At 61.7% G+C, this 43,313-nt stretch carries 35 protein-coding genes and 2 pseudogenes; 32 read left to right on the forward strand and 5 right to left on the reverse strand.

Annotated features, from left to right (window positions below; translation table 11 throughout):
• The 9 genes from CN311_RS18355 to CN311_RS18395 form a co-directional block, all read left to right on the forward strand.
• On the forward strand, window positions 1-336 hold a 336-nt coding region (locus tag CN311_RS18355), incomplete at its 5' end, for a 4-hydroxythreonine-4-phosphate dehydrogenase PdxA (protein WP_165779747.1).
• A gap of 41 nt (window positions 337-377) precedes the next feature.
• Window positions 378-1,868 (forward strand): aldehyde dehydrogenase, encoded by a 1,491-nt coding sequence (aldA, locus tag CN311_RS18360; RefSeq protein ID WP_097575162.1) that lies wholly within the window; start codon window positions 378-380, stop codon window positions 1,866-1,868.
• A gap of 75 nt (window positions 1,869-1,943) precedes the next feature.
• On the forward strand, window positions 1,944-3,086 hold the full coding sequence (locus tag CN311_RS18365; protein WP_165779748.1) for a substrate-binding domain-containing protein: 1,143 nt from the start codon (window positions 1,944-1,946) through the stop codon (window positions 3,084-3,086).
• Window positions 3,087-3,194: 108 nt separating this feature from the next.
• Window positions 3,195-4,733 carry a sugar ABC transporter ATP-binding protein gene (locus tag CN311_RS18370; protein ID WP_165779749.1) on the forward strand — a complete coding sequence of 513 codons (1,539 nt, stop codon included), beginning with the start codon at window positions 3,195-3,197 and terminating at the stop codon, window positions 4,731-4,733.
• A complete protein-coding gene (locus tag CN311_RS18375) occupies window positions 4,730-5,677 on the forward strand; it encodes an ABC transporter permease (RefSeq protein WP_097575165.1) in 948 nt (315 codons plus the stop codon). The genes CN311_RS18370 and CN311_RS18375 overlap by 4 nt, the downstream gene beginning before the upstream one ends.
• A gap of 124 nt (window positions 5,678-5,801) precedes the next feature.
• Window positions 5,802-6,917, forward strand: coding sequence for a sugar ABC transporter substrate-binding protein (locus tag CN311_RS18380; protein ID WP_165779750.1), 1,116 nt, complete (start codon window positions 5,802-5,804; stop codon window positions 6,915-6,917).
• 59 nt (window positions 6,918-6,976) lie between these two features.
• Complete coding sequence (locus CN311_RS18385; protein ID WP_097575167.1) at window positions 6,977-8,500, forward strand: sugar ABC transporter ATP-binding protein; 1,524 nt, start codon at window positions 6,977-6,979, stop codon at window positions 8,498-8,500.
• A complete protein-coding gene (locus CN311_RS18390; protein ID WP_097575168.1) occupies window positions 8,497-9,459 on the forward strand; it encodes an ABC transporter permease in 963 nt (320 codons plus the stop codon). Before CN311_RS18385 ends, CN311_RS18390 begins: the two co-directional genes overlap by 4 nt.
• Window positions 9,459-10,454 carry an ABC transporter permease gene (locus CN311_RS18395; RefSeq protein ID WP_097575169.1) on the forward strand — a complete coding sequence of 332 codons (996 nt, stop codon included), beginning with the start codon at window positions 9,459-9,461 and terminating at the stop codon, window positions 10,452-10,454. The genes CN311_RS18390 and CN311_RS18395 overlap by 1 nt, the downstream gene beginning before the upstream one ends.
• 276 nt (window positions 10,455-10,730) lie before the next feature.
• Here the strand turns inward: CN311_RS18395 and CN311_RS18400 are convergent, their stop codons facing one another.
• A complete protein-coding gene (locus CN311_RS18400; RefSeq protein ID WP_097575170.1) occupies window positions 10,731-11,663 on the reverse strand; it encodes an NAD(P)-dependent oxidoreductase in 933 nt (310 codons plus the stop codon).
• Between the two features lie 5 nt (window positions 11,664-11,668).
• Window positions 11,669-12,703, reverse strand: a complete 1,035-nt coding sequence (locus tag CN311_RS18405) for a LacI family DNA-binding transcriptional regulator (protein WP_165779752.1) — start codon at window positions 12,701-12,703, stop codon at window positions 11,669-11,671.
• A 426-nt stretch (window positions 12,704-13,129) separates the two neighbouring features.
• On the opposite strand from CN311_RS18405, the gene CN311_RS18410 reads away from it, so the two are divergent.
• The 17 genes and pseudogenes from CN311_RS18410 to CN311_RS18490 all read left to right on the forward strand — a co-directional run bounded on the left by CN311_RS18410 (window position 13,130) and on the right by CN311_RS18490 (window position 29,329).
• Window positions 13,130-14,284: a mandelate racemase/muconate lactonizing enzyme family protein gene (locus CN311_RS18410; protein WP_097575172.1), complete on the forward strand. Its 1,155-nt coding sequence runs from the start codon at window positions 13,130-13,132 to the stop codon at window positions 14,282-14,284.
• 66 nt (window positions 14,285-14,350) lie between these two features.
• The gene (locus CN311_RS18415) at window positions 14,351-15,937 is read left to right on the forward strand and encodes an ABC transporter substrate-binding protein (RefSeq protein ID WP_097575173.1); all 1,587 of its coding nucleotides are present in this window, start codon (window positions 14,351-14,353) and stop codon (window positions 15,935-15,937) included.
• 13 nt (window positions 15,938-15,950) lie between these two features.
• Entirely contained in the window at window positions 15,951-16,889 is a 939-nt protein-coding gene (locus tag CN311_RS18420; protein WP_097575174.1) for an ABC transporter permease, read from the forward strand.
• The gene (locus CN311_RS18425; protein ID WP_097575175.1) at window positions 16,886-17,794 is read left to right on the forward strand and encodes an ABC transporter permease; all 909 of its coding nucleotides are present in this window, start codon (window positions 16,886-16,888) and stop codon (window positions 17,792-17,794) included. Before CN311_RS18420 ends, CN311_RS18425 begins: the two co-directional genes overlap by 4 nt.
• Window positions 17,791-18,765: an ABC transporter ATP-binding protein gene (locus CN311_RS18430; RefSeq protein ID WP_097575176.1), complete on the forward strand. Its 975-nt coding sequence runs from the start codon at window positions 17,791-17,793 to the stop codon at window positions 18,763-18,765. The genes CN311_RS18425 and CN311_RS18430 overlap by 4 nt, the downstream gene beginning before the upstream one ends.
• Complete coding sequence (locus tag CN311_RS18435) at window positions 18,762-19,763, forward strand: ABC transporter ATP-binding protein (protein WP_097575193.1); 1,002 nt, start codon at window positions 18,762-18,764, stop codon at window positions 19,761-19,763. Before CN311_RS18430 ends, CN311_RS18435 begins: the two co-directional genes overlap by 4 nt.
• Before the next feature lie 8 nt (window positions 19,764-19,771).
• Complete coding sequence (locus CN311_RS18440; RefSeq protein WP_165779753.1) at window positions 19,772-20,779, forward strand: CoA transferase; 1,008 nt, start codon at window positions 19,772-19,774, stop codon at window positions 20,777-20,779.
• Complete coding sequence (locus CN311_RS18445; RefSeq protein WP_097575178.1) at window positions 20,766-22,010, forward strand: CaiB/BaiF CoA transferase family protein; 1,245 nt, start codon at window positions 20,766-20,768, stop codon at window positions 22,008-22,010. Before CN311_RS18440 ends, CN311_RS18445 begins: the two co-directional genes overlap by 14 nt.
• Window positions 22,010-22,816, forward strand: a complete 807-nt coding sequence (locus CN311_RS18450) for a hypothetical protein (protein ID WP_133117214.1) — start codon at window positions 22,010-22,012, stop codon at window positions 22,814-22,816. The genes CN311_RS18445 and CN311_RS18450 overlap by 1 nt, the downstream gene beginning before the upstream one ends.
• A gap of 26 nt (window positions 22,817-22,842) precedes the next feature.
• A complete protein-coding gene (locus tag CN311_RS18455) occupies window positions 22,843-23,946 on the forward strand; it encodes a mandelate racemase/muconate lactonizing enzyme family protein (protein ID WP_097575180.1) in 1,104 nt (367 codons plus the stop codon).
• 306 nt (window positions 23,947-24,252) lie between these two features.
• Complete coding sequence (locus CN311_RS18465) at window positions 24,253-25,038, forward strand: NYN domain-containing protein (protein WP_097575181.1); 786 nt, start codon at window positions 24,253-24,255, stop codon at window positions 25,036-25,038.
• Between the two features lie 113 nt (window positions 25,039-25,151).
• Complete coding sequence (locus CN311_RS18470; protein WP_097575182.1) at window positions 25,152-25,382, forward strand: hypothetical protein; 231 nt, start codon at window positions 25,152-25,154, stop codon at window positions 25,380-25,382.
• A gap of 99 nt (window positions 25,383-25,481) precedes the next feature.
• A pseudogene (locus tag CN311_RS33770) lies at window positions 25,482-25,618 on the forward strand (DUF3597 family protein); the annotation flags it as partial.
• Window positions 25,619-25,765: 147 nt separating this feature from the next.
• Window positions 25,766-25,945: a DUF3606 domain-containing protein gene (locus CN311_RS18475; RefSeq protein WP_097575183.1), complete on the forward strand. Its 180-nt coding sequence runs from the start codon at window positions 25,766-25,768 to the stop codon at window positions 25,943-25,945.
• Window positions 25,946-26,022: 77 nt separating this feature from the next.
• Window positions 26,023-27,087: a glycosyltransferase family 2 protein gene (locus tag CN311_RS18480; RefSeq protein WP_208866529.1), complete on the forward strand. Its 1,065-nt coding sequence runs from the start codon at window positions 26,023-26,025 to the stop codon at window positions 27,085-27,087.
• Complete coding sequence (locus CN311_RS18485) at window positions 27,068-27,769, forward strand: class I SAM-dependent methyltransferase (RefSeq protein WP_097575184.1); 702 nt, start codon at window positions 27,068-27,070, stop codon at window positions 27,767-27,769. The genes CN311_RS18480 and CN311_RS18485 overlap by 20 nt, the downstream gene beginning before the upstream one ends.
• Before the next feature lie 69 nt (window positions 27,770-27,838).
• Window positions 27,839-29,329: a hypothetical protein gene (locus CN311_RS18490; RefSeq protein ID WP_097575185.1), complete on the forward strand. Its 1,491-nt coding sequence runs from the start codon at window positions 27,839-27,841 to the stop codon at window positions 29,327-29,329.
• Window positions 29,330-29,490: 161 nt separating this feature from the next.
• Here CN311_RS18490 and CN311_RS33880 read toward each other — a convergent pair whose 3' ends face one another.
• Window positions 29,491-29,817 (reverse strand): hypothetical protein, encoded by a 327-nt coding sequence (locus tag CN311_RS33880; RefSeq protein WP_425351083.1) that lies wholly within the window; start codon window positions 29,815-29,817, stop codon window positions 29,491-29,493.
• On the opposite strand from CN311_RS33880, the gene kdpA reads away from it, so the two are divergent.
• The 6 genes from kdpA to CN311_RS18525 are packed head-to-tail and all read left to right on the forward strand — an operon-like array spanning window position 29,807 to window position 37,882.
• Window positions 29,807-31,510: a potassium-transporting ATPase subunit KdpA gene (gene kdpA / locus CN311_RS18500; RefSeq protein WP_097575186.1), complete on the forward strand. Its 1,704-nt coding sequence runs from the start codon at window positions 29,807-29,809 to the stop codon at window positions 31,508-31,510. The genes CN311_RS33880 and kdpA overlap by 11 nt on opposite strands.
• Window positions 31,511-31,517: 7 nt before the next feature.
• Window positions 31,518-31,733, forward strand: coding sequence for a hypothetical protein (locus tag CN311_RS18505; protein WP_097575187.1), 216 nt, complete (start codon window positions 31,518-31,520; stop codon window positions 31,731-31,733).
• Entirely contained in the window at window positions 31,730-33,823 is a 2,094-nt protein-coding gene (gene kdpB, locus CN311_RS18510) for a potassium-transporting ATPase subunit KdpB (protein ID WP_097575188.1), read from the forward strand. The genes CN311_RS18505 and kdpB overlap by 4 nt, the downstream gene beginning before the upstream one ends.
• Window positions 33,824-33,835: 12 nt before the next feature.
• Complete coding sequence (gene kdpC, locus CN311_RS18515; protein ID WP_097575189.1) at window positions 33,836-34,402, forward strand: potassium-transporting ATPase subunit KdpC; 567 nt, start codon at window positions 33,836-33,838, stop codon at window positions 34,400-34,402.
• A gap of 55 nt (window positions 34,403-34,457) precedes the next feature.
• A complete protein-coding gene (locus tag CN311_RS18520) occupies window positions 34,458-37,193 on the forward strand; it encodes a sensor histidine kinase (protein WP_097575190.1) in 2,736 nt (911 codons plus the stop codon).
• Window positions 37,190-37,882: a response regulator transcription factor gene (locus tag CN311_RS18525; protein WP_097575191.1), complete on the forward strand. Its 693-nt coding sequence runs from the start codon at window positions 37,190-37,192 to the stop codon at window positions 37,880-37,882. Before CN311_RS18520 ends, CN311_RS18525 begins: the two co-directional genes overlap by 4 nt.
• Window positions 37,883-37,892: 10 nt before the next feature.
• Here the strand turns inward: CN311_RS18525 and CN311_RS18530 are convergent, their stop codons facing one another.
• Window positions 37,893-38,477, reverse strand: a complete 585-nt coding sequence (locus CN311_RS18530; RefSeq protein ID WP_097575192.1) for an invasion associated locus B family protein — start codon at window positions 38,475-38,477, stop codon at window positions 37,893-37,895.
• A gap of 31 nt (window positions 38,478-38,508) precedes the next feature.
• Window positions 38,509-43,313 (reverse strand): annotated as a pseudogene (locus CN311_RS33665) (autotransporter outer membrane beta-barrel domain-containing protein); the annotation flags it as partial.

Here is a 43,313-nt window from a genome sequence, read left to right on the forward strand (position 1 = left end):
TCCTACACCTCCGCCGATTTTACCGTGTCTGGGCCTGTTCCGGGCGATACGGTTTTCGTCAAGTTACGCGCCCGCCAGTATGACGCGGTGGTCGCGATGTATCACGATCAAGGCCATATCCCGGTGAAGCTGCTCGGCTTCAACGTCGATCCCGCGACGGGTGAGTGGAAAGCGCTCTCAGGTGTCAATGTCACGCTGGGCCTTCCGATTATCCGCACCTCCGTCGACCACGGCACGGCCTTCGACATCGCCGGCAAGGGCATCGCCAATGAGGACAGTCTGGTCGAAGCGATCGAGTTCGCGGTCCAGATGGCCGCGGCAAAATCCAATTCTTAGGCAACGGCACGCCTGCAACGCACGCGGAAGCGGATTGAACCATGGCAGCAGAAGACAAGAAATCCCATCTCATGCTGATCGACGGGAAGTTTGTCGCCGGCGAAGCCGGCACGCGCTCGGTGATCAATCCCGCCAATGGCAAGGCCTTTGTCGACGTGCCCGAGGCAAGCCCGGATCAGGCCCGCCAGGCGATAGAGGCCGCACGCAGGGCCCAGAAGGCTTGGGGGCTCAAATCGCCTCTTGCCCGTGCGGCGATCATGAAGCGGATTGCGGTCTTGATCCGGCAGAATGCCCGACATCTGGCCGAGGTGGTGGTCAGGGAACAAGGCAAACCGATCAATGAAGCAATAGGTGAAGTCGGCGGCGCGGCCGAGTTCTTCGACTACTACGCCGAGTTTGCCCGTCGCATCCAGGGTGAGATCCTGCCATCCGACTACGCGGGAGAGCAGGTCTGGATCCAGCGTGTGCCGATAGGCGTCGTCGCCGCCATCATTCCATGGAATTACCCGAGCGCCCTGGTCAGCCGAAAGGTGGCGCCCGCCATGATCGCCGGCGACACCATCGTCCTCAAACCACATGAAGACACGCCACTTTCGGCGCTCGAAATGGCGCGCATCTTTGTCGAAGCGGGCGTGCCAGCCGGCGTGGTGAACATCTTAACGGGACGAGGTGAAACCATAGGCGAAGTGCTCTGCACGGAACCCGGCGTCGACCTCATCACCATGACCGGAAGCGTACCGACCGGCAAGCGCATCATGGCCAATGCTTCAAGCAATCTGACACCGGTTTCGCTGGAGCTTGGCGGCAAGGCGCCATTCATCGTCTTGGCCGATGCCGATCTCGATTTGGCGGTGCGTTCGGCAGCCACCTCACGCTACATGAATTGCGGACAAGTCTGCATCTGCAACGAACGTACGCTCGTCCATCGTTCGATTTACGATCAGTTCGTTGCCCGCTTTGTGGAATTCTCCAAGTCGCTGGTCGTCGGTGACCCGATGCAGGCAAATACCGATATCGGCCCCAAGGTGAGCCGTGAGGAATTGGAAAAGGTCGAGGCGGTTCTTGCCGAAGCCGTCGCAGGCGGCGCGACGCTTGCTCTCGCCGGCGGGCGCCCGACCAGGGCGCCGATCGATGGCGGCTACTGGCTCAATCCGACCGTATTGACCGACGTGACGCCCGACATGCCGATCATGACGCGCGAGATCTTCGGCCCGGTCGTGCCGATCATGCCTTTCGACACCTTTGAAGAGGCGGTCAGCATCACCAATGCCAGTCGCTATGGCCTGTCGGCGTATCTTTTCACCAATGATCTGGGCCGGGTGATGAACGCCGTCAACGAGGTTTCGTTCGGTGAGATCTACGTGAACCGGATTGGACCGGAAATGCTGCAGGGTTTCCATGTCGGGTTCCGCGAAAGCGGGCTGGGCGGTGACGACGGCGTGCATGGGCTCGAAAGCTACATGCGCAAGAAGACGGTCTACGTGAATTACTCGGGTGCCGCCACGGCGGCATTGATGCCTTACGGGCGCTGAACAGCGCCCATCCAGTACGACCAGCCAGGTCGCCACCGGCTGATACGGCCGTTTCATATGATCGGGAGGAATGAAATGCACTATCGTGGATTTGTAGCGGCCGCTTTGGCCTTGGCGCTATCGGGACTGGCCGCATCGTCGGCGCTCGCCGATGACACCATTCCACCGGAAGCAAAAGCTCTGCTCGAGCCGCTGCCCCTGTCGCCGAGGGGCCAACCCGTCCCAGGCTTCCCGGATGGTCCGCCGGCGGTTTCGCCAGACGTGCTGAAATTCTCCGACGAGGATCTTGCCAAGCTCAAGGCGGGAAAGTTCACCGCTGGACTGGTGATGCACACCATGGATGCTGGCTGGCCTCAGTTGCAGGTTGCCGGAATCAGCAACACACTCAAGGACCTTGGCATCGAAGTTGTCGGAACCACCGACGCCAAGTTCCAGCCCGGCCAGCAAATCAGCGATCTCGAGCAGATGATTGCCCGCAAGCCGGATGTGATCTTCTCGATCCCGATCGATCCGAAGTCTGAGTCCGAAGCTTACAAGAAGGCGGCGGCAGCCGGCATCAAGCTGGTTTTCATGGACAATGTCCCGGTCGATATGGCGCCGGGCAAGGACTATGTGACCGTTGTTGCCTCCGACAATGAGAAGAACGCCTACTTCGCCGCGCAGGAACTTGTCGGGGCGATTGGCGGCAAGGGCGAGGTCGGCATTATCACGCTGGTTTATGACTATTACTACTCCGTCGCGGCCCGCAAGGTCGGCGCATTGAAGGCCTTCGCCGAACATCCCGACATCAAGGTCGCGGATGTCGGCACCTTCACGGCGCCGGAGAAGGCTTACGAGGTTGCCACCGCGATGTTGACGGCACATCCCGACATGAAGGGTATTTTCGTTGCCTGGGACACGCCCGCGCAACAGGTTGTCGCGGCGGCCAAAACACTTGGACGCGATATCGTCGTCACCACGAATGACATTGCCGCGGACAGCGCGCTGAATGTTGCACGTGGCGAATTTCTGGCCGTGGGCGCGCAGCGTCCCTACGACCAGGGCGTGGCCGAGGCCAAGGCGGCCGCGCTTGCATTGCTTGGACATGACGTCCCGCCATACATTTCGGTGCCGACGTTGCGCGTCAAGAAGCTCGACCTTCTCAGTGCCCTCAAGCAGGTCACCAAGGAAGATGCTCCCGCCTCGGTGGTAAAAATCTGCAACGGCGAGTGCTTCTAGCCCCTTTTTCGTCGGCGGGCTCCAGCAGTCCGCCGACGCTTCCCGAGCGACCGAGAAATCGTCATGGCCGAAGCGAAAACTTCAACGTCCCAGAATGCGATCGTAGCGATGCAACGCATCAGCAAGTCGTTTGGCGCGAACCGCGTGCTGTCTGATATTTCGTTCGAGGTCATGGCCGGTGAAACGCACGCACTGCTCGGCGAGAACGGTGCGGGCAAATCGACGCTCATGAAGATTCTCATGGGAGCTTATCGAACGGATGAAGGCCGCATTCTGTTTGACGGACAGGATGTCACGGCCTTGTCGCTTCGAGAGAGGATCGATCGCGGGATCGCCATGATCTTCCAGGAACTGAGCGTCTTGCCGAACCGCTCGGTTGCCGAGAACCTGTTCATCCTTCGCGAGCCTCTCGCCTTTGGCCGGCGTGTCGACAGCAGAAAAATGGTTCGCGACGCCCAGGCTCTGATCGAGCGGTACGCCTTCTCGCTTGATCCTTCCGCGCGTGTGGGCGATCTGGCCTTCGCCCAACGGCAGATGGTCGAGATCCTCAAGGCGATCTCGCGGGGCGCCAAGCTGCTCGTAATGGATGAGCCGACTTCATCTCTGACCATCCACGAGGAGGAAACGCTTTTTCGCACCATCGGCCAGCTCAAGCAGAATGGGATCGGGATCGTCTACATCAGCCATCGCATGGCCGATGTGCTGCGGCTTTCGGATCGCATCTCGATCATCAAGGATGGGCGACTGGTTGGCCCGCTTGATCCGAGCAAGACATCCATCGAGGATATCGCCGCGATGATGTCGCGGCCGAAGGGCGAAGTGCCTTTGCCGACCGCCGCAGCGCCCGCGAAACGCCAAACGGCGACGCCCGTCGGGACGCCGGCTCTCGATATCCGCCACCTTGCCACGTCACGCAAGCTGTCCGACATATCGTTCTTGATCGACCCAGGCGAGATCGTCGGCGTTGCCGGGCTTGTCGGCAGCGGCCGCTCGACCTTGGCAAAGGCTTTGTTCGGCATCCTTCCGGATGTATCGGGCCACATTGCCGTGGCGGGCGAACCCGTTCAGCCGGGCAGTGTCAGCCGGTCAATCGCCGCCGGCATCGCACTTGTTCCCGAAGACCGTCGGCTCGAAGGGCTTGTTGGCGGCCGTTCGATCGAGGAGAACCTCGCACTTCCCCGCCTTTCTGATTTCTCTCTGGCGGGTCCGTTGGGGCCTATGGCGAAGGCCCGCATAACGGCGCTGTTCAGACAATACCGCGACGACCTCAACATCTTGTGCCGTGGCCCCCTACAGAAAGCCCAGGAGCTTTCGGGCGGCAATCAGCAGAAGATTGTCTTCGCAAAGTGGCTGGCAATGAAGCCGAAACTGTTGATCCTCGATGAGCCAACCTCCGGCGTCGACGTCAACGCCAAGCGCGATATGCGCGAGCTTGTGCGTCGCACGGCAAGCGAAGGCGTCGCCGTGCTGCTCATTTCTTCGGAACTCGAAGAACTTCTGGATTTGTCCGATCGCATTCTGGTGATGGCGCAGGGGCGGATAACACGCAGCATCGGCAGCGCGCACGACGAGACGGGGCTTCGCGCGTTGCTGCAGGCCGAAGCCGCCAGACAAACCAGCGTACGCGCCCAGGGAATTGCAGCATGAAACCCTCCTCGATGCCGATGCGCGCAAGTGCGATGAATTTTTTCCGCGATCACATCACCTATGTGATCTTCCTGGCGATCACCCTCTATTTCGTCTTGTTCGCACCCCACTTCGCGTCGGTCTCAACCGCAAGCGCCGTTCTGCGCATCACAGCCATCGTCTCCGTGATGGCGATCGGCATGACGTTCGTCATCATCTGCGGTGAAATCGACCTGTCGGTCGGGTCGGTTGCCAGCTTTTCGGGTATGATCGGAGCGTTGCTGCTCGATCAAAGTGTCCCCACCTATGTCGCCGCACTTCTGGTGCTGGGCGCCGGGGCCTCGATCGGAGCGGTGTCGGGCGTGCTTGTTACGAAACTGCGCATTCCCTCGTTTCTCGTAACGCTTGGCATGCTCTCCATCTTTTCCGGATTGGCGCTGACCATCACCGGCACTCGGCCGGTGTCCATCGTCGATGATGATTTTTCGAACCTGTTCTGGAATGGCAGTTTCCTCGGCATCCAGGCGCCAATCTGGTGGACCATCGTCCTGACCGCGGCCGGCTACTATCTTTTGCATCAGATGCCCTATGGCAGGCGTGTTTATGCGACAGGTGGAAATGCTGTTGCCGCGCGCTTTTCCGGGGTCCGCACGGACGGCGTCAAGATCTTCGCCTTTGTCCTGTCGGGCATGACCGCATCCTTAGCGGGCCTGATGCTCGCGGCCCGCTCCACGGCGGGTAATCCCAGCCTGGGAGCGGGTCTTGAACTCGACGTCATCGCAGCCGTGATCATAGGCGGGACAAGTCTCTTTGGCGGCTATGGATCAATCGTCGGCTCCGTCGTCGGTGCAATCTTCATTGGGATTCTCGGATTTGGTCTTCTCGTGCTCGGTCTTTCCACCAGCATCCAGGAGGTCATCAAGGGAGCCATCATCATCATCGCCGTGTCGTTGAACCGGCGCTGAAGGCAGCCGAACTCATGGTCCGACCATATGCGTGCATGGCAGGAATTCGGTCTCCGCAGCGGTAACTGCGGGGGGTTCGATCTTATAATCGGCGATGGTCGCCGAAAGATGGGAGGAAAGTGAAATGAAAAGACGTATTCCGTTTCTGATGATGGGCGCTCTTGCAGCATCCGGCGCAATGCTGGCAAGCGCCCGCGCGCAGGACACCTACAAGCCTGACTGCTATGCGCCTGCGCCAGACAGCGCTTCGGTGATCTCCTATCCGAAGAAGTCCGGTCCCTACAAAATTGCGTTGGTCAACGGCTATGTCGGCAACGACTGGCGTGCCAATTCCATCCAGACCGCCAAAGCCTGGGGGGACCGTCCCGAAAACAAGTCCAAGCTGTCCGAGCTGAAGATCATTTCGGTTGGCAACGATTCCACGGCGCAGATCTCTGCGATCGACAACTTCATCGCCGCCGGCTACGACGCCGTGATCATCAATGCCGTCAATCCCACCGCCTTCGACGCAGTGGTGAGGCGCGCCAAGCAAGCTGGTGTGGTGCTGGTGACCTATGACAACGTGCTCGACTCCAACCAGGTGGTGCAGATCAACGAAGATCAGGTCGAACTGGGCCGGATCAAGGCGCAGGCCGTGGTCGATGGCATCAAGGCCAGGAAGGGCAATGTTTCGGGTCAGGTTCTGGAAATCGATGGCGTCCCCGGCAACAGCGTCGACCGCGACAACCAAGCAGGCTTCAGCGAGGTCTTCTCCAAATATCCTGATCTGAAGGTGGTCAAGGTCGAGGGCGACTGGGATGTGGGCACGGCGTCGAAGGTGACATCCGACGCCATTGCGACCAACGGCAATTTTGACGGTATCGTTGTCCAGGAGGGCTCCGTTGGCGCGCTTGAGGCGATGGCCGCGGCGAAGCACCCGGTCGTCCCGGTCGGGTTCGATGCCGGCAACGGCACGCGGATGCTGGTCAACAAGGGCAAGTATCCTGGCATCACGGCTGCCCAGGCGCCGGCGCTGGCCGCTATGGCGCTGGAGGCCTCGGTCGTGCTGCTCGAAGGCAATGCGCTGCCACAGAAGGTGTTCCTGCCAATCCCTCAGAAGAACAATGCGGATCTGGCAGAAGGCAAGGATTTTTTCCCCGATCTGCCAAAGACCTTCTACACAGCCACCGGCTTTCCGCAGTGTTTCCCGGTGTTCACGCCCGATGAGCTGAAAGGCCAGACGGCAGACAACGCCAATTGAGCTACGACGCGAACCTGGCCGGCGTCTAGGCCGGCCAGGCGGGCAGCAACGGAGCGCGCATGGCCGATCGCTATGTTGAACTGAAATCGGTGTCGAAATCCTATGGCGGCGTTCCAGCGCTGACCATGGTGGATTTCCGCTGCGAGCCGGGACGCGTGCACGCCATTCTCGGCGAAAATGGCGCAGGCAAATCGACTCTGATGAAATTGTTGGCTGGTGTCATCCAGCCGGACGCGGGAACGATCGCCATCGGCGGGCAGACGGTGCGCTTCTCCTCCCCGCGGGAGGCGGCCGAACAGGGCATAATGTGCATGTTCCAGGAGCTGTCGCTGATGCCGCATCTTTCGGTTGGCGACAATATCGTGCTTGCCGCCCCGCGTACCCGGATGGGATTGATGGAGCGCGGCGTTTATCGTGAGGCGCGCGAAGCGCTGGATCTGGTCGGGGCCAAGTCGATCCCGCTCGGCGCCCGCGTCTCGGGCTTGTCGCTGTCCGAACGCCAGCTTGTGGAGATCGCCAAGGCCGTGTTCCGCAAGCCCAAGCTTCTTATCCTTGACGAGGCGACCTCGGCTTTGACCAGCGAACTGGTCGAAACCGTGTTCGGTGTCCTCAGAATGCTGAAGGAGCAAGGTGTCGCGATCCTTTTCATCTCGCATCGAATGCACGAGGTCGACGCCATCGCCGACAGCATATCCGTCTTCCGCAACGGCAAGCATATCGAGACCTTCGACGCTGGCGCACGCACGACCGATGAGATCGTCGGCCTCATGATCGGCCGCTCGCTGGAAGAGCTCTTTCCACCGCGCCGCGCGCCTGTGCCTGACACGGTGCCGATCGTTCTGAATGTGTCAAACGTGAGTTGGGGAAGCCAGCTCATCGATGTGTCGCTTAGCGCGCGCGCCGGTGAAATCGTTGGCCTCGGCGGTTTGGACGCGCAGGGCCAGCAGCAGATCATGCATGCCGTCTTCGGTGTGCTGCGCGGGGTGACGGGCACCATCACCCTCAATGGCAAGGGGCTGAATGGTCTTAAGCCGCCGAGGGTGAAACAATCCGATATCGGTCTGGCGCTCGTGCCCGAGGATCGCAAGACCGAGGGGCTGATCCCCAGCATGTCGGTGGCGCAAAACCTGCGCTTGGCGGTTCTCGGACGAGCGCCCTTTGGCCTGCTCGACCTGAACGGCAATAACGAGGCCCGGCTGCAAGACCTGATCGAACGGTTGGCCCTGACCTATGGTTCGCTCGACGATCCCGTCGCGACGCTGTCGGGCGGCAACCAGCAGAAGGTGGTGCTGGCCAAATGGCTGGTGCTGTCGCCCAAATGTCTGCTCCTGATGGATCCGACGCGCGGCATTGACCTGCCGACCAAGGCCCAGATCTACAGGCTGCTTGCCGAGCTGGCGGCCGAGGGGATGGCTGTGATCCTGCAATCGACCGACTATGAGGAACTCATCCACTTGTGCGATCGGGTCTACGTCTTCTACCGGGGCAGTGTGGCCAAGGAACTGAAGGGCGATCACCTGTCCGCCGATGCGCTGATCGCCGCCTCGATGAACGTGCGCCTTCACGTGGAGGCCCGAACATGACGACCTGGCTTCGCCAACATGCAAGGGAAGCGATTGCCGCGCTCGCGCTGGTGGTGCTTTTCGCCAGCTATATCGCCATCCATCCACGCGGCTTTTCAACCTATGTGGTAACCATCTGGTCAAACCAGGGAGCATTGCTCGGGCTTGCCGCGATTGCTCAGTTCTTCGTGGTTCTGGTCAGAGGGGTCGACCTGTCGGTAGGGTCTATCGTAGCGCTTGCCAACGTGGTGGCGTCCTTCCTGCTCAATGGATCTCCGGCGTCGATTGCGCTGGGCATGGTGGCGGTGCTCATGGTCGGGGTAGCCTGCGGGCTGGTGAACGGGATCGCGGTTGTCTATGGCCGGGTTCAGCCAATCGTCACGACGCTGGCGACCGGTGGCATCTTCGGCGGCATCGCTTTGCTTCTGCGGCCAACGCCCGGCGGCAGCATCGATGAGACCATGTCGGACGCGCTGACCTATGCGGTGGCAGCCGTTCCGGTCTCGGCGGTCATTCTTGTCGTCATCCTCGTGATACTGCTGGTCCTTCTGCGCCGGACGGCCATCGGCCTCGGCCTCTATGCTGTCGGGTCGTCGCAACAGTCTGCTTATATGACCGGCCTTCGCGTGAACCGGCTCAAGCTCGTCGCCTACGGCAGCAGCGGCTTCATCGCAGCCCTTGCCGGCATCTATGTCAGCATGGTGACGCTTACAGGCGACCCCAATATCGCGCCGTCCTACACGCTGAACTCGATCGCCGCGGTCGTGTTGGGCGGGATAGCGCTAAGCGGTGGCGTCGGCAGCCCCGTCGGGGCCGTGATCGGCGCCTTGATCCTAAAGACGATCTCGTCGCTGATGTTCTTCTCCGGGCTGCCGCCGTTGGCGCAACCGTTCTTCGAGGGGTTAATCCTGGCAACCGCAATTGCACTCGGCGCGCTCGGCGTTTTTCGGGTGCGCAGCCGGCTTGAGTTGTATCGCTGATGACTGACGCTGCCGCGCGAACTGCTTCGCCCCGCAAATCCCTCCGCTGGCTCAACCGGGACAACGTATCGGTTCTGCTGATCGCGCTGGGTTGCGTCGCTCTGCTGCTGGGTGGATCCCTATTGTACCCCGGCTTCCTGAAGCCAGGCTACATTCTCCAACAACTGCAGATCGCAGCGTTTCTGGGCATTATTGCCACCGGCGCCATGCTGGTGATCCTGCTGGGTGAGATTGACCTTTCAGTACCCTGGACCATCACTGGCACGGCGATTGTCGTGATCTCGGCCTCTGGTAGTTCCAATCCCATAGTCGCCAGCCTGGCAATTCCGCTGGGCCTATGTTTTGGCATGGCTGTCGGACTCTTGAACGCCATTGGTGTCGCCGTCTTTCGCGTGCCCGCGATGGTCTGGACGCTGGCCGTCAACGCCATGTTGCTTGGCGCCGCTGTTTTCTACACCGGCAACAGCCGTCCCAACGGCGAGGTTCCCTGGCTGGCGACGCAGACGGCGACCGGCCGGACCTTCGGCACGCCCAATGCTTTTCTCATTTGGCTCGTGGTCGCAGTGATCTCTATCTGGGTGCTCAAACGTACCGCTTATGGGAACTACCTCTATGCTCTTGGCAATTCGCGGCGTGCGGTGTTTCTTGCTGGGGCGCGGCTTCGTCTGATCACAGTGGTAACTTTCGTGCTTGCCGGAATGTTTTCCAGTTTCGGCGCCATTCTCCTGCTGGGCTATACCAATCAAGCCTATCAAGGCATGGGCGACCCTTACCTCATGCCGGTCATCTCGGCCGTGGTGATCGGGGGAACCTCCATCCAGGGTGGTCAAGGGAACTATATCGGTACCTTCGTTGGTGCGATCTTCATTACGCTTCTGTCGTCGATCCTTTCGGTGATGCAGATGCCCCCTGCCGCGCGCGAGATGATCTTCGGCACGATCATCCTGATCGTGCTGCTGGTCCACGGTCTCACAAATAAGAACCAGGACATCTGAACGCTGGGAGCGATCCTGTCGGCGCGAGCGCCGACCGATCACAGTGCTGACTTGTGGTAGAGTCTCCCGACGACGATGAGCCATTATCGGCCAAGTCGAAAGTGTGCACGCAGCACCGCTGGACTCTTGTCGCACCCAACCGGCTTGGCCTGCTCTGCGGTTAGGCGGGTGGCGAAGGGCAGATTCAGTCGGATTTGTCACTCGCAGTAGCGCGACTTCACAGGTGGTGTCGTGTTCGCGTGGAAGGTGCTCGGCCGCTTACCTTAACGCCGCACTCTAGTATCTCGCTGTCCTTGAAACTTTACCGATCATGTTCTTTGGCTTCCCAGCCAGCCAATAGTCTAAATTTGTCTCGAGAATCACATGAAGGCGCGCCTCGGTGAGAGGTCCTCGCGAGGAGCAATGTGGCGTCAACCGCACCCGTGGATGGCCGTAGACCCAGTGGCCGGCAGGCGGCGGCTCCTCGACCCAGACATCCAGCGTGGCACGAGCGATCGTTCCGTCAAGTGCGTTGCGCAGCGCCATGGGGTTGATCAATGCGCCCCGCGCGACGTTGATGAGGTGCATCCCTGACTTGCACATCGCGAAGACACGCTCATCGAATAGGCCGCGGGTTGCAGGCGTAAGTGGTGCGCAAATGATCATGTGGTCGCTGCGCGCGCACAGTTCCTCCAATGGAACGAATTCGGCATCGCCCTCGGCTGCTGCCTGGCGTCGAACGGCGAGAACATGGACGCCGAACGGCCGCGCCAGTTTCGCCACCGTCCGCGCTATCTCACCGTATCCGAACAGCCCGATTGTGCGTCCAGCCAAGCTTCCAATGTCCTGCCCCGACCAGCTCTCAGGGCTGGTCACGCGAACATCGCCCAGGCGCTTTTCGAAATCGAGCATTGCCGCCAAGACGTATTCCGCAATGGCAAAAGACGCAGCGCCGCGCGAAACTGTGAAATGCGGTACGTCAAAGAGCCAGTCAGGCGCTTCGTCCACGCCCGTGGGACGAGCATGGACCCAAGCCAGATCCTTCGCCCAGGAGGGCTTGGTTCGCGTCAGACTTCGCAACTTGCCGTTCGTCACCAAGAGCACAGTCGTACCTTCCGGCACAGCCCACGGCTCGTCGGCTGAAAGCCGGTGAAGCACCGCCCCGCCGGGAAGCCTTTCGCGCAGCCATGCGTGCGTGGCCGCGTCGAACTGGTGCGCCAATCGAAGCATCGGGGTCACGGAGTCAGCGGTAACAAGGCTGCCGCGCTTTGCGGCTCGGTTGCTGTGCTCGCACGCACGACGAGTTCACCGGGCAGAGCGTGCAAGCGGGTCGGACCGGGCTCTGCAACTGTCAGAAGCTCGACGGTCTTGTCCACGATCTTTTCGATCGGTTGGCGATAGGTTGTTAGAGAATAGCCCGGCCAACCGGACATCGGAATGTCGTCGAAACCAACGGCGGCAATTTCCCGCGCAACCCCTGCCTGCTTCATGGCATCGAGGCCGCCCAGCGCAAGTATGTCGGAGGCGAAGAAGATCGCGTCAGGCTTTTGGGGGATTAGCTCGAGGGCGCCGGCCCAACCGGCATCATAGCTGTAGATTTCCCGGGAGGTTGTGCCGGTAAGGCGCATGCCCAGTTCAGCCAGTCGCGAGGTGAATGCGCTATATCGCGTCATGCCGATTGCAGATTTCGTCAAGCCGGCGACATAACCGATGCGCCGGCGGCCAGTCTCGTAGAGATGGTCGACGAGGCAACGCGCACCGGCAGTGTTGTCACAGCAAACCGTCATGATGTCGTCATGGCCGAGCCGGTTCAGAAGCAGAGCTCGGCGCCCTTCGGTGGCCCAGGCCAGCGTCCGGTCATTCAGAACTGTGGCCGAGATGATGACAACGGCATCGACATTGTAGGTTCGTATTGCGACCAGTTGCTCCTCGATGTTCGCGCCAGGCGTTATGTTGAACATCAGGGTCTGCAAACCGACGCGCTGGAGGCCTTGGGTGAGCTGTTCGAGCAACGCCGGATAAAACGGGTTAGACATGTCGGACACGACCAGGCCGACGATGTTCGTCCGCCTCGTGGTAAGCATGGAGGCGATGGCGTTCGGCCGGTAACCGATCTCGCGCGCACTCTGAAGAATCCTGTCGCGCAACGGCGCCGCGATGCTGCTGCCGGGGGTGAACGCACGCGATACGGCCGACTGGCTGACACCGATGAGAGCCGCCAGCTGGCGCGACGTGACTGGCTTGGATGCTTTTGGGTTTTGTTTTCTCAACTTACCGATTCCCCGCGCGGCAGCGATATTCCAGTAGTTAGCCGATACGCATGACGAAAACCAATTGCAGCGACGCAACGCCGTTCAAAGGTTCTTTGAATACGATTGCGAAAAATCTCTACATTGGAATATGCAGCACGATCGCAATGGGAACTCGCGGCTTGCAATGAATGACGACCTCCAATGACGACGGCAGGCTGAGGAATCGCCAACCTCGACCAAAGACGATGCCGTATGCTGCGCTGCGATGCCGAAAACCGATGTCATGCCCTTTGTCGGCCTCTGTAGCGACGATGTCCTATCCCCTTCGGACAATCGCCACCATACCCACTCAAAAACTTTGCCCAATGGCTATTGAATACGGATGCAAATTCTGTTTGTCTAGTCTCCAGGTTGCTCTGCACGGAGCGACTTTGGGAGGATAGAATGCCAAATGATGGTGCGGGCGCTGCTGCGCGCGCAATGCCGCTCTCGGCTGACCACAGGATAGCCTCTCTGGAGGCATTCCAGGTTTCATGGCGACCAAACGATCCGCCAGGCAGACGCACGGCGATCGTTCGGGTACGCACCGACAGCGGCCTGACAGGTTATGGCGAGGCCTCTCCGATGATGGGCGGCGAGCATAGCCTCCTGGTTGCTCGTGATTTCGCGGACAGTCTCGTGGGCGCCGACCCCTTCGACCAGGCGGTAATCCACGACAAATTGCTCCATCGCTACATCAAGCTGGGACCGGAAGGGGCTGTTACCGGTGCGCTGGCGGCTCTGGATATCGCGCTCTGGGACATCAAGGGAAAGGCGCTCGGGCTTCCGATCTACAAGCTGCTCGGTGGCGCATGGCGCACGAAGTTGCCCTTTTATGCATCTATCGGCGGCAACGCGAACCGCTCCGTCGACGAAGTCGTGCGCGTGGTCGAGCAGCGCTGGAAGGCCGAGAGCCCAGCCGCCATCAAGATACGTTGGGACGGCGATCGGACGCGGCAGGACTATGACATCCCGGGCGACATCGCGAAGGCCAGGGCCGTCAGAGCCCTCGTCGGCGATGACTTCCCCTTGGCGTTCGATGCGAACAATCAATATTCGGTCGGCGGGGCTATTCGAGTCGGGCGCGTCTTGGAAGAACTGGGCTACATTTGGTTCGAAGAACCAGTCCAGCACTACGATGTGCGTGCCATGGGTGAGGTCGCGCAACGGCTCGACATCACCGTTTCCGCTTCGGAGCAAACTTATACGACGCAGGCGCTGGTCGACATGATCGAGGCCGGCGTGCGCATGGTCCAACCTGATATCGTAAAGATGGGCGGCATCACCGGCCTCATGCAGTGCGCGGCGATCTGCTTTGCTCATGGCGTCGAACTCGTACCGCACCAGACCCAGCCCGGTCTTGGGCATGTCGCCAACCTGCACGTTCTGGCGACGCTGATGCACAACACGAAGCCCGCCGAGTTCGCGGACCCGGACGATCGGATGCATGTCGCATTCGAGAACCCTCCGGTTCCGCGCGATGGGTCGTTTGAGATACCCGATGGTCCAGGGCTTGGTCTTCGAGTTCGCGACGGGGAGATAGACCGACGTCGGTCCTGACGTGTCCGTCGCTGCAGAATTCACGGGCGGGAAGAACCGCGCATCCATGACCAGGGAGGAAATGGAATGATTACCAGGCGAGCACTTATTGGAACTGCCATCGCTACGTCGGCGATGGGGCTCTATATGCCTCGGCTTCGAGCCGCGGCTGCCGATACGCTGCGTTTTGCCAGCTCCGCCGGCGGCCCTCGCAAGACCGACCCGAACCAGACCACGCAAGGGTCGGACAACTGGGCCGTAATCCAGATGTTCGAATATCTTGTGATGCCTCCCGACGGCACATTTGGCGTGAAGCCCGAAGACTTCCAGCCGTGGCTGGCGGAAAGCTGGACCACCTCGGATGATTCGAAGACGTGGGTTTTCAAGCTGAGACAGGGCGTCCAATTCCATAAGGGATACGGGGAGATGACCGCGGACGACGTCGCCAGGTCGTTCCTGCGAGCGCGCGACGAAGGCGTCTCGACGTCCAACTACACCAATCTGACCGACGTGAGCGCCAGCGGCAAATACGAGGTGACGATCAAGCTGAAGAACCCGGACCCGATGTTCCTTAGCTCAACCGTCGCGACACGGAACGTGATGGTTGTCTCGAAGAAAGCGGTAGCAGAACTGGGCGAAAAGTTTGCAACCGAGCCGATCGGCACCGGACCCTACCAGATCGATCGTTTCGACAGCGAACGCGGCATGTTCTTGAGCCGCCATGAGGGCTATTGGGGCGAACCGGCGATCATCCCGAAAGTCGAATGCCTTTATATCGCCGACACGACAGCGCGGACACTGGCATTGATGTCGGGCGACATCGACATGATAGAAGGCGTCCGCCAACCCGGCTGGGTGCCACAAATCCAGGCGCAAAAGCCCGACCTGATCTTCGACATGACGGCGCCAGGTTCCTTCAACACACTGTTCTTCAACTTGTCGAAAGAGCCGTTGCAGAACATCCAGCTGCGCAAGGCGATCATGCACGGCATCAACAAGCAGGAGATCGTCGACGCCCTGACGCCGATGTCGAACATGTCCTATACCCTAAATCCACCGAACTACCCGACGGGCTTCAAGCTCGAGGATCTTCCAGAGGATCTGCGCTACGAATACAATCCCGACGAAGCCAAGAAGCTTCTCGCGGACGCAGGGTTTGCCGGAGGGCTCACGATCCCCGTGAATACCTCGCAGCGCGAGGATTACAGCACGCAGCATCTGATCATCCAGGAGCAATTGTCGCAGATCGGGATCAAGATCGATCTGAAGATTCTGGATCATTCGGCCTATCACGCCACCAATCGCCAGAACCTCAATACGCTGAACATCAACTCGTCGTCGCTGCCTCCCGTCCCGCTATACGTCTTCAATCAATACGCACCCTCCTCGGCCAACATGACGGAAGACGGCAAGGGCGGCGCCAATTACTCCCACTACGGCGTGCTTATGCCTGGTGTCGACGATCTGCTCGACCAGATGCTCCAGACAACGACATTCGACGACTATGTCGCCAAAGGCCGCGAGGTTGAGCTCAAGATCCAACGTGACCTGCCGATGGCCGGTTTGCCCACACTGTCCTATCTGGTCGTTCGCAGTCCCCGCATCGACATCGGCTTCCCGATAAAGAGCGGCTACGCCTATTGGCGCTTCTGCAAGGCGAAGATCGTAGCCTGAGTAGGCCCGGCGCATGGCGAGATATCTCTTCTTCCGACTTCTGGACATGGTACCGACCGTGTTTCTGGTGCTGACAATGGTGTTCATCGCCATGCGCATTTTGCCAGGCGACCCTGCGCTTGTGGCGCTGGGTCCGAATGCCGACGGAGGACAACTGGAAGCATTTCGCGAAAAAATGGGCCTCAATGAACCGCTGGGGCTCCAATATGTGACATTCCTCAGCAACGCCGTCCGCTTCGATTTCGGCCATTCCCTGATGTCGGACGTGCCGATCGGCACCTTGATCGCCAACAACCTCCCCCACACGATCTACCTGACAATTGCATCGGTGGTGCTGGGTCTCGTGATGGGCATTCCGTTCGGTGTTTACGCGGCTACGCAGCGCAACAAGCTGCCCGACAGCGCCCTGCGCATCTATTCGTTGATCGGCTATGCGATCCCGGACTTCTATCTGGCCGCCGTGTTGCTGATCGTATTTTCACTGAATTTGGGCTGGTTTCCCATCAATGGCGAAGGCAGCGGATTCTGGGACGGACTGCACCACATCTTCCTGCCGGCCTTGACCCTGGCCATGTTGAAATCCGCATTCCTCGGGCGGCTCACACGCACGTCGTTGCTGGAGGTGCTCGGCCGTGACTATGTCCGCACCGCCCGCGCCAAGGGCGCGCGCGAAAGCAGGGTCATCTACCGCCACGCGCTGCGCAATGCCATGCTGCCGCTTTCGACAGGCATCGGCATTTCGATTCTTGCAACCCTGTCGGGATCGGTCGCCATCGAACTGGTGTTCAACCGCCCCGGTATTGGCCGGCTGCTGATCAATGCCATTCAGGAACGCGATTATCCGGTCATCCAGGCCGGGGTGATGATGTTCGCCTTCTTCGTCATCCTGGTCAATCTCGCCATGGACATCGTTTACCTGATCGCGGATCCTCGCATCCGGATGAAGTCATGACCGACGCCAGGCTGAGCGACTTCCCCGTCGACGATCTCATCTCCCGCGAGGCGCTGGCCGACGAGCGCGGCCTCGGCGATGTCGTCCGGCAGGTTATCTTCGGCAGAATCTCGACCCAGGTCGCCTTCTTTGTCGTGGTCGTGTTTGTTGTCGTGGCGATCCTCGCGCCGTGGATCGCGCCCTACGATCCGGTGAGACAATCAATCCTCCAGATCAACAAGCATCCGTCGTGGGATCACTGGTTGGGTACCGACCAGTTCGGTCGAGACGTGCTGAGCCGGATGATCCACGGATCGCGCAATTCGCTGATCTTCGGATTGCTCTCGCCGGTATTTGCTGCCTTCTTCGGCACCATATTGGGCGTGTCGGCCGGCTATTTTGGCGGCATCGTGGACCGCTTGATCAGCCGCATTGTCGACATGCTCATGGCCTTCCCGGAACTTTTGCTCGCAATCCTTATCGCCGCCGCGCTGGGTGGCAGCTTTTGGAACATCGTTGTCGTGCTGACCGTAGCCTTTACCCCTGGCTTCGCCCGCGTCGCGCGGGCCTCCACACTCGCCGTCAAGCAGGAGCCTTATGTCGAGGCCGCCGTAGCCGCCGGCGTTTCGACGCCCCTCATCATCTTCCGCCATATCGTGCCGAATATCGCCGCGCCGATCGTGGTGCTGATGACGCTGTGGTCGGCGAGTTCGATCCGGATCGAAGCCACGCTTTCCTTTCTCGGCATCGGCACGCAGCCGCCCAACCCATCGTGGGGCAATATCATCCGTGACGGCCTCTCCAACATGTTCGCGACCCAATGGCCGATCGTGGCGGGCGGCTTGGCGATTACGATCGTCGTGCTGGCGATCAGCATTCTTGGCGACTCGGTGCGCGATGTTCTGGACCCGGAGACTGCCCGTTGAGCGAAGCGCTTCTCGATATCAAGGATCTCACGATCGAGTTCGGCTCCGGAAGCCAGCCTTTGCGCGTGGTGGACAACATTTCATTTGCGGTAAGTTTGGGCGAGACGGTGGGGATAGTCGGCGAAAGCGGCTCGGGTAAGTCGATGACCGCGCTTTCTGTGCTCAGGCTCGTCCCGGAAGGGGCGCGAGTTTCCGGCCAGATCATATTCGAGGGCCGCGATCTCTTGAAACTGCCGAAACGTGAGATGCCGGCGATCCGCGGCAAAGAGATCGGCATGATCTTCCAGGAGCCGATGTCGTCGCTCAATCCGCTGATGACCATTGGGGACCAGATCGACGAGGCCATCCGGCTGCACGAGGACATACCCGCCCCAGAGCGCCGCAAGCGGGTTCTCGCGCTACTGCGGCTTGTCGGCATGCCGGATCCGGAGAACCGTCTGAGCGCCTATCCGGACCAATTCTCTGGCGGCATGCGTCAGCGGGTGATGGCCGCCATCGCAATGGCCTGCAACCCAAAGCTGCTGATCGCGGACGAACCGACCACCGCACTGGACGTTACGATCCAGGCGCAAGTGCTGGCGATGATGCTGGACATCCGCGCACGTTTCAATTCGTCCATTCTTCTGATCACCCACGATCTGGGCGTTGTGGCTGAGATCTGCGAGCGCGTCGTTGTGATGTATGCCGGGCGCATCCTGGAAGACGCGGATGCGCGCTCGCTATTTTCCAACGCACGTCATCCCTACACCCAGGGTCTGCTCAGGTCCGTGCCGACCCTGAACGATACCCGAAAGCGCCTCTATCAAATCCCGGGCTCCGTGCCGCCAGCAGGTACCATCAAAGCCGGTTGCCCCTTTCGGCCGCGCTGTTCGGTGCGCATGGAGCGCTGCGCCGTCGAGATGCCACCCCTGCGCACATATGACCCTGGCCATCGGGTGGCCTGTTGGGCGACCGCCGAGGCGGCCGCATGAGCGTGTTGATCGACATCCAGGGCCTTGGCAAAACCTTTTCGGACCCGTCGCTCCGGCTGGGTCCAAGACGTCCACCTGTTCGGGCGGTGGACCAGGTCAGCTTTCAGATCCTGCGCGGCGAAGCACTGGCGATCGTGGGCGAATCCGGTTGTGGAAAATCCACGCTTGGCCGGCTGCTGCTCCAGTTGATCGAGCCGTCGGAAGGCAAAGTCATATTCGAAGGCAAGGATCTTAACAAAACGACGAAATCCGAAATGCGGCAGTTGCGCCGAAAGATGCAGATGGTTTTCCAGGACCCGTTCGGTTCGCTCTCACCGCGCCGCAAGGTCGTCGACATTATCGCCGAGCCGATGGACAGCTTCGGCCTGACCAAGTCGCGCAAGGAAAGACGCGAAAAAGTTGCCGAGTTGCTGACGCTGGTGGGCCTTCCTTCGAGCTATATGGATCGCAAGCCTCGGCAGTTCTCAGGCGGCCAGCGGCAGAGGATCGGCATTGCAAGAGCGATCTCGGTCGATCCGATGTTCATCGTCGCCGACGAGCCTGTTTCCGCGCTCGACGTGTCCATCCAGGCGCAGATCATAAACTTGATGCAGGACCTGCAAGAGAAGAAGGGCTTCTCCTTTCTGTTCATCGCGCACGACCTCGCGGTTGTGCGCCACATCGCCGATCGTGTCGCGGTGATGTACCTCGGGCGCATCGTCGAGATGGGAACGAAGGAGCAGATTTATGCGGCTCCGCACCACCCTTATACCGAGGCGCTGCTTTCCGCCGCGCCGCAACCGGACCCCACCGCCACGCGCGACCGGATCATCTTGAAGGGTGATGTTCCCAGCCCCTCGAACGTGCCTTCCGGCTGCGCGTTCCGCACTCGTTGTCCGCTCGCCGCCGATATCTGCCGGGATGAGCGGCCGTCGCTTCGGGAAGTCGAACCGCACCGCACCGTGGCCTGCCATTTCGCCGCCCCTCGCCCCATCTCGCACAGGCGGGCGGTGGCATGAGAGGAGCGTTGGAGGATCTTGTCGTTCTTGACCGATCAGGGACGATCGCAGGCCAATTCTGCGGCAAGCTGCTGGCGGACTATGGTGCAGACGTCTGGCTGGAGGTCCCGGAGGCTGAACCCGACATCGCGTCGGGCGGCAGCGGACGGACGCGGACGCCGCTCGACCTGCATCTCAATCTCGGCAAGCGACGCGGCCTGCCGGCAGCGACGCCGGACATCGTACTCTGCGCGCCGGACGAAAATCCGCAGACAACCCGGACCGAGCTTCCCGCCGCGGTCGTGGTCCGCATTACGGGGTTCGGCGACGATGGTCCCAAGGCGGGCTGGCGCGCCCCTGAAATCGTGCTCCAGGCCTCGTCGGGCATGATGATCTCAAACGGAATCCGAGGTCGAGAACCACTCTACGGAACCGGCAACAGAGCATCTTATGCGGCTGGCCAGGCGGCTTACGTCCAGATCCTTGCGTCCCTGCGAGTTCGAGCAAAGATCAAGCAAGGCGACATCATCAGAATCGATGCTGCCGAAACAGCTGCAGCCATGTGTTTCCCCTACGTGCTGCAGGCGATCTATAACGGGACCGATCGTCGGCGAGGCGATCAGGACATTCCAGCGGGTGAGGTTTTGTGCCGCGGCTCCTGGGTCTGCCTCTGGGTCTATTCCAACCGCTTCGCGGCGTTATGCAAATTCCTGCGGCTTGAGACATGCCTGACTGACGCACGCTTCGCCGACGCGCAGCGGCGTTCAAGAAACTGGCCAGCCTTCTTTGCTCTTGTGCAGGAAGAGGTGCGCGATCGCGATCCTGATGATTTCGTCGCAGAGCTGCAGGCGATCAACATCATCGCCGCCCGTGCCTATCGAATCTCGGAATTGCGTGGCAGCCGTCACCTCCAAAATCGCGGCTTCTGGCGTCGATTGAAGATCGAAGGCGACGAGTTCGTAGTCCCCGCGCCGCCCTTTCGAATGAGCCTGACACCAGCAATCCAGGTATGCGGGAGCGCGGATGCTACCGCTTGAGGGTACCCGCATCGTTGAACTGACCACGGCCTGGGCCGGCCCGATGGCTGGCCGGATCCTGACCTGGTACGGGGCGGAGTCGTTCCATATCGAAAGCCCGAACCGGACCAACACCTGGAGATCGAATCGCGACAAACCAAACCCATTGACCTATCCGGATCTTGATCCCGGCGAGCGTCCCTGGGACCGGTGCTTCACGTTCAATTCGCAGAATGTAAACAAGCGCTCACTCGTTGTGGACCTCAAGAACCCGTTGGGATTCTCAGTGGTTCGGCGGCTCGTCGCCATGTCTGACGTGCTGATCTGCAATTTTAGGCCAGGGCTGCTCGAGCGGCTGGGCCTGGGTTACGAGAAGCTGTCTCGAGAGCAGCCCGATATCATCGTTGTCGAAATGCCGGCCTATGGGCTGGCCGGTCCGGAAGCCGGTTATGCGGCCCTTGGACCTACGATGGAGATGGCAACCGGCATGTCGGCAATGATCTCCTATCCCGGCGGCGGCCCTACGGTCACCGGGCCGTCCTACATGGATCCAATCGGCGGCTTCAATGCGGCGGCGGCAATTCTAACGGCGTTGCATCACCGTGACCGGACAGGCCTTGGACAACATATTGAACTGGCCCAGGTTGAGGCAGCGATGCAGTTCATCGGCCCGGAACTCATCGCTGGCGTCGATGTCGTGCCAGATGGCAATCACCTCCCCGACGTTGCGCCCCACAACGCCTATCCAGCGGCCGGAGATGACAGTTGGGTCGCCATGGCCGTCGCCAGCGACGATCAGTGGGCGAAGCTCGCACGGATGATCGGCGGCGACGCATTGGCGCGAGATGTGCGCTTCAGCAGTCTTGGCGCGCGCAAGGCCAATGAGGCGGACCTGGACAGGCTGATCGCGGGCTGGACATTCGACCAGGATCGTCATGCGCTCGCTGCCAGATTGCAGGCTGCCGGCATTGCGGCCTCGGCTGTCGAAACAGCGCGCGACTTGGTCAACTCGCCATACCTGGAAGAGCGCCGGTTCTTCACCGAACTCGATCACCCTGTTGCGGGGCGCCATCGCCATCCCGGACTGCCACTTCACTCCGAGATCGCTCAAGGATCAGCGCGCACGGCCGCGCCAAGCTACGGCGAGGGGAATGAATATGTGCTGCGCGAAATTCTGGCTTTGCCGGAGGCCGAGATAACCGCGATTCTGGCCAGTGGCGCCATGGCTACCGTCCCTGCCCCAGGCGTATGATGAGCGATCTGCCGACTTGTCTTGAACTGACTGCGGTTCTCGATCCTCGCCCCAAATACAGGGGAACGAGCCACGAAGACTCTACCGCCCGCGCCATGGGTTTCCGCGCAGCGCTGTTGCCCGGAGTGTTCGTCTATGGCCACGCGACCCGTCTCGCCGTAATCGGTTGGGGCGAGGATTGGCTTGGCCGCGGGCGCGCGCGGGTTCGGTTTCGCCGACCCGTTTATGACGGGGACCCGCTGGTGGTGGAGCGCGGTCCTCTCTTGCGCGACGAAGTGGGAATTAGCGCAACCGTAACGGTCACCAATCCACAGACGCACGAAGTTGTTCTGGACGGCTTCATAGGATTGGCGGACCGTTCGCCAGCCCCGCCTTCGGACCTTCCGATCCTCCCTACCCTCGACCCCAAGGTGACCATCAACCCCGGTGTCGTAACGCAGGGTTTGAACCTTGGCAGCTCCGAGACTCCTCTCGACCGTGAAACCGTCGTGGAGTCGCTGACCGACTTTCATGAAACTGAGACCATATTCGTCGATCGCGGGCTGATTCATTCTGGCTGCCTCATTCGCAAGACGATGGGCGATGCTTTGGCCAACCTTATCCTGCCGATGCCGGTGATCTTCGCCGGAGTGGAGGTCCAGCATCTGGTTCCGGCTCCCATGGGCGATCGCTACCGCACCTCATCCCGCATCGTCCGTGCATGGGAAGGCAAGGGCAAACACTATTTCGAAACTGAAGAATGGCTTCTGGCGGGCGGAAGGCCAGTGGCCCGGCACATCCGGCAGAACCTTTACGCCATGAACTGAAACATGCGAGTCGGTCGGAGAGATCTGTGAAGATTGAAAAAATAGAGACATTCACCAACCGTCTGATCGGCTTCGTACGCGTTACCACCGATAGTGGCGAGAAGGGCTGGGGCCAGGTCTCAACCTACAATGCGGATATCACTTGCGAGGTATTGCATCGACAGGTCGCCCCACATGCACTCGGTACCAACGCTCTGGATTTTGGCGACACCATCGAACTGATCGGTGAACGGGAGTGCAAGTTTCCTGGGACCTACCTGCGCCGTGCAACGGCAGGCCTGGACACCGCATTGTGGGATCTCAGGGGAAAAATCGAGGGCAAGCCCGTGACTTCGCTCATCGGCGGCAGCCCCGGGCCACTACGCGCCTACGCCAGTTCGATGCGTCGCGACATCACTCCGGAGGAGGAAGCTGACCGACTTTGCCGGTTGCGCGACGAGAAGGGCTTCACCGCTTTCAAGTGGCGCGTGGGAAAGGAGTGCGGCCGCGACGTCGACCAATGGCCAGATCGAACCGAAGCCATCGTTCCCTATGTTTCCAAGGCGCTCGGCGATGGCGTTTCGAAGCTTGTAGACGGCAATTCCGGCTTCAGTCCTGAACGCGCCATCGAAGTCGGGCGAATGCTGGAAGACAATGGCATCACGCACTTTGAAGAGCCCTGCCCCTACTGGGAATACGCCTGGACGAAACGGGTCACTGACGCATTGTCGATCGACGTGACAGGCGGCGAGCAGGATTGCGAGATCTCCGCCTGGAAGACGATCATCGGGATGCGGTCCGTCGATGTCGTACAGCCCGATATCCTCTATTTAGGAGGACTCTCGCGCACGCTCCAGGTTGCCCGCATGGCGGCCGACGCCGGCCTGCCCTGCACGCCCCATTCGGCCAACCATGGCCTGGTGACCTTGTGCTCCATGCATCTTTTGCGCGCTCTCCCCAACGCCGGAAAATATCTCGAATACTCGATCGAGGGGCCTTACAGCCAGCAATGGGCTGATGAGCTATTTGTCGAGCGGCCATACGATGTTGTCGACGGAAAAGTAGAGGTTACGAATGCCCCGGGTTGGGGTATCGAGGTGAACCCAACTTTTCTTCAGGCGACAACCTACGCGGTGACCGAGCGCGACTAGCCGCCTTCGGCTCCAATTAAGGTGCGACAATCACGGGCATCGCCAGAGTGGCGCGGCCTGGCGTCGCCTACCGTCCGGTTGCCCCGCCGCCGCCGTCCTTGCCGATGGCGGCCGCCTGGTGCGAGCGGCCTTGTTCGCCAGCGGCAAGCATTTCCTGGAGGTGGTTGCGACACTGGCCGCGGCGAAGAATCCGGACCTCGAACCGCCATCGATGCAAGGCTTGGCTCGGAAATCTCGATAAAAAGGTTTCGAATGTTGTCGCTGCGCCATATGTCATTGGTGCGACGCCAAAAATAGGGGGCTACCTTGCCAGCTGAACCACGTTCTCCACGGCTTGCGGTGCTGATCGACGCGGATAACGCTTCGGCTAGGATTGTCGACGGGCTGTTCGAGGAAATCGCCAAGATCGGTGAGGCAAGCGTTCGTCGTATCTACGGCGACTTCTCCAGCACCCGTTCGAAGGCCTGGGCCGATGTTCTGTCGAAACACGCGATCATCCCGCAGCAGCAATTCGCCTATACCACCGGCAAGAACGCGTCCGACATCACGCTTGTGATCGACGCGATGGACCTTCTCCACAGTGGGCGGTTCGAAGGCTTCTGCCTGGTGTCGTCCGACAGCGATTTCACCCGCCTTGCCGCTCGCATCAGGGAACAGGGGATCGACGTGTATGGATTTGGCGAGCAGAAAACGCCGGAGAGTTTCCGGCAGGCGTGCCGCCGGTTCGTATACACAGAGAACCTGCTCCCGACTGCGCCAGCCAACACTCAGGATGCGGTGCCGGCGAAATCGTTACAGCCGCCAAGCGCCGCGACGCCGATCATCGCCAAGGTCATTTCACAGATGGAAACCGAGGACGGGTGGGTGCCGCTCGGCACTGTCGGCAACCAACTCGCCAATCTGGCGTCGGACTTCGATCCCAGAACCTTCGGCTTTCGCAAGCTGAGCGACCTCGTCCGCAAGACCAACGCCTTTGAGATTGTCCATCCCGAGGGTGGAACCATGCGCATCCGCATCAAACCGGCCCAAGAGATGCGAACGAAAGACAAGCCTGGCCGACGCCGCCGCAAGGATCTATCTGACTTGCCCTGAACCGAAGGCCCTTTCACCTACGTTTGGTCTCTGGTCGGACCACTATTTCGCTGGCGCAAACCGCTGTTCGGCGTATCATTCCTGTGGGAGAGGGTTCATGGCGGGAGAAGCCAATGAACGCAGCGCTGAGTGTGCCTGTCATCGACCTGACGGCACAGGAACTTGTTTCGTCTACGCTTTCAAGATTCCGCGCTGGCGACACCATATCGACCAGGGCAGCGCTGGACGCCATCCGTCGGATGAGCCCGGCTTGCCAGGACAGCGACGACGACCTGGTCGAGCTTGTCGTGATGACGGCAATTGGTAAGACCATGGGTGTCGTGTTCGACCATCGGGCACGCTAACGCATGTCGCACAAAACCATGCCCTCGGCTTGACCCGAGGGTCCGCAGCGGTTTGCGACTACGACAAGCATCGCCGTTGCGCCTTCCATCGGCAGCGCTCGCAAGGAGCTCGCTCGCGATCTGAACTCCACCGGTGACATGAACGATCCGCCACCATGAATCTGTGGCTGCATGGCGCCCTGATGCGGAATCTGGCCGAGAACGGCGGCAAGATTCCGAGCGACCCGGCGGCCTAATCCGGCCTGCCCCCCTAACCCCCGGGGTTCGGACTTGGGGTCAAGCTGAAACAACGATCCATCCCGCTCCACCGGGATGGTTTCATCCCAGGGGAACTCGACGAAATCTTTGCCGGTATTCCCTCGGTCGAAACGAGGCGAGCCGCCATGGCAGAGGACAAGACCAGGACCGATACAAGCGACCGGTCAGAGATAGTCGACGACGACGTGCGGCATTTCGCCGAGGAAGCCGGCATTACACTCGACCAGGCTCGGACCTTGATCAGGCGCCACGGCAGCGACCGCAAGGTGCTGGAGGAAATAGCCGAAAGCATCAAGGGATCTTGATGGCGGTCTGAATAGCCATGAATCCTGGGACGCTTTTATCGGTTTTCTAACAAATTCGGCCTATTCCCCGTTCTGACATGGGGAGTTGGGCTTTGGTGCACACAGACAAGATCGCCGCGCGACATGCCATTGCGCTGTCCGTCGTCGTGCCGTGCTATAATGAAATCGGCGGCGTCGCCGAACTCTACCGGCGCGTAACAGACGTTTGCCAGGCACAGGCCGGGCACTCCTACGAGATCGTCCTGGTCATCGACGGAGCAACAGACGGCACCCGCGAGGCCATTTTCGAGCTCGCCACACAGGACAGCCACGTCGTCGGCATAGACCTTGCCCGCAATTACGGCCATCAGATCGCGCTCAGCGCCGGGCTGGAGTTTTGCCGCGGCCAGCGCATTCTCATCCTCGATGCCGATCTCCAGGACCCGCCGGAATTGCTCGAAGCGATGATGGCGAAAATGGATGAGGGCTTCGACGTCGTCTACGGCCAGCGGCTGAAGCGCCAGGGCGAAAGCTGGTTCAAGCGCGGCACCGCCGCATTGTTCTACCGCTTGCTGCGCAAGATGGTCGACGTCGACATGGCGCTCGATTCCGGGGACTTCCGCCTGATGAGTCGGCGAGCGCTCGATTATCTCAATGCGATGCCGGAGCGCTATCGTTTCATTCGCGGCATGGTGAGTTGGATTGGCCTGAAACAGGTGGCCTTTCCCTATGATAGGCATGAGCGTTTCGCTGGCACCACGCACTATCCATTGAAGAAGATGGTGCTTCTGGCAATGGATGCGATGACCAGCTTCTCCATCGTGCCACTGCGGTTTGCCTCGCATCTCGGCATGATCTTCGGTTTGCTCGGGCTTGCCGCGCTCGGCTACACGCTCTTCTCATGGTTTGCCGGCAGCGTCCTGCCCGGCTGGACCAGTCTGGCCGCGATCGTCCTGATCCTCGGCAGCGTCCAGCTCCTGGTCCTCGGGATTTTCGGGGAATATCTCGGGCGCATGTACATGGAGACCAAGCGGCGGCCTCTCTATCTCGTCAACGAGATCGCAGCCCACGATACCGCCGCCGCGGAGCTGCCCGTCCATCGTCTTCAAGAGCTGGCCCGGGAAATGAGGAAAGGAGCCGCGCGTGCTTCAGGCCGAGTTTGACCAGTTCGCGCAGGAATATCAGCAGCAACACGCCGCCAGCATAAGGCTGAGCGGCGAAACGCCGGATTTCTTTGCGCAGTACAAGATCGATGACGTTGCGGCACGGCTCGCTCGCTCTGGTGTGAAACCACGGCGGATACTCGACTTCGGCGCCGGCGTCGGCAATTCGCTCGGACCCATGCGCGCGGCATTTCCCGACAGCGAGATCACCTTGCTCGACCCATCCTCGCAGTCGCTCGATATCGCCAGCAAGCGCTTCCCCGGCCAGGCCGATTTCAGGCCTTTCGATGGCGAAACGATCCCTTATGAAGACGGCAGTTTCGATCTCGCCTTCGCGGCTTGCGTGTTTCATCACATCCCCGAAGATCTCCATGTCGGCCTCATCAAGGAGATCGAGCGCGTGCTGGCCGCTGGCGGCAGCTTCTTTCTGTTCGAGCATAATCCCTGGAATCCGTTGACGACGCACGCGGTGCGAAACTGTGCTTTCGACGAGAACGCGGTGCTGATCAATGGCCGCGACATGCGCCGGCGAATGAAGGCGGCGGGCTTCTCCAGTCCCGACATCGTCTACCGGGTTTTCTTCCCGCGCCTGCTCGCAAGATTGCGGCCCCTGGAACGTTACCTGACCGGGATACCTGTGGGGGCGCAATATTTCGTGCATGCGGTCAAGACTGCCGTCTGACCTGCCCTCGGATGAACGACGCGCCGAAACCTCTGATCAATCTGCCGCAAAGCGGCCTGGAGACATGATATGAACGCGGTTCAGGCGACCATGGCGGCGGTATCGCCGGTCAACGACGCCCAGCGGGCCAGGCTGATGTTCTGCCTGCTGGTCGCGCCTCTCGTGGGATTCGCGCTTTCCGCACACGCCACGGCCATCCTGCAGGATCCCGACAGTTGGTGGCAGGTCAGGGTGGGGCTCGACCTGCTGGCAAGCGGTACCTTCCCGCTGGTCGACAGCTATTCTCATACCTTCGCCGGCCAGCCGTGGATCGCCAAGGAATGGCTTGGGCAGGTTCTCCTCGCGCTCGCCTACACGGCAGGCGGCTGGAACGGCGTGGCGGTGCTGATCATCGCCACCATTGCGCTTACGATCTCGCTGCTGTCATGGCATCTCAGCGCCTGGCTGAGACCGACGGCGGCAGTCGGGCTGGCCCTGCTCACGGCGGCCATGATTTCGCCCATCTACACCGCACGTCCCCACATCTTCACCTTTCCCATTATCGTGATCTGGACGGCGACGCTTTTCCGAGCGGCGCGCAATGAGCAAGCACCGCCTCTGTGGCTGCTTGCCCTGCTCGTGCTATGGGCCAATCTCCACGCCACCTTTACTGTGGGCTTCGTCATTGCGGCTTTCGCCGGCCTCGATCTTCTTGCGCGAACCCGCCTGTCCAACCCCATGCTCCTTGCCAAATGGATTGCTTTCGGTCTGCTTTGCCCACTGGTCAGCCTGATCAATCCATATGGCGTCAAGGCCATCCTCGCGACGTTCACGGTAGCCTACGGCAATGAGGCGGTTCCCCTGATTGTCGAGTGGCGACCCTTCGACGCCTCGGATCAACCGCTCCAGGAAGTCGGCATCCTGCTGTTCGTTTTCGCGCTGCTTGTGTCGCGACTGCGCATCGGCTGGGCCAAGGCGCTGTTCATCATCTTTGCCTTGCATGTCTATCTCACCCATTTGCGCTTCATGTATCTGTTCTTCCTGCTGGTGCCGATCGCGATTGCAGCCGAGTTGGCGGAACAATATCCCGGGCTTTCCCTGGCGAAATGGATGGCGGACAAGCGCGACGGGCTGGAACGGTTTTTCGCCAGATGGTTTTACCGGATCTGCTGCATCGCCGGCGTTTTGGCGGTGGGCGCGGTCGCCGTGCTCACGAGCGCCTATCGGACCGAGCCAAGCCAGAAGACGTCCGCCAGGGACGCGCTTGCATTCGCCGAAAGCCATCATCTGTCGGGCAATGTCCTGAATTCATATAATTTCGGTGGCACCTTGATCTTCCATGGCATCAAGACATTCATCGACGGCCGGACGGATCAGCTCTTTCTCAACGGCTTTATGAAGACAGATGCCGAAATGGGCCGCAGCGGCGGAAAGCCGATCCTTCAGGCACAGCTCAAGAAATATGCGATCGACTGGGCGCTGCTGAAGGCTGACGACAGCCGCATCCCCTATTTCGACGAGCTGGGCTGGAAGCGGGCATATTCAGACAAATACGCCGTGATCTATGTGCCGGGCGCTTGATTTTCTACAGCTTTATTGCCGGCACATGACTTGAAACGCCATGCCGGCGTTGAGATCGCGACAGTAAAATCCTTATAGGAATTTTATTTCTTTCCTGTCCGCGACGTCTCGAACCTTTATGGCATTTTGATCCATATTTCATCAGGAAACACGCGTCTCGGTCACCGCTTGTTGCGGTGCTCGCGCGTTTTCACGTGATTTCCGCCCTGCCGAACGCAGACGAAGCGAAATAAAAACCGAAATAAGGAGCGCCAACGATGGATATCATCGTTATCGGGATAGGGATTTTGTTCTTCGCCCTGTCCTTCGCCTACATCAAAGCTTGCGACAATCTTTAACGGAGGGATCGCAATATGCTTGTCGACTATATCCTCGGTGGCGGTGTGACCTTGTTCCTTCTCGCCTACCTGACTTACGCCCTCGTTCGCCCAGAACGCTTCTGACCGCAACTGGCGCCAGGCACGGAAAGCTACATCAATGACTCTCAACGGATGGCTACAGATCCTCGTCTACTGCGGGATCGTCGTTTTGCTCGTGAAGCCGCTCGGCGGCTACATGTATCGCGTCTTCAACGGCGACCGCACATTTCTTTCGCCTGTTCTCGGCCCGGTCGAGCGCGGTCTTTACCGCATCTCGGGCACCAGCGAGCGCGAGGAGCAGCACTGGACCAGCTACGCGGCAGGCATCATGTTCTTCAGCCTGGCCAGTTTCCTGGTGCTCTATTTCCTTCAGCGGCTGCAGGGAGTCCTGCCCCTGAATCCGGCCGGCATGACCGCGGTTGAGCCGAACCTCGCCTTCAACACCGCCGTCAGCTTCCCGACCAACACCAACTGGCAGAATTACGGCGGCGAAAGCACGATGTCCTATCTCGTGCAGATGGCCGGCCTCACCGTGCAGAACTTCATGTCGGCGGCGGTCGGCATTGCCATCGCCGTCGCGCTGATCCGTGGCTTCGCCCGCGCCTCGGTGAAATCGATCGGCAATTTCTGGGTCGATATGACCCGCTGCACCCTCTACATCCTCTTGCCACTCTGCATCGTGCTGACCCTCGTTTATGTCGCGCTTGGCGTCCCGCAGACCCTTGGACCCTATGTCAACGCGACGACGCTCGAAGGCGCGCAACAGACCATCGCTGTCGGTCCTGTCGCGTCGCAACTTGCGATCAAGATGCTCGGCACCAATGGCGGCGGCTTCTTCAACGCCAATTCCTCACACCCCTTCGAAAATCCTGACGCGATCTCGAACCTGATCCAGATGGTTTCGATCTTTGCCCTTGGCGCTGCGCTCACCAACGTCTTCGGCCGCATGGTCGGCAACCAGCGCCAGGGCTGGGCGATCCTGGCCGCGATGGGCGTGCTGTTCATCGCCGGCGTCGCCGTCTGCTACTGGGCGGAAGCATCAGGCAACCCGCTGGTTCATGCGCTTGGCATCGACGGCGGCAACATGGAAGGCAAGGAGACCCGTTTCGGCATCGCCCTGTCGGCGCTGTTCGCCGTCATCACCACGGCCGCCTCCTGCGGCGCCGTCAACGCCATGCATGACAGCTTCACCGCGATCGGCGGCCTGATCCCGATCCTCAACATGCAACTCGGCGAAGTCATCGTCGGTGGCGTCGGAGCCGGCTTCTACGGCATCCTGATGTTCATCATCGTCGCCGTCTTCGTCGCCGGGCTGATGGTCGGCCGCACGCCGGAATATCTCGGCAAGAAGATCGAGGCCAAGGAAGTCAAGATGGCGATGCTGGCCATTCTCTGCCTGCCGCTGGCCATGCTGATCTTCACGGCCATCGCGGTGGTGCTGCCGACCGGCGTCGCCTCCATGGCCAATGCCGGCCCGCACGGCTTTTCCGAGGTGCTCTATGCCTACACCTCGGCAGCAGCGAACAATGGCTCGGCCTTTGGCGGCCTGACCGGCAATACGCCCTGGTACAACATCACGCTCGGCATCGGCATGCTGATGGGCCGCTTCCTGGTCATCATCCCGGCGCTGGCGATCGCCGGCTCGCTGGTGGCGAAGAAGACGGTTCCGGCCTCCGCCGGCACTTTCCCGACCAACGGTCCGCTGTTCGTTGGCCTGCTGGTCGGCGTCATCCTGATCGTCGTCGGCCTGACCTTCTTCCCGGCGCTGGCGATCGGACCGATCGTCGAGCACCTGGCGATGATCAACGGGCAGACCTTCTGAGACAATCATGAGTTGGCTCAATATCATGCGTCGCAAGGCCCGGCCCCGCGCCGACAATGAGGGGGAGGCAACTCCCCCTCCCTTCCCGACCATCTCCACCTTCCTCGGCATTGCGATAGTCATGATCGTGATCTGGCTGCTGGCCTACGGGCCGCCGCATCTTTTTTCGGCATCCGATCGATCGGCGCCGTCCGACAACATTGATACTGGAGCCACCAAATGAGCCAGTCCAAATCCGCTGTTATCATGGATGCCCGCATCCTGTGGCCCGCCATCGGCGGCGCCTTCAGGAAACTCGATCCACGCACGCTGATCAAGAACCCGGTGATGTTCGTCGTCGCCATCGTCTCGGCGCTCACCTCGGTCCTGTTCATCCGGGACCTCATAACTGGTGGTGGCGATTTCGGCTTCACGCTGCAGATCATCATCTGGCTGTGGTTCACCGTGCTGTTCGCCAACTTCGCCGAAGCGGTGGCCGAGGGCCGCGGCAAGGCACAGGCCGACTCGCTGCGCAAGGCGCGCACCGAGACGCAGGCCAAGCTTCTGACTGGCGACGACCGCACCAAGTTCAAGCTGGTGCCCGGCACAACCCTGAAGGTCGGTGACGCAGTGCTCGTCGAGGCAGGCGACATCATCCCGTCGGATGGCGAGGTCATCGAAGGTGTCGCTTCCGTCAACGAGGCGGCGATCACCGGCGAATCCGCGCCGGTCATCCGCGAATCCGGGGGCGACCGTTCGGCGGTGACCGGTGGCACCCAGGTGCTGTCCGACTGGATCCGCGTGCGCATCACCGCGGCCTCCGGCCATACTTTCCTCGACCGCATGATCTCGCTCGTCGAAGGCGCCGCGCGCCAGAAGACGCCGAACGAGATAGCGCTCAACATCCTTCTCGTCGGCATGACGCTGATCTTCGTGCTGGCCACCGCGACGATCCCGAGTTTTGCCGCCTATTCCGGCGGCTACATCTCGGTCACCGTGCTGGTCGCGCTGTTCGTCACCCTGATCCCGACCACGATCGGCGCCCTGCTTTCGGCCATCGGCATCGCCGGCATGGACCGCCTGGTGCGTTTCAACGTGCTGGCCATGTCTGGCCGCGCCGTCGAGGCGGCTGGCGACGTCGACACGCTGCTGCTCGACAAGACCGGAACGATCACGCTCGGCAACCGCCAGGCCACGGAGTTCCGCCCGGTCAAGGGCGTCACCGAACAGGAACTGGCCGACGCGGCGCAGCTCGCCTCGCTCGCCGACGAAACGCCCGAGGGTCGCTCGATCGTCGTGCTGGCGAAGGAAAAATACGGCATCCGCGCCCGAGACATGGCAACGCTGCACGCCACTTTCGTGCCCTTCACCGCGCAGACCCGCATGAGCGGCGTCGATATCGACGGCTCGTCGATCCGCAAGGGCGCCGTCGATTCGGTTCTCGCCCACGTCAACCAGTCGATATCAGCCGGCAGCGGCGCGCGTCCGGCCAGCGACGCTGTCCGCGATCTGCAGGCGATCGCCGACGAGATAGCCAAGTCCGGCGGCACGCCATTGGCGGTCGAGCGCGACGGGCGCCTGCTCGGCGTCGTCCACCTCAAGGACATCGTCAAGGGCGGCATCAGGGAGCGCTTCGCCGAGCTGCGCAAGATGGGCATCCGCACGGTGATGATCACCGGCGACAATCCGATGACGGCGGCAGCAATCGCGGCCGAAGCCGGCGTCGATGACTTCCTCGCCCAGGCGACGCCCGAGGACAAGCTGAAGCTGATCCGCGATGAACAGGCCAAGGGCAAGCTGGTCGCCATGTGCGGCGACGGCATCAACGATGCACCCGCCCTTGCCCAGGCCGATGTCGGCGTCGCCATGAACACCGGTACGGTCGCCGCGCGCGAGGCGGGCAACATGGTCGACCTCGACTCTGACCCGACCAAGCTGATCGAGATCGTCGAGATCGGCAAGGCGCTGCTGATGACGCGCGGCTCGCTGACGACCTTCTCCATAGCCAACGACGTGGCCAAGTACTTCGCCATCATCCCGGCCATTTTCGCCGTCTTCTACGTCGCGCCGGGGCAGACATCGGGTCCGCTGCAGGCGCTCAACATCATGCATCTGGCGACGCCTCAGAGCGCCATCCTGTCGGCGATCATCTTCAACGCTCTGATCATCGTCGCGTTGATCCCACTGTCGCTTAGGGGCGTCAAATACCGCGCCATCGGCGCCGGTGCGCTGCTCAGCCGCAACCTTCTCATCTACGGCCTCGGCGGCATCATCGTGCCATTCGTCGGCATCAAGCTGATCGACATGATCATCACCGCCGTCGGCCTCGCATAAGGAACCACGTCCATGCTCAATCAAATCAGACCCGCGATCGTCATGATCGTCTTCTTCACGGTGCTGACGGGCCTCGTCTATCCGATCGGCATGACCGGCATCGCCCAGGCGCTGTTTCCCAGCCAGGCCAACGGCAGCCTGATCGAGAAGGATGGCAAGGTCGTCGGTTCCGAGCTGATCGGCCAGGCTTTCGCCAGCGACCGCTATTTCCACGGCCGCCCGTCGGCTGCCGGTGACGGCTACAACGCCGCCTCGTCAGGCGGTTCGAACCTCGGACCGACCAATGCCAAGCTGATCGAGCGCATCAAGGCCGACGCCGGGAAGTTGAAGGCTGAAAATCCGGGCGCGCCGGTGCCGATGGACCTGGTCACCACTTCGGGCAGCGGCCTCGACCCGCATATCAGTCCCGAAGCCGCCTATTTCCAGGTCGCCAGGGTGGCCAAGGCCAGGGGCGTCGATGAAGCAAGGATCAAGTCGCTCGTCGAGAGCCACGTCGAGAGCCGCGAACTCGGCTTCATGGGCGAGCAGGTCGTCAACGTACTGGCGCTCAACCTCGCGCTGGACGAGACCACGAAATAGTGAATGGTAGGTCGGGGTCGACACCCTCCCCGGCGCCGTCCATATCTAGGATCAAATGCCAGAGGACAGCCGCACCGATAACAGACCCTCTCCAGACGCGCTGCTTGATCATGCGGAGCGCCAGGAGCGCGGTCGTCTGAGGATTTTCCTTGGCGCGGCACCCGGCGTCGGCAAGACCTATGAGATGCTGATGTCGGGTCGCGCCAGGCTGGCCGACGGGATCGACGTGGTGATCGGCATTGTCGAGACGCACGGCCGCAAGGAAACCCAGGCGCTGGTCGAAGGCTTTGAAGTCATACCGCGCCGTCAGGTCGACCACAGGGGCCGCATGCTGGACGAGATGGATATCGACGCCATCCTCGCCCGGCGCCCGGCGCTGGTTCTCGTCGACGAGCTCGCCCACACCAACGCCCCCGGCAGCCGTCATCCCAAGCGCTATCTCGACGTCCAGGAGATCCTGACGCATGGCATCGACGTCTACACGACGCTCAACGTCCAGCATGTCGAAAGCCTGAACGATGTCGTGGCCCAGATCACGCGCGTCCGGGTGCGCGAAACGGTTCCCGATTCCATTATCGACCAGGCCGATGACATCGAGATCATCGACCTCACCCCCGACGACCTGATCAAGCGGCTGAGGGAAGGCAAGGTCTACTTTCCAAACACCGCCCAGCGTGCGATCGAGAACTATTTCTCGCCGGGCAATCTGACCGCGCTCAGGGAACTGGCGCTGCGCCGTACCGCCCAGCGTGTCGACGAGCAGTTGCTGAACCACATGCAGGCACACGCCATTCCCGGACCGTGGGCTGCGGGGGAAAGGGTTCTCGTCTGCGTCGACGCGCGTCCGGGCGGGGCGGCCCGTGTCCGCTATGCGCGCCGGCTGGCCGACCGGCTCCGCGCCCCCTGGACGGCGCTTCATGTCGATACCCCTCGTTCGGCCGGCATGTCCGAGGAGGACAAGGATCGGCTGGCGACGCTGCTGCGCCTTGCCGAGCAGCTCGGCGCCGAGGTGACGACCATTCCGGGTCAGAACGTCGCGCAGGACATCGTTCGCCATGCGACCGCGAACAACTTCACCCATATCGTGATCGGCAGTCCAACCCGGTCGCGCTGGCGCGAATTGATCGAAGGCTCGCTCACTTACGATCTCATCCGCAATGCCGGCGACATCAGCGTCCATGTCATTTCGGGGACCGATCGGGGCACCGACGCTGCGTCGAGGAGCGTCAAGGCGGCAACCGAGCAGAGGCCGTTCCAGATCTGGCCCTATCTGCGTGCCACGGCCTATGTCGCCGGCGCGCTCGCCGTCAGCGCGGTTCTCGACCAGTTTCTCGACGTTCGCAATCTCGCAATCATCTTTCTCCTGGCGGTGCTGACATCGGCGGTGACCTGCGGACTCTGGCCGGCACTGTACGCCTGTCTCGTCAGCGCGCTTGCGGTCAACTACTTCTTCCTGGAGCCGCGCTACACGCTGACGATCAGCCAGCCCGAGAGCATTGTCGCGCTGGCTGTCTTCCTCGTTGTTGCCGTCATTGCCAGCAATCTGACGGCGCGCGTGCAGCGTCAGGCGGTCGCCGCCCGTTCACGGGCACGCGCCACGGAAGATATCTATCTCTTTTCGAAGAAGCTCGCCGGCGCCGGCACGCTTGACGACGTGCTGTGGGCGACCGCGTTCCAGATCGCCTCGATGCTCAAGCTGCGCGTGGTGCTGCTCTTGCCCGAGAACGGCTCGATCACCGTCAAGGCCGGCTACCCGCCCGACGACACGCTGGCCGAGGCCGACATCGCGGCCGCCCGCTGGGCCTGGGAGCACGATCGCCCCGCGGGCCGTGGCGCCGACACGCTGCCCGGCGCCAGGCGCCTTTATCTGCCGTTGCGGACCGGCCGCACGGCGGTTGGGGTCGTCGGCCTCGACAACGACAGGCAGGGGCCGCTGCTGACGCCCGAGCAGCAGCGCCTCCTTGACGCGCTCGCCGACCAGGCGGCGGTCGCCATCGAGCGCATCCAGCTTGTCGCCGATGTCGACCGGGCCAAGCTCGCCGCCGAGGCGGACCGCCTGCGCTCGGCATTGCTGACTTCGATTTCCCATGACCTGAAAACGCCGCTCGCGGCCATTATGGGCGCGGCCGGGACGCTGAGGGAGTTCGCGCCCGCACTTCCCGAGCAGGACCGGACGGAGCTCTTGTCGACCGTGCTCGACGAATCCGAGCGGCTGAACCGGTTCATCGCCAATCTGCTCGACATGACCAAGATCGAATCCGGCGCGATGGAACCGAAACACGCCTTCCACTATGTCGGCGACATTGTCGGGTCGGCACTACGGCGGGCGAAGAAAATCATCGGCGAGCACAAGACCGAAATCGACATTCCGCAGAACCTGCCGATGCTGAAGCTCGATCCGGTGCTGTTCGAGCAGGTGCTTTTCAACCTCCTCGACAATGCCGCGAAATACGCGCCGCCAGGGTCAACGATCCGCATGCGGGGCTGGGCCGACAACGGCTCCGTCATCCTGCAGGTCATGGATGAGGGGTCGGGCATCCCTCCGGCGGATCTGGAGCGAATTTTCGACACATTCTACCGGGTGCGCAAGCGCGATCAGGTCCAGGCCGGCACCGGGCTGGGGCTGTCGATCTGCCGCGGCTTCATCGAGGCGATGGGCGGGACGATAGCAGCGGCAAATAGGACCGACCGCGCTGGCGCGGTGTTCACCATCCGGATGCCGGTGCCGACGGAACTGCCCCTCCTAGGCGATCAAAATGGGGGCGATCCCAGCGTGGACGACTTGGCATGACACATTCGAACGTCAGTATATTGGTCGTCGATGACGAGCCGCCGATCCGAAAACTGCTCCGGGTCGGCCTCGGCAGCCAGGGCTATGCGGTCAGCGAGGCGCCGAACGCCAAGGCGGCGATCGAACTGGTCGAAACGGAAAAGCCGGACCTGATCCTACTCGATCTTGGCCTGCCCGGCATGGGCGGCCATGATTTGCTGCGCAAATGGCGCGACGATGGCCTGGACATTCCGGTGGTCATCCTGTCCAGCCGCACCGACGAGACCGGTATCGTCTCGGCACTGGAGCTGGGCGCCGACGACTACATCACCAAGCCATTCGGCATGAATGAACTTGTCGCGCGCATCCGCGTGGCGCTCCGTCACAAGTTCCAGCAGCAGGGCGAGAAGCCGGTGTTCCATACAGGCGATCTCACGGTCGATCTGGTGAAGCGCATCGTCAAGGTCGAGAACAGGGAGATAAAACTCTCGCCGAAGGAATACGACATATTGCGCCTCCTCGTGCAGCATGCGGGCAAGGTGCTCACCCACCAGTTCCTGTTGAAACAGGTCTGGGGCGAGTCGACCGACGTGCAGTATCTCAGGGTCTATGTCCGCCAGCTCAGGCAAAAGATCGAGAAAACACCCGACCAGCCGCGCTACCTCACCACCGAAACCGGCGTCGGATACCGCCTGCGCGAAGTCGAGTGAACAGGGAAGGTCAATCCGCCGAGAGTTCCGCGGTCCGGGCAAGCGCGCCGCTGAAGCCGGCCAATGAGATGGAAAATGTGACCGGCTGTCCGGTATCGGCCGCGATCGCATTTATCTTCAGTGTGGTGGCGGCCTTGAGCAAGGGTGTGATTTTCGCATCGAAAGCCACTGGCACCAGGCAGCCGACGACCTGGCAGGTGCTGAATTGCAGCGTGCCCTCCAGCCTCTTGTCGTCGATCTCGAGACTGATGCCCTTGGCCAGCGCCAGTCCGAATGGCAGCGCCAGCGTGCCATTGGCTTGCTCGGCGATCTTGGTCGCCAATTCTATCGCCAGTAGGCGCTGGCCGTTTTGCTTGTTGAACTGCTGATGGGACAGGCTGCAGGCCTTGTTGATGCCGGCGATCTGGCAATTGACCGTCCAGTCGCCATGGGTTTCGGACAAGGCCGACGCACCGCCGGGCAATTGCGGCGCCTTGGCCGCGCCATCGACCGGCGCCACCTTGTCGGCCTTGGTCTGCGCCGCCGCCGTCGCGACCGGGAATCCGACGATGCAGGCAATGCCCAGCATCGCCGCAAAATATGCCTTGCTTCTCATGGAAACCCCCTTCTTGCCCACCTCAGGCCAGCTAGAAGCTGACCTTGAGGGAGGCGCTGACCGCGTTCTGCGTTACCGTCTCGCCGAAGGCGCCATTGTACCTGACGGCCATGCCGACGCCATTCACGCCGTTGAGTTCGAGACCGGCGCCGACGCGATAAAGTGGCGAATCGACCTTTTCCGTCAATGTCAGCGTCGGGTTGCCAGGCAGGCCTTCGGCGGCGGCAAAACGACCCTCGATCTCCCACTCCTTGTTCGAGAACTCCACGCCCGCCTTGCCATAGACGCGAAGGCTGGCGATGTCGCTGAGCGCGATGTCGGTGCCGAGCTCGAGACCGGGCGTTGCCGAATAATAGGTGTTGGAACTCCCGTCGAAATTGAAGGCAGCGACCGAGCCCTCCTCCTTGCCGGAGACGCGAAGCCAGCGTGCATCGAACTGCAGGGTCGGCTGCAGATAGAACGAACCCATCTGCTGCGTCACGCCGAACCGTGCCGAGCCGCCGAACTGGGCGGTCCTTTGGGTGTAGGTGACACTGTTGCCGATACCGTCGAGCAGCAATTCCGGCAGATAGACCCCCGCCAGCGTTTCACCGGGAATAAAACCGACCTGATCGACATGCGTGTCGCGTTCGCCGTCGAACATGCCGGTACCGCCGCCGAGCGCGAAATCGACGAAGTAGTTCTTGTTCTCGTATTTCGCCAAGGCATAGGCCTGCCAGGATTCGCCGTCCGTGGTCGACAGCAGATCCTGGTTGAAATGGATCTCCGATTGGAACTCGGTCCGGCCGATCGTGGCGCCGAGCGACCAGTTCTGGCTGATCTCGGCGATGGCGCCGAACGACATCGTCTTCAAGACATCGTCGCGGCTGGTCGTACCGGCGCCGGCGTCGCGGTTATATTCGGCCTGCGGGCTGATCGAGCCCCAGACGCAGCGGCCGTCGGGGTTCTTGTAGGCAGGAACGCCGGTGCATTCGCGCGCCGTCTCAAGCATGATGTCGGCCGAGCGGTTGACCATCTCGAATGCATGCACCGCATAGTGCGGCGTCAGCCGTGTCAGCGCTGCGCCAAGGGCCGCCTCGTCCGGCAGGAAGCGCAGCATGTTGATCAGCCGCGCCATCGGATTGTCCGGGCTCGACGACGCCTCGACATCGTCGAGATACTGCGCCATCTGGAACACGCCCGGATCGGTGGTGCCGGAGTTGGGGTCCTGCGCCAGTTCCAGGAAGGTCGGATTGTCGGCGTAGAGGACGAGATCGGTGCCGTTGTCCACCCTGGTCAGGAAGTTGAAGCCGACCGCCGGATGCAGCGTCGTCGGCGTGATGCCGGAATCCACCATCGAGGAACCCCTGGCCAGCACATATTCCGCAAACAGCCTGTCGATGGACAGGAAATTCAGCGGCGCCTCGCCGTTGAAATTGCCGGCCCCGGTCAAGGCAAGGGCGTCGGTGATCTGATTGTTGAGATCGACGTCGGTGACGAAATCGCCGGTGGCCATCTGGGTGAAGCCGCCGGTCACATCGACCGTCTCCACGACGGCAATACCCTTGTTGGTCATCAGGCCGTCATTGAGGAAAGTGCCGCCACCGAGATCGATGGTCTTGAGACCGACCATCGAGGAATCAGCGAAGTTATGGAAGCCGTTCAAGCCGCTGCCGAGATCGATGTTGCCGATGACGCGGCCCAGCGTGTCGACTGTCCTTTGATTGTTGACCTGATCGTTGCCGGACGTCGCGGTGATCGACAGCGGGCTGAAATCGTCGAGCAGGGATTCCAGGATCGCCTCCTCCGGCGCAACGGGGCCACCAGCAGCAAGCTGCTGGAGGTACGCGGTCAGGTCTGCCTCATTCATGAAAGAAAAGGACGCCGTCGCCCCCATCGCGTAAAGAAGGCTGTTGCTGTTCAGCGTGTTGTCCTGGCCGCCGACCAGCATGGCCGCGACACCGGTGCCGCCGCCGCCGATGGCATACTGGCCTCTGAGGTCCAGGCTGATATTGCCCTTCAATCCACCGGCCGTGCTTTCGGCATAGGCTGCGACCGAATCGGCGCCCTGCGCGAACAGGTTGCCCTCCGCGATCATGTCCACGGCGCCGGAATTGCCCTGGCCGGTGGCGCTTTGCCCGAACAGTGCATAGGAACTCGCGCCCCTCACCCAGACCTGGCTCATCGCCGTAGCCTGGGCCGCGGCCGCGTCGCCGACACCGCCTTGCGAACCGGCGGCCGACTGGCCCATGGCCAACGAAGCCATGCCACCGGCGCCACCGCCCCCACCTACCGCCTGCGCGACGATGCCATGGGCGCGGTCGCCGTCCGTTTCGATTTCGCCATCTTGGATGATGGTAACCGTGCCGCCGGTACCTTTGCTGCCGCCAGGGCTGTTGAAGCCGATGGCGTTTGGACCGCCGCCATCGTCGTCGGCGCCGAAACGGCCAAAGCCTGCGCCGCCGAAGCCGCCGCCGCCACCGACCGACTGCGCGATGATGGCGATGGAATCCTTGCCCGTCGTGGTGATCGTCCCAGTGCGGATGACGGTGACGTCGCCACCATCGCCGCCTTCGGCGCCGACCCCGCCAATGGCGAGCGCATTCGAGCTCTTGCCCTTTGCGTCGCCGCCGTAGCCGCCACCGCCGCCGACCGATTGCGCGACCACGCCATGCGCGCGCTCGCCATGGGTGATGATCGCGCCGGAGATGGTGACATCCACCTCGCCGCCATTGCCGCCATTGCCGCCGAAGCCGCCGAGCTGCAGCGCGACCGAGTTGTCTCCGGCCGTATCCGCCGACACGGTGCCGCCATAACCGCCGCCGCCGCCGATCGACTGGGCGAAGATGCCGATCGCGCCGTCCTTGGTGGTTTCGATGACGCCGTCATTGTTGACGGTGACATGGCCGCCATTGGCACCATCGCCGCTCGGCAGCGAGACAGCCCCGCCGATCGACATGTCGGCTGTCGAAGCACTCGCCGCGGCGCCCGAGGCGCCGCCGCCACCGCCGACCGACTGCGCGAAGATGCCGTGCGACAGATAGCCGGTGGTCTGGATCAAGCCATGGTTGTCGACCGTCACGTCGCCGCCGCGGCTGCCTTCGCCACCGATGCCGCCGATCGACAGATTGACCGCCACCGACTCGGCCTCGCCGGTTTCGGTCGAGCCGCTGCCGGCCGCCCCGCCGCCGCCGCCGATCGACTGCGCGAAGACGCCATAGGAATTGTCGCCCTGGGTGATGATGGTTCCAGTCGCATTGTTGATGACATGGACGAACTTGCCGATGCCGCCGTCGCCGCCAAGGCCGCCCAGGGCTGCCGAAATGGAAACGGAGGCGTCGGCGGATGTCGAACCGGCCGCGCCGCCGACACCGCCGCTGCCGCCGATCGACTGCGCCATGATGCCGTGCGAATTGGCCTTGTCCGTCAGGACTATGCCGCTGTTGGTGACATGCACCTCGCCGCCATCGCCGCCGCCGGCGCCAAGACCGCCCATCGAGAACTTGACGTCCACGGTGCCGCCGTCACTGCCGGTGCTCTTGCCAGCACCGCCGGCGCCGCCGCCACCGCCGATCGACTGCGCGAAGATACCGATGGAATTTTCCTGCCTCGTCCAGATCAGACCGGTGGACTGATTGGTGACCTCGACGAGCTTGCCTTCGCCGGCGCTGCCGCCAAAGCCGGCAATAGCGCCGCCGATCGCGTATTCGGCTTCGGCACCGGCCGACGCCGAGCCACCGACGCCGCCGCCGCCACCGATGGAACTGGCGCTGATGCCGTAGGAGAAGGCGCCGTCGGTGATGATCCAATTGCTGTTGGTGACCGACACTTCGCCGCCATCGCCTGCAGTGCCGCCCGGCAGAGAGAGCGCCACGCCGATCGAAACCGTCGTCTTGCCATCGTCGCCGGCACCACCGCCGACGGTTTCGTCGGATGCCGAAGCCGCGCCGCTTGCGCCACCACCGCCGCCGACCGCCATCGCCATGATGCCGGACGAACCGAAGCCCTGCGTGGTGATGAAACCGGAATTGTTGACGGTCACCCTCCTGGCTTCGCTGGCGCCGCCGCCATGTCCGGCCAGGCCCATGTTCACGTTGACGCTGGTCTGGCTGCTGCCGCCGATATTGTAGGACTTGGCGGTGCTGGAACCGCCAATGCCGCCGCCGCCGCCGATCGACTGGGCGATGATGCCCGACGAAAAGGCGCCGGTCGTGGTCAGCGTACCCGAATTGATGACGTCGACCGTATTGCCGTAGCTGCCGGTGCCGCCGCCGCCGCCCATGGCGAAATTCGCCGCGACATTGACGCCGCTGCCGCCGCCGACATTGGCCGATCCGCCGGTGCTGGTGCCGCCATTGCCGCCACCTCCGCCAATCGACTGCGCTACGATCGCGCTACTGGAATCGCCGCTGGTCGTTACCGACATCGCATTGGTCACATGGACGTCGCCGGCGAAATCGCCATTACCGCCGCCGCCGCCGATGTTGACGGTGGCGCTCACTGTCACATTGTTACCGTAGCCGCCGGCGCCACCGAACGTGTCGCCGGCAGTGCCGCCGCCGCCGCCAACCGACTGGGCCATGATGCCCACGGCCTGGAAGCCCTGGGTTTCGATCCTTCCGCCGCTGACAAGCCCGGTCTCGACCCGGACTGTCTTGCCCTCGCCGCCGCCACCGCCGCCGCCACCGACGCCGACGCCAAGATTGACAGCCACGCCATTGCTGACGGCGCCCGCGATAGAGGTCGTGCGGCCGCCATTGCCGCCGCCGCCGCCGATCGATTGCGCCACCACGCCGCCCGAACCCGTCGCATCGGTGAGCGAAAGGAGGTTGCCGTCCGCCCTGAGCGTGACAGCGC

This window comes from Mesorhizobium sanjuanii, from assembly GCF_002529485.1.
In the GTDB taxonomy this organism is placed as follows: Bacteria; Pseudomonadota; Alphaproteobacteria; order Rhizobiales; family Rhizobiaceae; genus Mesorhizobium; species Mesorhizobium sanjuanii.

What these genes read in the sequence shown, in the direction of transcription:
- CN311_RS18490 (WP_097575185.1), top strand. Translation starts at nt 27,839, where the DNA reads ATGAACGCGGTTCAGGCGACCATGGCGGCGGTATCGCCGGTCAACGAC.
- kdpA (WP_097575186.1), top strand. Translation starts at nt 29,807, where the DNA reads ATGACTCTCAACGGATGGCTACAGATCCTCGTCTACTGCGGGATCGTC.
- CN311_RS18385 (WP_097575167.1), top strand. Translation starts at nt 6,977, where the DNA reads ATGGCCGATCGCTATGTTGAACTGAAATCGGTGTCGAAATCCTATGGC.
- CN311_RS18415 (WP_097575173.1), top strand. Translation starts at nt 14,351, where the DNA reads ATGATTACCAGGCGAGCACTTATTGGAACTGCCATCGCTACGTCGGCG.
- kdpC (WP_097575189.1), top strand. Translation starts at nt 33,836, where the DNA reads ATGCTCAATCAAATCAGACCCGCGATCGTCATGATCGTCTTCTTCACG.
- CN311_RS18410 (WP_097575172.1), top strand. Translation starts at nt 13,130, where the DNA reads ATGCCAAATGATGGTGCGGGCGCTGCTGCGCGCGCAATGCCGCTCTCG.
- aldA (WP_097575162.1), top strand. Translation starts at nt 378, where the DNA reads ATGGCAGCAGAAGACAAGAAATCCCATCTCATGCTGATCGACGGGAAG.
- CN311_RS18450 (WP_133117214.1), top strand. Translation starts at nt 22,010, where the DNA reads ATGAGCGATCTGCCGACTTGTCTTGAACTGACTGCGGTTCTCGATCCT.
- CN311_RS18420 (WP_097575174.1), top strand. Translation starts at nt 15,951, where the DNA reads ATGGCGAGATATCTCTTCTTCCGACTTCTGGACATGGTACCGACCGTG.
- CN311_RS18370 (WP_165779749.1), top strand. Translation starts at nt 3,195, where the DNA reads ATGCAACGCATCAGCAAGTCGTTTGGCGCGAACCGCGTGCTGTCTGAT.
- CN311_RS18475 (WP_097575183.1), top strand. Translation starts at nt 25,766, where the DNA reads ATGGCAGAGGACAAGACCAGGACCGATACAAGCGACCGGTCAGAGATA.
- CN311_RS18380 (WP_165779750.1), top strand. Translation starts at nt 5,802, where the DNA reads ATGAAAAGACGTATTCCGTTTCTGATGATGGGCGCTCTTGCAGCATCC.
- CN311_RS18395 (WP_097575169.1), top strand. Translation starts at nt 9,459, where the DNA reads ATGACTGACGCTGCCGCGCGAACTGCTTCGCCCCGCAAATCCCTCCGC.
- CN311_RS18470 (WP_097575182.1), top strand. Translation starts at nt 25,152, where the DNA reads ATGAACGCAGCGCTGAGTGTGCCTGTCATCGACCTGACGGCACAGGAA.
- CN311_RS18375 (WP_097575165.1), top strand. Translation starts at nt 4,730, where the DNA reads ATGAAACCCTCCTCGATGCCGATGCGCGCAAGTGCGATGAATTTTTTC.
- CN311_RS18480 (WP_208866529.1), top strand. Translation starts at nt 26,023, where the DNA reads ATGGGGAGTTGGGCTTTGGTGCACACAGACAAGATCGCCGCGCGACAT.
- CN311_RS18530 (WP_097575192.1), bottom strand. Translation starts at nt 38,477, where the DNA reads ATGAGAAGCAAGGCATATTTTGCGGCGATGCTGGGCATTGCCTGCATC.
- CN311_RS18365 (WP_165779748.1), top strand. Translation starts at nt 1,944, where the DNA reads ATGCACTATCGTGGATTTGTAGCGGCCGCTTTGGCCTTGGCGCTATCG.
- CN311_RS18525 (WP_097575191.1), top strand. Translation starts at nt 37,190, where the DNA reads ATGACACATTCGAACGTCAGTATATTGGTCGTCGATGACGAGCCGCCG.
- CN311_RS18445 (WP_097575178.1), top strand. Translation starts at nt 20,766, where the DNA reads ATGCTACCGCTTGAGGGTACCCGCATCGTTGAACTGACCACGGCCTGG.
- CN311_RS18505 (WP_097575187.1), top strand. Translation starts at nt 31,518, where the DNA reads ATGAGTTGGCTCAATATCATGCGTCGCAAGGCCCGGCCCCGCGCCGAC.
- CN311_RS18520 (WP_097575190.1), top strand. Translation starts at nt 34,458, where the DNA reads ATGCCAGAGGACAGCCGCACCGATAACAGACCCTCTCCAGACGCGCTG.
- CN311_RS18400 (WP_097575170.1), bottom strand. Translation starts at nt 11,663, where the DNA reads ATGCTTCGATTGGCGCACCAGTTCGACGCGGCCACGCACGCATGGCTG.
- kdpB (WP_097575188.1), top strand. Translation starts at nt 31,730, where the DNA reads ATGAGCCAGTCCAAATCCGCTGTTATCATGGATGCCCGCATCCTGTGG.
- CN311_RS18435 (WP_097575193.1), top strand. Translation starts at nt 18,762, where the DNA reads ATGAGCGTGTTGATCGACATCCAGGGCCTTGGCAAAACCTTTTCGGAC.
- CN311_RS18390 (WP_097575168.1), top strand. Translation starts at nt 8,497, where the DNA reads ATGACGACCTGGCTTCGCCAACATGCAAGGGAAGCGATTGCCGCGCTC.
- CN311_RS18425 (WP_097575175.1), top strand. Translation starts at nt 16,886, where the DNA reads ATGACCGACGCCAGGCTGAGCGACTTCCCCGTCGACGATCTCATCTCC.